Source organism: Acinetobacter sp. YH12086, from assembly GCF_013419345.1.
GTDB lineage: Bacteria > Pseudomonadota > Gammaproteobacteria > Pseudomonadales > Moraxellaceae > Acinetobacter > Acinetobacter amyesii.
Map to the genome: position 1 here is coordinate 1 of NZ_VPAF01000015.1, position 57,671 is coordinate 57,671.

The following is a 57,671-nucleotide window of genomic DNA, read 5'->3' on the forward strand; positions in this document are numbered from 1 at the left end:
TATCAGAAGTTTTAATCTTCATCACCGCCGATGGATGTGCATTCTACAGCATTTCTGACCCAACGCAACACCCTTTTCCATTTATTTTTAATTTTTCATTACGTTTGTTTATTTATTCTACTAAATTAAGTTTTTTTACTTAAAAAAGTGTTTTTAGCGTACAGAAAGCATGCAATATGCCAGAGGCACCCATAAGATAAACATTAAAACTGGCATAACACCGTGCACTTCTTCAGGTTTTCTATACAACCACTGAATAAATGGAATGGCGATACCAAATAATGTCGCCATCAATAGCACATCAATGAATCCACCTTTCAGTAGTAGCCAGACCAAAACTGGCACACTCATCAACAAGCCAATTATCAATAAAACACAGTATTCGTATTTCCTGAGCTGCCAAAGTGTGAACCCTTGAATGACCCAGAATTGTTCTGCACATTCAAAATTTGATTTTAAGTCCATTTTTATCACGCCTAGATTGAATAAACTCAGTGCAATATAGATGGCACACTTCAATTGGAATAATTGTGAAGCAGTGAAATCAAGGCTCATGATGTTCCAAGTGTTCACCTGTGTGGCGAACCAATACAAAATCACGACCGCTGTAACCGAAATACCGATACTGACAATACGGTGGGTTAGAAATCTTTTATGAAATGCCTGACGAATAATGAGTTTATTTTGATTGAGCCAGAGTGGGCTATATTTCTGTATCAGAAATACGCTAGGTATTTGCAGCTTAATTGGTTTTGATTTTCTGCCGAGCAGCCAAAATTTTATTGCCGCTATACAGATGAAAGTAGACAACAGTACCGCAACGAGTTGAGCGTCCAATATCGCTAGGCTCAAAATGGGCAAATTTGTCAAAAGACAGACTAAAACCCAATATTGATTCTGTTGTAAAAACAGCATTTGTATAATTAATAAATTAAAGATCCAAAGTAGCATCAATACACTGATGCCAAGGGAAGCCAAGAGTTCATACTCAACCCAAGCATATAGAAGCGCTAAAAACAAATGGCAGTATCAGCAAAAAGCTTAAACTGCCTAAAAATTTAATTTCCACTGCAAAACGACTTTTGAGCGTGATGGGCAATAGCGCTAGATAGCAATACCCTTCCCCACCACTTAAAGCTTTACGTTGTATCGCACACCAAATTACATTTAAGGCAAGAATGCCAGTCCAAAGAAACAAATTCGTGATTAATGATTTGCAATAAACCAAATCAATAATGGGCTGCACTAAAGATAAGAGCAGTCCGAATAGCATTGGTCCGAGAATTAATGTGATTAAAATAAGTAAATGCTTTTGCCGTGCAACTGCGTCTGCTGTGGTCTTGACATAAAATGTCCATCGATATTTCAAAAGCGTTTTTATAATTGTTCGCTGCCCAACATGTCTTTGTTTATTCATGCCGCCTGCTCATTGAACTTTAGCCGATCCAGCTCGATGATTTCTGCTGCAAGACTGTCTCTAAATACAGGATCATGGCAAGATAATAGAATCAATTTCGATTGGCTCTGCTGTAAAAGTATACTTGATAATTCAGCCAAGGCATTTTGATCTAAGCCATTGCTCGGTTCATCCAAAATCAGTAAAGGTGCCGAAGTCATTAAGGCTGCAACCAATAAAAACTTTTTGGTTGTGCAAAAGACATGTCAGCAAAAGGCATGGCTAAATAGTGTTCTAATTTAAATTTTTCAATGAAGATTTGATACTGCTCATGCGCTATCCCTCGAATATCACACATTAAATTCAGAAACTCCTGCCCTTGTAAAAAATCATAAATAGGGCTTTTATCTGGCACATAGGCCACAAGTTTCTTGTATTCATTGTTGTGGGGGCATATTGCTGATCATTAATCAAAATGATGGTCGGTTATCTTTTCCCCGGTTTCAATCAGCCGCTCATGCTGACCGGTGCTTTAAATAAACAAGCCGGTACACGTCTGGCTGAAACTACCAAATGGTGGGTAGATATCACTGAAGAACGCGGACTCGAACGTTTGCATGCGGGGTTTACATCGACGATTTATGTGCGTTTTATTCACGCTTTGGTACGGCATCAACTCCAAAAAGGCAAAGACTGGGATTTTGCAACGTGGGGGGTGCCGATCAATCAATTTGACTTGGCGATGACCAATCTTGCCTTTAGCAGTGTGGTACTTTTGGGCATTCGCGCTTTAGGAATTTTTCCATCAAAACAAGAGACTGAAAGCTTTTTGCATTTTTGGCGATATGTCGGCTGGTTGATGGGTATTGATGAAAAATGGTTAATTGAAAAAGAATCTGACGGCTGGAAGCTGCTGTATTGGATGCAATTTGTACATCCTCAATCTGATGCAAGTAGCATGGCTCTCGGTGCCAGTCTTTCTAAGGAACCGTTTGAAAGGCAGTACAAATACCTTCGACCACTTCAGCAAAAACTGGCTTATTGACAACATCTGGAGCTGACACAATTTTTTATTGGCAAAAAACGTATGCATAAATTAGGGCTCAAACCCCAGTCTGCGGCATGGTTTGCTTATTATTTATTGGCTAGAAATCTTGTCCTGTATTCAGGTGCTAAGCATGTCCCAAGTTTAAATCAAAAATTACAGCAAAAAGGCCGTGCGATTCAAAAACTCGGTTTAGTACTATATCAAAGTAAGGCCAAACAACTGGCCAGTATGCACCAATAAAAAAAGCAGAGCGATCGCTCTGCTTTTTGGATGACAAATATCAAGATTTAGAATTTCATCGAAATACGTGCCCAATAATTGCGACCAATATTATTAAACTGTTGATCGGTCGCTAAACCGGTCCCTGCATCACCCAATTTATTTAGATGTTCGGTATAGGTTTTATTCAAGAGATTATCCACACCCACAGATACATCTACACCCTCATCAATATGATAAGTACCATTTAAAGACAGTGTGCCAAAACCTGCACTTTCTTTCAGGTCATAACCCACGATATTGCCTTGGTGCGCACTGATACGATTTTGCCCATCAACCACACGCCAAAACGCTCCCAAAGTATAATTATCTTGGATATAACGTAGGTTGATCCGTGCTTCTAAAGGTGAGATTTGCGGTAATGGCTTACCATCTGTGGTGTTTTTACCCCACGCATACATTGCGCTGACATCGGCTTGAATATGATCGTTAAATTGATAACCAATCCCCGCTTCAGCTCCCGCAATGGTGGCATCGACATTTTTCGCACCCGCACTAAAGGTTGAACCATGATCATGCTCACCTGTATTTGGATGATCGTGATAACTCATCAAAATAAAGTCTTGAATCAGTCCCGCATAGGCAGACGCCCACGAACTGAATGCTCCATGTTCATGTTGATAGCCCACATCTAACTGCAAGGTTTTTTCAGGCTCGACGCCATTAAAGGTGTTTGTTGTGCCTGCATTACCGTGTTTAGGACTAAATAACTCCCAATAATCAGGCATGCGTTCCACATAACCTAGACCGATATAGGTTTTACCATTGTCATGTTCAGGGTGTTTATTTTCAAAACGAATAAAAGCACTTGGTAATGTTTCATTCAGCTCCGTGTTATAGCCACTCGCTTTCGAAGCTGCACGCTCATCTTTCACTTGCACTTGATCGAGACGAAGTCCTGAAACCAATTTATTGTTATCACTCAATTGATAACTGACTTCTCCAAAACCACCATATGACTGAAACTTCATATCTGTTTCACGTGCTTTGTCTTTATAGCTATTGCGCATCCCTTTGCGAATACTATGTTCATTGTTCTGTGTGTCAATGCCTGTGACAAAGTCAATCTTATCCCATTCATGTGTCACAGCCATACGTGCATTTAATGTTCTGCGAGCAACATTCGATGCCATTGGCATATTCATCATGCCACTTGGTTGAAACTCACGTAAGCTGAAGTTATCCATGACATGATCATTAAAACTATAGTTGACCTGTGCTTCGATTTTTTTAATCACCTCCGTGACATTCTTTTTCTCGACACGAAGGCCTAAGCTTTCACGGGCAAATTGCGAACCATCCATTGAACGGCCTGCGTATACCGCCTCACCATCGGCTTTACCTCCAGTAAGTTCTACCCATGTATCTTCGTTTGGCGTCCAACCGAGTGCCAAATCTGTATTCCAACGCTCCCAGTCTGACGGCACAGTATTACCATCTCCATCTTGGTAGCTGTCTGCAACAGAACGGCTAGCATTTAGACGGACATATTTATGTTCATCCCCCACGGCCGCTTCGACATTATGATCTAAACGACCATAAGAGCCGATCATCACACTGACTTGACCACGGTAGTTTTTATCAGCATCGAATTGTTCAGGTTTGCGTTCAAACAAGACTGTTGCAGCAGAACCTGTATTGGCATATTGAACCGTTTGAGGTCCTTTAATTACTGAAATTCGGTCATAACTTTCAGGGGAAATATAAGACGTTGGTGCATCCATTCGACTTGGACACGCCCCTAAATTTTCTGTGCCATCGGTCAATATTTTAATGCGTGAACCAAACATGCCACGGAAAGTTGGATCTGCATTGGTTCCCCCATTTTTAATGGCACTAAACCCCACAATACTTTTTAAATAATCGGCCCCATCACTGGCAGGTATCGGTTGAATCGGCTGTTTGGGATTGGCACGAACAATCAGGCCATTGGCATCATTCCCCTGATGTGACGTCACCACAATCGGTGCCAAAGTCTGTACGGCATTGGTTTCCGTCATCTCTACGGACATCTCATCAGCCATCACCGTAGTTGAATAGCAGGCAACACAAATTGCAGCCGCAAGAGGCTGTAGAAAAAATTTAGGCTGAGCCATGTTTATCTCACAAAATACATAAATAAAGGCGTACCTGAGTCCTCAAAGACCCAAGTTAAAAAAACGTCGGATTTATGCAGCGAGTGGCGGGGCTCGACCTTGCGGAAGTAAAAAGAGTTGTTGAAGAACAAACCAGACATGCTTGAAAGCTTTTTGAAAAGCAATTAAACGAACTTGAATTCGATCAAGCACTTCTTTCACATCAAGTTCAGGGGGCAAAACCAAATTGCCATAGACCGTACAATACTGACATTGATGACTGGTATCATGTTCATGGGCAGTATGATCGACTTGAACTTTCTCAGCGTGAGCGGAAGATGAATGGTGTGAATGTGCGGTATGTTCAGTATGAACATTGGGAAGTAAAAGTGCACGCGTAATGGTTTCGCAGACCGGAGCAACTTGATATTGCTTAGGCAACAATGGCTGTAAAAAAACAGCAATCTGCAAAAAAACGGCTGCAAAGGACAGCAGCACTCCACTACGAAACAATACAGGCAAACCCTAACATTTGTCTGAACCAAGTATAACAAAGCCCAATCGAAATTGGGCTTGTCTCAGATATTTTTTACCGCGATCAATTAACGCTTAACTGCGACTTTATCTTTTTGGCGTTGGCGAACCAATTTTTCCACTTTGTCACGTGCACGTTGACGTTTCAAAGGCGATAGATAGTCGACGAATAGCTTACCATTTAAGTGATCCATTTCATGTTGGATACAAACTGCGAGAAGTCCGTCCGCTTCCACTTCAAATGATTGACCTTCAAGGTTAATTGCCTGAATTTTTACACGTGACGGGCGCTCAACTTTATCGTATATTTGAGGCACTGATAAACAGCCTTCTTCATAGGGCTGCGTCTCTTGCGTCAATGGCGTAATTTTGGGGTTAATAAACACCATGGGTTGATCTTTTTCTTCAGATAAATCCATGACTATCAGCTGAATATGGTGATCTACCTGTGTTGCTGCCAGGCCAATTCCCGGTGCTTCATACATAGTTTCAAACATGTCGGCTGCTAACTGACGAATTTCATCAGTAACTTCTTCGACTGGTTTTGCAATGGTACGAAGACGGGGATCGGGGAAACTTAAAATAGGTAATAAGGCCATACGACGTCCTCACTTATGCCATTGATCAAAAAACAAAATGAAGGAATGCTTCATCAAAAAATTGTGTGTAATATCGTTATTATAACGCAGTTACATACATAATTTTAGGAATTATGATAATGAAAAAGGTTTTGAAGGGCATGCCAACTTTTAGTGCCTTGGGGTTTAAAAAACAATTATTGGCACTTACAGTCTGTGTAAGTGTGGGGATGGGAATGGTCAGTGTTGCAGAAGCTGCCCCTGCTCGTAACGTCAATCCACCATCATTGAAGGCAGGTGCGCCTCAAATTTATGTGGTGAAAAAAGGCGATACGTTGTGGGATATTTCCAAGCGTTTCTTAAAAAATCCCGTGCGCTGGCCTGAAATCTGGGCGAGCAATAAACACGTGAAAAATCCGCACTGGATTTTCCCAGGTGACCGCCTATTAATGTGTACCTACAATGGCCGCCCAATCATCGGTAAAGATGAAGGTGATGGTTGTGAAGGTATCATTCGTCGCTATACAGGTGGCACTAAACTTCAACCACAAGTTCGTGTTGAATCCCTCAACAGTGCGATTCCGGTTATTCCATTGGAATATATTAAGCAATGGCTTGAGCGCAGCATGATTGTTGCAGCTGATTCTGTGGAAGGCACACCTTACATTTTAGGTACAGCTGATCAACGTGTATTAGCTGCCAAAGGCCAAACAGTTTATGCACGCGGCCAAGGTATGCAAGTCGGTCAACGTTATGCTGTTTACCGTGAAGGCGAACCGTACATCTTTACCGATGCAAACGGCAAAAAATACAATGCAGGTTTAGAACTGACTCAAGTCGCTTCAGGTGTTGCCGTTCGTGGTGAAAATGACATTACCACTTTAGAACTGACCGATACTTATAATGCTGAAGTTCGTCGTGGCGATCGTGTTCTTCCTGAATATGACCCAATGCTGCCAACGCTGTTCTACCCAACCAATGCTGAAAATGTCACTGCTGGCGGTAGTATTGTTCGTGTCATGGGCTCGATTGGGACTGCAGCGGTTCACAGTGTGGTGACAATCGACCGTGGTAGCTTGCAAGGCGTTCAATCTGGTCAAGTCTTTAGCGTGAACCAAAAAGGTGAAATCGTGACTGATCCGAAAACCAAAGAACGTGTTCAACTTCCAGGACAACGTATTGGCAACATCATGGTATTCAAAACGTTTGATAACTTAAGCTATGCTTATGTACTTGAGAGCGAATTACCAATCAAAGTGGGTGCAACGATTCAGCCACCACTGATGGATGACTAAGACCAAATCCATAAAAATGAGGCTGTATTCAGCCTCATTTTTTATTATCCAACAACGATATCACTAATAATTTTAACCCATAAAAAGAAGACATATTCAAAGGTCTCATTATGCTCAACTCATTGACTGACTTGCATTTAGATTACATTCGCCTGTGGTTTGTGGTGCAACACTCACTTCGTAGTTTCTATAAAATTCAGCAGCACTATCCTGCCCTACACTACGCCCTTAAGCCTAATCAAATCACCACATGGCAAAAATTAGGACTGCATAAAAATCATTTAAAGCGCTTTGAGGAATTTCATAGCCCAAGTGGACAGCTTAGCTTTGAAAAATGTCTCAAGGATATTGAACAATACAGTGACTTTGTACTGATTCCTGAAGACCTAAACTATCCACAACAGCTTTTACCTTATAGCGACAAGCCGCCCATTCTATTTGGACAAGGCAATGCCCAAGCCTTGATGCAACCACAGATTGCGATTGTAGGTAGTCGCAAACCCAGTCCCCAAGGTCGGCAAATTGCCTATGATTTTGCTTATTATCTGAGTGAGCAAGGGTTCTATATTAATAGCGGTTTAGCACAAGGAATTGATGAAGCGGCACATCGCGCTGCCATACAACACCACAGAACCATTGCCGTGATGGGTACAGGTTTAGATCAAACTTATCCGACCGCACATCAGAGTTTAAGACAAGAAATCATCCAACATGGGGGAACCGTAATCAGTGAGTTTCTTCCACACACTCCCCCATTGCAACACCATTTTCCACATCGAAATCGTATCGTGAGTGGGCTCAGTCTTGGTGTCATCGTGGCGGAGGCGGCATTAAAAAGTGGTTCACTTATCACAGCTCAACGCGCTGCCGAACAAGGCAAATCTATTTTTGCCATCCCAGGCCATATTTATAGTGAGTCACATCAAGGTTGCCATCAACTCATACGCGAAGGTGCAATTTTGATTGATCATCCACAACAGGTCATTGAAGACTTGGCATTGGCTACACAATGGCAATCGCAGGCTGCCGAAACCTTAACAACCACCGAAATAGAGACACCCAAAACAGCAACACCAGACACCCCTCCACCCGAACCTATACCAGAACATTTAATTGCGCTGTATCGGCAGCTTGATTGGGTCGGACAAAGCCTTGATCAATTGTCCATTCAACTCAAAATTGATACCGCGACATTGACCAGTCAACTGATGGAATTAGAGTTAATGGGCTATGCCACTCAACAAGCCGGACACTACCTACGTTGTCGAATGGGTAAATTAGGTTCACAATAGTCCTTTGTCGAATCAGATAAGGTCTATAGAAATGATTACCACCTCTGTTGCAGAAGCAGCTTCCTGTCTTAAAAAAGGTCAGGTTCTCGCATATCCTACAGAGGCTGTTTGGGGATTGGGCTGTGATCCCTACAATGAGCAAGCCTTTCTCGAAATTTTGCGCTTAAAACAACGTCCCATTGAAAAAGGTGTGATTTTATTGGCTGCGAATGTCGCTCAAGTTGAACACCTGCTTCAAGGCTTAACAGAAGATATGCGTCAGCAAGTCATTGCAACATGGACCAACCGTAAACCCAATGAACGTGCAACTACATGGTTATTACCGGCTGGCGACCATATTCCAACATGGATTAAAGGCAATCATCCAAAAGTCGCAGTCCGTGTGACTACCCATTCTTTATGTGTAGCTTTATGCCAAGCTTTTAATGGCTTTATTGTGTCTACCAGTGCCAATCCTGCGGGATTAACCCCTGCACGTTCCTTACAAGAAGCCAATCAGTATTTTGCTAATGAACTAAATTACTTAAATGGTGATCTCGGCCTAAGCCAAGAACCAAGCAAAATTATTGATGCTGAAACAGGTGAAATCATCCGCGCATAAGCTCGGATGCCTGTCTATACCTGCCTTTTAGAAAATACAAACAAAAAAAAGCTCAGCCATATAGGGATGGCTGAGCATAAAAAAGGATGTGTATAAAATCACATCCAGAGGGTCTTGCAATCTCTGGGTAAATATCAAGTAATTATTAAGAATTACTTCCTCATTTACGATGAAAGTATTATGTAATATTTTTTTAAATTTAACAAATATATTTTTTATATAAATAAAACTACTGATAAGCACTTTATTTGTGATTTTATAACTACTTAGTCAAAATATGTATCTATTTTTGATTGATTTTTAAGACGAGAATTTGTTTTTTTAATTCAGTTTTACACTCAAAAATCCATTTTCAAAAGATTTGCTCTATAAAAAATAAGTTTGTTTGCTTGTTTTTTAATCAGAACTTCTCGTAAATTTTCAACTTTTTACTAGATTTACTTACGCTGCGCCAAGATCACCCCAGTAATCGCCATCACTGTGCCGACGGTATGATAAAACATCCACTGCTCAGCCAACCAGAAATAGGCAATAATCGCGGTAAATACCGGCATCAAATTCATAAAAATACTGGTGCGATTCGGCCCGAGATGTTGCACAGCCAACATCCATACCAACGGTGCAATCAATGATGGAAAAATTGCCGCATAAAATACACTTGGTGCATTTGTAGGATTAATCGCGTCAATGCCTAAATACAACACGAATGGCAAGTGATATAAAACGGCAAAGAAAATTTGTACATATAAGCTCAACAGTAGCGGAAGTTTCAATTGCCATTTTTTTAAAAACACCCCATAAAAGGCATAAAAGAACACTGCGAAGATCATGAGGATATCGCCGAAATGTCCGCCCATATTGAGTAATTGACTGAAATCGCCTTGTGCAATGACAAACAATAGCCCTGTAAATGAGATCGCACAGCCCAAGATGGCATAGCGATTGGGTACATCTTTAAGTATGAAAAATGCAACGGCAATCGTAAAAACAGGGATAAAGGCATTAATGATGCCCATATTGGTCGCCGTCGTATAATGCGCAGCGGTATAGCCCAAACCTTGATATAACACCATGCCAAAAGCACTCAGCACAGCCAATTGCTGCCAATGCCGCTTGATCAGCTGTCTTTGCTGCCAAACGGTTTTCAGCATAAAGGGGGTTAATATCAAAAATGCAATAAACCATCGATAAAAACTAATACTGACCGGTGAAATATAATCAGTCACATAGCGGGTGACCGTAATATTTAACGACCATATAAATACCGCGATCAGAGGCAAACAAATTGCAAATTTCGCCCAACGCGCTTGAAGCAACATGTCTGACTCCTCAATATATCGTGCAAAGATTGGTTTAGGTATTTTGAGTGATGTCTGTTTTAATTGAAATACATGATTTCAGACATTTATATTGTAGTTCCGACATTGACTCTTAGGCTTATATGACATCACCACCAATTGAACAACAGATCGAACTTTTTGAAGCACACTACACAGCATTAGATACGGTCTACCCGCACAGTTGTCTTTGGGGTGATTTTAATTTTTGTCTCGATGGTATTTTCGAATATGAGATACAAGGGCAACACCATCTCTCACCTGCTAGTTATGGGGTGTGGATTCCTCCACATACAGAACATTGCTCAGTCGCAATTGATGAGCAACCTATTCATTATGTGGCAATCCGACTGACACCAGATCTATGCATAGATTTTCCCAAGCAGACTGAAGTGTTTAGTATCCAGCCTTTCTTTCGTTTATTGGTGCAAGAAATTTTGGCCTTTCCTACAGAGCAACATACCACACCACCCTATCGACACCTGCTACAGGTCTTATTCGACCAGTTAAAAACTGCGCCCAAACATCAACATTATTTACCGCAAAGCCATGATGCGGTGTTAAAGCCGATCTTGGCGCAGCTTGCAGATGTAGATCATTTTAGTTTGAGCCTACAACGATGCTTATCCAATGTCGGTTTGAGTGAGCGTCAGTTATTGCGGCTGAGTCAGAACGAACTGCAAATGAGCCTTTCTGAATGGCGAAACCGTGCAAAAATTATTTATGCCATTCAACAACTCCGTGCTGGTCAGTCTATTAAAGCTCTCAGCTATGAATTGGGCTATCAACACAGTTCAAGCTTTATTGAATTTTTTAAACGCTATACAGGAAAAACCCCGAACCAACATCGTGCCTCAAGTTAAATACAAAGCAATAAACCAAGCATCAGCTCGAATTCTGCAAACTACTACAAAAATTATGCGAAAAGCCTATCGATAAAAGCTTGCTGTTCACCAGATTTCCCTTTAAAACAAGGATGAAAGGCACAACTTTAATTAGGAACGAATATGTCAGCTTCAGTTTACGATATCCCAGTAAAAACCATCCAAGGTGATGACACCACACTCAATCAATACCAAGGCAAGGTTTTATTATTGGTCAATGTAGCCTCTAAATGTGGGCTAACACCGCAATATGAAGGCCTAGAAAAACTCTATACAGAGAAGAAATCACAAGGTTTTGAAGTCTTAGGTTTTCCTGCCAATAACTTTTTAGAACAAGAACCTGGTTCTGAAGCTGAAATTCAAGAATTTTGCTCAATCAACTACAAGGTTGATTTCCCACTTTTTGCAAAAATTTCTGTGGCAGGCGCGGATAAACACCCACTTTATCAAACCTTAACCCAAGCCATCCCTGAACGCATTGGTGAAGGCCCATGGTGGGATGATTTAGTTGAATACGGTTTAACTCCAAATCCTAAGCCTGAAGTTTTATGGAATTTTGAAAAATTCCTCGTGAATAAACAAGGCGAAGTTGTGGCTCGATTTGCGCCTGATATCAAGGCAGATGATGCTCGTATTGTCGATGCCATTAACGCTGAGTTAGCCAAATAATTCGACAATTTTTCAGTCTCTCAGTTAAGATTGTTGTGATTTTAACTGAGATTGATCATTTTAAATTATCATATACTGATAATTTACACATTTTATCCATTGCTTTAATATTTCATATACACATTGTTCAAAGCTTCCCTGTAAATACTCATTATGATGAGTCTTATCAATTCACATCCAGCAGTAAACAGGTGAACTTATAAATACATTAATGAAAGCTATCGTTTTATCTATTTCGACAGCACTTGTTGCTGCTCCAGCAATGGCTGCACCGCAAAATAGCCAACAACATGCACCTGCGTATAACCAAAATACGATAGCTCAATAACACACTAAACAAAACACACCGGTAAAAAACCAAAGTCAGAACAAGAAAAAAGCTGTAAATCCTTCACATGATTGGCGTTCTGGACAAAAAGTACCTTCTGAATACCGTGGTCATCGCTACAAAGTAGACCACATTAAATACAAAAAATTGTCTAAACCAGGCAAAAACCAACAATGGATTAAAGTGAATGGCGACTACATTTTAATGAATGCCGTCAGCCACGCCATGATCAAAATCATTGCGGGTTAAACCCATCAAAACATCAAAAGAGGGCAAATGCCCTCTTTTTTTTGTTCAAGCGATTATTTTGTTATTGCTTTGCAACAATCTATTTTTAATCCACATTCTGCCCCTATATTCAAAGCATAGACTTAACACATAGTGATGATTGAATGAAAAAGCTTGTGCAGAATGCTCTTCTCCCTTTTGCCATTTTTAGTGGTGTTTTGGTGCTGATTGGCTGTGAACCTGCTACAGCACCGCAACAGGAACAAGAAATCGCAGCAGAAAATGATCGCCCTGCAACAACATCAACAAACGAAGATCAATCTGCGACACAAAGTCAGGCGACAGATCAAAGCCAATTAAAAAGCGGCAATATGTTTTATATCGTTCGCGATGTTGCGGATATGCAACTTAAAGCCGGCACTTATGTTGAGCAACTCAAACAAACGCAGGTCGATTTAGAAACCGCGGTCAGCAACCAAGATCATCTCCAATTGCAAAAAGCGGCAACCCAGCTGCAACAGCAGCTCAAAGGTTTCAATCAAGCTTTGAATGATTTAAATCTAAAAAGCACTGAGATTAATGATATTCGCAGCAATCTACAGGCAGCGAATCAGCAAGTATTGGCCTCACCTTTTCTCAATGGACAAGTCGATTTAAGCAAAGTTGATTTTCAGAAAATCCAAAATCAAATGGGAAATATTCAAGCGGAAATGCTGAAATTGGCAGGTATGTTGATCCAAGACCAAGCAGCTAAAAGCTCATCTAATGCAACCACTAAAACTGAATAAGTAGCGAAATTTAGTATTTCCATTGCATTCAACCTGTTGTAAATCAAAAAAGCGTTAGACCTTGAACTAACGCTTTTTTCGTACAGTTCCGCTATAGAACACGACTGTTTTTCCTTTTAGATTAATGTTTAATAATAAAGCCAATGATGGAACAGTTATGTCAAACGCTGTGATTTATAACATTACACCCATTACCTTTCGTTTAGATTTAAAAGATCCTTTCTTATTTACTGCTCATCATATTGATCATTTTCCTGCTGCAAATGCAGACATGGGGCCAAAAACAGCCGCAGAGAAAGATGAATTCAATATGTACTATGGCGATGTGGTTCCAGGTTTCCCAGAGCATCCACACACTGGCTTTGAAACCATTACCTTGGTTGAACAAGGCTATGTCGATCACTTTGACTCATTAGGCAATGGCGGACGCTATGCTGCGGGTGATGTGCAATGGCTGTCTACAGGCAATGGCGTTGAACACTGTGAAATGTTCCCCCTACTGCATGAAGATAAAGCCAATCCTTTTGAACTTTTCCAAATTTGGTTTAATTCATCAGCTGAACAGAAAACCCATGATGCTGACTATAAAATGTTTTGGCGTGAAGAGATTCCTCACGTCTTTGAAACGGATAGTGAAGGAAAAAAATCGGATATTCGCGTGATTTCAGGGCAGTTTAAATCCACTGATGCTATTTCCCGACCGCCACACTCATGGGCGGCTGCCGCAGAAAATAAGGTCAACATTTATTTAATCACCATGCAAGCAGGTGCAGAGTTGGTGATTCCCGCAACAACAAGTAGCTCCAACCGTTTTGCTTATTTCTATCAAGGCAATACATTAGAAATAGAAGGTCAAACCATTCAGATGAAGCATTTGATTGAACTCCAATCAGATGCCAACGTCCATCTCAAAGCAGGTGGATTAGAAGCACGGATTCTGTGGTTAGAAGGTGAACCGATTAATGAACCCGTGGCGATGCGCGGTCCATTTGTGCTCAATACCACGGAAGAACTCGATGCGGCTTTTAAACGCTATCGTGAAACCCATTTTGGAGATTGGCCTTGGCCGACGCCTGCACCGGTCTTCAAACGTGATCAAGCTCGATTTGCAAGTTATGAAGGCGGTAAACGTGTAGAACACCCAGAGCAGGAAAACTCACAAGCGTCTTAAAGTTCAATTAGTTGGATTGAGCAAATTCAAAGGTATTACAGTTTTTATCTTGTCCAAGTGCGCGCTGAACATCTTGTTTAAAACGTGCTTGGGCAAAGGTATATTGCTTCGGCAAAAATAAGGTAATACGTGTCGTCTGTGGATCTAAACTTTCGACCAACATTTTATGCAAATACGCCCCATGCTCAGTTCGTGCCATCAATGTCCCCTGCTCCAAATGCTCTTCTAAACGATTATCGGTATAAACGTATCGATTGTTCGCGGTAAACGCAACACAGTGATTATAGGCTTGTCGCAGATTTCGAAAGGCGGTCATATATGGGATTTTAAGCTCCGTACTGATGCCATTATCAACCGATTCAGCGACAAGTGCAGCTTCAGTGGGAAGATTGGGTGTCGTGACGTATTGGCTTTGACATGCAACGAGCAAACTATAACAAAGACACAGTGATAAACTGGTGAAAAATTTGTGCATACGGACCTTTGCAACTTGTTCTTATTTATTTTGTAGAGATTGTAGCAAAACTGGGTTGCTGATTTAATACTCTACTATTCATTCCGTGCTTTCATTGCAAATGCTATGCAGCTGATTATTTTTACAGGCGTTCAAGCCTCTGGCAAATCCACCTTTTACATGTTGAATTTATATCATAGCCATTTACGTATTAATTTGGATATGTTGAAAACCCGACATCGGGAAAATATGATCTTTGAAGCAGGTTTGGCATCCAAAACCAAAATGGTGATTGACAATACCAACAACCCAGATCGGGAAGCTCGTACTCGCTATATAAAACGCGCAGTAGATGCAGGGTTTGAAGTCATTGCTTATTATTTTGAAACCGATTTGGACAGTACCTTAAAGCGCAACAGTTTACGTGAAGGCAAAGCTCATATTCCAGAAGTTGGCGTGCATGCGACCTATCGAAAGCTTCAAGTTCCGTCACGGGATGAAGGCTTTGATCAAATTTTTAAAATTAAAATTATCAGTCACGGCGAATTTTCAATTTTACCCATGTATGAATAACGAGCATTAACCTGCTTTTTGGCTATCTTGCCATTTTTTAAAAGCCGATTGCATGGCCTGACGCTCATATGGTTTCACTAAACGACTTTCTAATGAAGCAAAATCACCTTTATAGGCAGCAGCGACCATCGATTTTGCCAGTTCTTGAATACTCACACGCCCACGGTGTTCATATTGCTGGACTTCTTCATGGGTGAGTTCAACATCCCAACATGACACGACAGAACTGAGATCAACCGCAATGCTCAAATAATATTGATCAAAGTCTTGATAAAGTTCCCAAAAATGCGGCTCATAGGCGATAAGGTTCATGGTGCAATGCTAGCTGATTGAATTTAATCACCATAAAGATTGTATTGAATAAAATATATTCAACTTTAGATTGATCAATTTCAACTAATTTAGGGATAAAAAACTACCCTTTCGAGTAGCTTCTTATCTACATATGAACCTTTATTTCAATACGATGGTGGCTTTGCTGCAATTACCGCCTTGTGCAAATGCATATTCGCTAATGGCCTTTTTTCCTGTTTGCTCATCAACCAGTTTTAAATTTGCCCCACCTACAAATGCGCCCATTTTAATAAATTGCTGAACAAAATATTGTTTACCTGCCGCAGTTTCAATATCCAAATCGTTAGGTGAAAATTCTGATTCAGTCGAAATTGTATGTTTTTGATTACCAAATACTTCCTTATAAAAAAATACTCCACGAGAGGTTTCACCTAAACATTCCCCATCTACCCATACATCTTTCTTTAAGGCAGGGCCTTTCACAGAAGCTGAGCGATATACGTAAATTCCTGCATTGACTTCTTGTGGGGGAATTAAATTATTCGACTAGTGCTGACGCATTTTGATCTGCTTTAGGTACGGATGCACACCCAACAAATCCCAAAGATAATACTAATGTAAAAAAGATTTTATTAGACATCATTAATTCCATTGACATATTTTAAGCATATGAAAATTAAAAATTAATCAAATAGTCAAATTTATTTATTATTCAGGCATAAAAAAACCACCCTTTCGGGTGGCTCTTTCAATCTCAAACTGCGTCTTATTGAGCGCGGTTTTTGATTTTGCGGATGGTTTCCAACTGAGCAGCAGTTTCTGCAAGAGCAGCCAAAGCAGCAGCTGAGTCCAAGTCGCTCTTTTGATTTGCTAACAATTGTTCAGCTTGTTTACGAGCTTCAATAATTGCTGCTTCATCAAGGTTGTCAGCACGTACTGCAGTATCTGCAAGTACAGTAACAACGTGCGGTTGAACTTCAAGTACACCACCTGATACATAGATTAATTCTTCTGTACCATTTTCAAGCAGAACGCGGATTGCGCCCGGCTTGAGCAAAGTTACTAGTGGGGCATGGCCAGGCATAATACCCAACTCACCACCAGCACCTTTAGCAATTAGCATAGTTACAGCGCCAGAGTACAAAGACTCTTTAACACTTACAACGTCACATTGCATAGTCGCCATGAGAATCTCCTAAATTAGGGAACTAATTAAAGTTTCTCAGCTTTAGCAATAACTTCATCAATACCACCAACCATGTAGAACGCTTGTTCTGGAATGTGGTCGTATTCACCAGCTAGAAGACCTTTAAAGCCACGAATTGTTTCTTTAAGCGGTACAAGTTTACCAGGAGCACCAGTAAACACTTCAGCTACGTGGAACGGTTGAGAGAAGAAACGTTGGATCTTACGTGCACGGTATACAGTAAGTTTATCTTCTTCTGCCAATTCGTCCATACCAAGAATTGCGATAATGTCTTTCAATTCTTTGTAACGTTGAAGAACGTTTTGAACTGAACGAGCGATTTCGTAATGCTCAGTACCCACTACAAGTGGATCTAACTGACGTGAAGTAGAGTCAAGTGGATCGATCGCTGGGTAAATACCAGAAGATGCGATGTCACGGCTCAATACAACAGTCGCGTCCAAGTGAGCGAAGGTTGTCGCAGGCGATGGATCTGTTAAGTCATCGGCAGGTACGTATACCGCTTGGATTGACGTAATAGAACCAGACTTAGTAGACGTAATACGTTCTTGAAGAACACCCATCTCTTCTGCAAGAGTCGGTTGGTAACCTACTGCAGATGGCATACGACCTAGAAGTGCTGATACTTCAGTACCCGCTAGTGTATAACGATAGATGTTGTCGACGAACAATAGAACGTCACGGCCTTTACCGTTTTCGTCTTTTTCGTCACGGAAGTACTCAGCCATAGTCAAACCAGTCAACGCTACACGTAAACGGTTACCTGGTGGCTCATTCATCTGACCGTAGACCATTGCTACTTTGTCTAGAACGTTTGAGTCTTTCATTTCGTGATAGAAGTCATTACCTTCACGAGTACGTTCACCAACACCAGCAAACACAGATAAACCTGAGTGAGCTTTCGCGATGTTGTTGATCAACTCCATCATGTTTACAGTTTTACCAACACCGGCACCACCGAACAGACCAACTTTACCACCTTTAGCGAACGGGCAAAGTAAGTCAATGACTTTAATACCAGTTTCTAAAAGGTCAGTAGAAGCCGCTTGTTCTGCGTAAGAAGGCGCTTGACGGTGAATTGGTAAACGAGCTTCAGTACCAACAGGACCAGCTTCGTCGATAGGGCGACCAAGAACGTCCATGATACGACCTAAACATGCAGTACCTACAGGTACAGAGATAGGCGCGCCAGTGTTAGTTACAGTAAGACCACGCTTAAGGCCTTCAGTAGAACCCATTGCAATAGTACGAACTACGCCATCACCAAGTTGCTGCTGAACTTCTAATGTAGTTTCAGTACCATCAACATGGAGAGCGTCATAGATCTTAGGAACGCTGTTACGTTCAAACTCGACGTCGATAACCGCGCCGATGATCTGAATGATACGACCGCTACTCATTGCTGTCTCCTCAATTCAAACTAATAATGTTAAACGGCAGCGGCACCACCAACGATCTCAGAGATTTCCTGAGTAATCGCGGCTTGACGCAGCTTGTTATAAATAAGTTGTAGGCTCTTGATCAATTCACCCGCGTTATCAGTTGCAGCTTTCATTGCAACCATACGAGCAGACTGTTCACATGCGATGTTTTCAATCACACCTTGATAAACCATAGACTCAATGTAACGAACCAATAAACCATTTAGAAGCTCTTCAGCTTCTGGTTCATAGATATAGTCCCAACCGTATTGACGATTTAGGCCTTCGCTTTCCTCAGCAGCTGCTAAAGGAACAAGCTGTTCGATTTTTTGGTTTTGAGTCATGGCGTTGACAAAGCCGTTTGACACTAGATAAATACGATCTAACTCGCCTTTATCAAACGCGTCTAACATCACCTGTACAGAACCAGTTAACTGTTCAAGACTCGGAGCATCACCTACGTTTGTAGTTGCACCAAGAACTTTACCGCCGTAGTTTTTAAAAAACGAAACCGCTTTTTGACCAATTAAAGCAAATTGAACTTCAATTGACTGCTCTTGTTGCTGTTGTACGTGTTTGACCACTTTTTTGAACAAGTTAATGTTCAAACCACCAGCAAGGCCGCGATCTGAAGAAACAATGATATAGCCAACGCGCTTTACAGGACGTTCAACCATATAACGGTGTTTGTATTCAGGGTTCGCTTGTACCAAATGAGCAATTACACGGTGCATATTTTCGGCATACGGACGGCCTTGAGCCATGCGCTCTTGCGCACGACGCATCTTAGAAGCTGCTACCATCTGCATCGCGCGAGTAATTTTCTGCGTGCTTTTGATACTAGCTACTTTGGCGCGAATTTCTTTTAAATTTGCCATACGCTTAACCTAGTATTCGAAAGCCCTTTCGAGCTTTCGAAGGTTGATCCGTGAACCAAACCAGAACCAGATTCAACATCGTTGAATCTTAGTAAGTTTGAGTCGCTTTAAAGCTTTCAATACCTGCTTTGATTGCTGCTTCGATTTCTTTATCGTAAGCACCAGTCTCGTCAATTTTTTGCATTAACGCAGCATGTTCTGAACGGAAGTAAGAGATCAACGCAGCATCAAATGCAACGATTTTCTTCACTTCTACGTCAGCCATATAGCCTTCGTTAGATGCATAAATTGAAACAGCTTGGTCAGCAATTGAGTATGGAGCATATTGTTTTTGCTTCATAAGCTCAGTTACACGTTGACCATGTTCAAGCTGTTTACGAGTTGCTTCGTCAAGGTCAGAAGCGAACTGAGCAAACGCAGCTAATTCACGGTATTGCGCAAGAGCGGTACGGATACCACCTGACAATTTTTTGATGATCTTAGTCTGAGCAGAACCACCAACACGTGATACAGAGATACCCGCGTTCACAGCAGGACGAATACCTGCGTTGAATAATGATGTTTCTAAGAAGATCTGACCGTCAGTAATCGAAATTACGTTTGTAGGTACGAATGCAGATACGTCACCGGCTTGAGTTTCAATAATCGGTAATGCAGTTAATGAACCAGTTTGGCCTTTAACTTCACCGTTAGTGAATTTCTCAACGTAGTCAGCAGATACACGTGAAGCACGTTCAAGTAAACGTGAGTGTAGATAGAATACGTCACCAGGATATGCTTCACGACCTGGTGGACGACGTAGAAGCAATGAAATTTGACGGTAAGCAACAGCTTGTTTAGACAAGTCATCATAAATGATAAGCGCGTCTTCACCGCGGTCACGGAAGTACTCACCCATTGTACAACCAGCATACGGAGCAAGATACTGCATCGCTGCAGGATCAGCTGCAGCAGCTGCTACAACAGTTGTGTACGCCATAGCGCCAGTTTCTTCTAGCTTGCGCACAACGTTAGCGATAGTCGATTGTTTTTGACCAATTGCTACGTAGATACATTTAATGCCAGAGTTTTTCTGAGCGATGATCGCATCGATCGCCATAGCTGTTTTACCAGTTTGACGGTCACCGATGATCAACTCACGTTGACCACGACCAACAGGGATCATTGTATCTACTGATTTATAACCAGTTTGTACAGGTTGATCCACTGATTGACGCCAAATTACGCCTGGTGCTACTTTTTCAACAGCATCAGTAAGTTTTGCGTCAATAGGGCCTTTACCATCAATTGGGTTACCCAAAGCATCTACTACACGGCCTAAAAGTTCTGGACCAACCGGAACTTCTAATACACGACCTGTGCAACGAGCTTTTTGACCTTCTTGAAGGCTTAAGTAGTTACCTAAGACAACGGCACCCACTGAATCCTGTTCTAGGTTCAGTGCCATACCAAATAAGCCGCCGTCGAATTCGATCATTTCACCGTACATTGCATCAGCAAGGCCGTGAATGCGCACAATACCGTCGGAAACCATAACAATGGTCCCTTCGTTCTTAGCGGTCGCGCTGGTGTCCAGATCGCCGATACGCTGTTTAATGAGCGCACTGATCTCGGATGGATTCAGTTGTTGCATTGCGCTATACCTCAATCTTTTTAAAGTTCAGTCTTCAAGCTGTTAAGCAAGAAGACGAGTCCGCATTTTTTCAAGCTTGTTAAGCGCAGAATCATCTATCACTTGGTCGCCTGCACGAATAACTACACCCGCGATTAACGCTGGGTTAACTTCTACTGAAACATTTACGGCAGCTTCGAATTTTTTCTCTAATGCATGCGCAAGTAATTGTTCTTGTACAGAAGTCAATGGGAATGCAGATTCAATCACTACATCCACAGTATTGTTATTCTGTGATTTGAGCTGTTCGTATTCTTCTGAAATTTCAGGAAGAAGTGCCAGACGGTCATTATCAGCAAGCAATGTCAAAAAGTTTGACACTGCTGCAGTCTGGTCTTCACCTAAAACTTTTGCGAAAACACTTACCTGCTCAGCAGGAGTAAGCTCAGGGCGATTTAGATAAGCTGAAAATGCTTCGTCTTGCACCGCAGCACTGAGCAAGTTTAATGCATTTGACCAAGCGTCAGTTGCATTTTGCTCAGAAGCGTAAGCAAATGCTGCTTTAGCGTATGGGCGTGCCAACGTCAAGAGTTCAGCCATAATCCGCCTCTCTTAAAGTTTAGCAGCCAGCTGAGTCAGCATGGCATTGTGAGCTTCTGCGTCAACTTGCTGGTTCAGAATTTTTTCTGCGCCAGTAACTGCAAGAGCAGCAACTTGTTGACGTAATTCTTCGCGAGCAGCATTGATTTCAGTATCAACAGCTTCTTTAGCTTGTTGACGAATACGCTCACCTTCAGCCGCAGCTTGAGTACGCGCTTCTTCTACCAATTGCGCACCACGACGGTTCGCTTGTTCGATCAATTGAGCCGCTTGTGCTTTAGCCGCATCTAATTCAGCTTTCACTTGTGCTTGCGCATCCGCAAGGTCAGCTTTCGCTTTTTCAGCAGCGTTTAAGCCATCAGCGATTTTACGCTGACGCTCACTAATCGCATTGATTAGTGGTGGCCAAACAAATTTCATGCAGAATGCGACAAAAATCGCAAAAGCAATCGCTTGGCCAATCAATGTGAGGTTGATATTCATTGCTATTCCTCAATAGTTTAATTTAGGAATTAAGCTGATTAACCTACAAATGGATTAGCGAAGATGAAGAACAAGCCAATACCAACACCGATCATAGGCACAGCATCAAGAAGACCCGCGATTAAGAACATACGAGTTTGAAGTTGTGGAGCCAATTCTGGTTGACGAGCAACAGCTTCTAAGAAACGGCCGCCTAGAAGACCAAAACCAATCGCAGTACCTAAAGCACCAAAAGCGATCAAGATAGCAGATGCAATTGCAACTAGACCTAAAGTGAGTTCCATGATAATTCCTCAGAGGTTAGGTTTATACCAAATTAAGTTAAAAAATTGTGTGCCCAACCACCCTTTGACAGTTGAGCAATACCATTAATGCTTTTCGCTAGCCATACTCATATATACGATAGTCAACATCATGAAAATGAATGCTTGTAACGTAATAACAAGAATATGGAAGATCGCCCAAGGCACAGACAACGCCCACTGGATCCAGAACGGCAATAATGCGATCAAGATGAAGATCAACTCACCCGCATACATGTTACCGAACAGTCGTAGAGCCAATGAGATTGGACGTGCAATAAAAGTTACTAATTCAAGAATAATGTTTACTGGAATAAGTAATGCTTTTAAAACTGGGTTACTTGGGTTAAATGGGTTAAGTGCAAATTCTGCACCGAATCCGACAAGACCTTTCTCACGGATACTATAGAAAATAGTTAACGCAAACACTGACAATGCCATACCAAGGGTAATGTTAGGATCAGTAGATGGAACGATTTTGAAGTAAACGTGGTGAGGATCCATACCAAACACGTTAGCACCGATCAATTGAGCTGTATAAGGAATCCAGTCAACAGGGATCAAGTCCATCAAGTTCATGAGGAAAATCCACACAAAGATGGTCAACGCTAACGGCGCGATTAAGCGCGATTTGCCATGGAAAGTGTCACGGACACTTGAGTCAACGAACTCGATAATCATTTCGATTGCAGACTGGAACTTGGTCGGAACACCAGAGTTTGCAGCTTTCGCTACAACCCAGAACAACAAACAGAAAACAATACCAAGGCCGATAGACCAACCCATTGAATCCAAGTGAATAGCAGTGAACCCCATCTCTTGAGCTTCTTTAGCAGTCTCAGCTAACTTCCAAGTACCATCTGGCATTTTGCCATAGGTCATGTTAGTCAAGTGATGCTGAATGTACTCGGTCGAAGTAAGGGCATGTTCTTCAGCAGCCATAAATCACACCTGGTCAATGTCAAAACTAATAGAGAAAACGAATATCGCGTGCTGCCTGATATCTCGTTACTCTCCAAAAAACTTTTCAATTTTCTGTTGTGCTTATACTCGTTTTTTTAAGCGTGTTGCCCAAAAAGGAGCGACCCACGACATACTTTGTACGAGCATAAAACCACAAAACAATGCCACCGCTGACAACGGTTTGACATTGATCAAAATCAAAATGAATCCAACAATCACGATTGCAAACTTGCCCATTAAGCCACGATACATGTTTGACAGCACCTGTTTAGAGGCACGGGCACCAGCCGCACGAAACGACTGCCATGAAAAGTAGCTACTTGCTAGCCAGCATACCAACGCACCCAAAGCTGCACTATATGCTGTGATTGTGTCTTTAAGGACCCAACCAATCAGGGCTGAAACAGGAATCATTACTGCTTGTAAGATGACTAAAGCTTTCGCTAATCGTCGATCAATCATGCGACTAGTTCGACTCATTTTTGTTCACTCACAGCAATTCTGCTTGACAAGTTTAACTGATGATTATTTTTAATCGCAGGCATTATAGAGTTACACCCCTTAACTTGCAATCTTTTCCCGACCTTAGTCGTGTTTTTTTAAATTGGTAAACTGCTTCCAAACTAATCAATAGTTGTTTGTTTTTTACATTACTTTCGCGCATTTAGTGTGCATTTCAGGGTTTTATCAGCCAACATCTTCCATGCTGTTACAAAATCCCCTGCGCCACTCATGGTTTCGTCCACCGGCTGAAAGACAATGCCACCGAGCTTTTGATACTGATTTTGGCTGGCATGTGCTTCTGCAAGTAAGCATATTTTTGGCTGCACGCGGTGGTCTTTCAAGTATTTGATTTGTGCCAATGTCGGCGCGACATGTGGATCATCTGTTAACGCACCGGTAAATTTCAAATTCAGTGAGCGCTCAAGATATTGGTAGGCATCGTGGTAAGACCAGTAAGGCTGAGCACGGCTCGACACATCTGTTTTTTGGGCTGTGATCAAGAGTTTCTGCGCAAATGCACGCGCATTAGCCCAATATTTTTCACGATGTTCTGGAAACTGTTGTGAACGTAAAGCAGCAATAAAAAAGCCGATTCGAACCGCATTGTTTGGTTCAAGCCAGACATGTGTATCGATTGTGCCTTTTAATGCATTGCCACGAACATCCCGTAATGGCAAAGCACTGATAATGCCTGAGTCTAAAATAGCGATACTTTTACCACTTTCACCCAACATTTTTGCCAATGGCGCTTCATGCGCTTGGCCTAGCCATAAAACGAGATTGGCATCTTGCACGGTTTTACGGTGTGCAGGCGTCAAGCTAACATCATGTCCAGATTGATGGTCAAGCAGTAGTTTGGGCTGCTCTACGCCCTTAAGTACATCCTTCGCGATTAAATAAATCGGTTGTGTAGAAACAACGAGACCTTGCGCCCAGCTCATCACACTGAATAAAGCCAAACTACAAAAAAGAAATACACGGGACATGGGGAGAGAGCACCATAAAATGAATAGTGTTATAATATAACAAAATCGTAAAAAAACCTACGTCTGTTCGTAAGTCCTTACGCTTCATGTTAAGATTTAAAGTCTTTTTCTTTATACAGTTTCGTACTCGAGGTTGGCTATGAGCGCATGTTCACACGAACATCATAATGCTTTGCATGGTGTACACGATCATCATAATGTCGAACAGCGCCTTGCTGAAGCTGAAAGTCTCTGTAGTGCGACGGGTGCTCGACTTACGCCCTTGCGTAAAGAAGTATTGGAACTGATCTTAAATGCAACGGGGCCAATGGGCGCTTATGACCTTTTGGCTAAAATCAAAAGTGAGTCTGACCGACCTGCAGCGCCACCGACAGTGTACCGTACGCTGGATTTTCTGCTTGAAAAAGGTTTGATTCACCGTCTGACTTCGATTAATGCGTACATCCCGTGTTGCCATCCGCGCGAAGGACATCAAGCAGCATTTCTGATTTGCACAGACTGTAAAATAGTCAAAGAAGCATCTGCTCAAGGCTTGATGGCGCAACTTGATGAATTATCTGCATCCGATGGCTTTACTGCACATCACAGTATTATTGAAATTTCAGGGATCTGTCAGCAGTGTCGCAGCAAACACTAAATGTGAAGCCCATTGTGGCTTTAGAGCATGTTCATGTCCGAATCGATGAACGTGACATTTTAAAAAATGTAGATTTCGCCTTACACGAAAAAGAAATTGTCACCTTAATCGGTCCCAATGGTGCAGGCAAATCCACGCTAATCAAAGTGTTGTTGGGTATTGTAAAACCTGTATCTGGCAAAGTGATCAGCACACAAAAATTAAAATTTTCATATGTGCCACAAAAATTTAATCCATCACACAGCTTACCGCTACGTGTGTGTGATTTATTGGCCCTAGAAAAATGTGATGCCAATATCAAGCAAGAAATTATTCGTGATACAGGCATTGCCAAGTTACAACAATCTAAAGTTCAGCAATTGTCAGGCGGCGAACGTCAACGTGTATTGATTGCACGGGCTTTATTGCGCCAACCGAATGTATTGGTTCTAGATGAACCCATGCAAGGTCTGGATATCCAGTCTGAAGCGGAACTGTATGACTACGTGCGTAGCTTGCCTGAAAAATATGGCTGTGCAGTTTTGATGGTTTCTCATGACTTACAGTGGGTCATGCAAGGCACGCACCGTGTGGTTTGCCTGAACAAACATATTTGTTGCAGTGGCTTGCCTGAAAATGTGCAGCAACATCCTGAATATCAAGCGATCTTTGGAACAAATCGTGTGTTCTATCAACACCATCACGATCACTGTGCGCATGGCGATAGTGCAACGCCTTGCCAGCATGACTCTCGTCCCCATATTCACCCTGAACCGGAAGCATAATCCATGATGGAATGGCTACAACTCCTTTTGCCAGCCTGGATCATGGGCACTTTGCTGGTGTTCCTGACTGCACCCCTCGGCTGCTTGATGCTTTGGCGTCGCATGTCTTTTTTTGCAGACACCATGGCGCATGGCACTTTACTCGGTGTCGCCATTGCCGGTGCAATGAGTCTACCACTTTGGACAGGCGTTACATTGATTGCGCTCTTATTGGTTGCAATCTTATGGGTGTTACACGACCCTCGCTTGCCCAATGACGCTTTGCTCGCGCTATGTTCAGCAACACTCCTGTGCTCTGGCTTACTCTTCATACAACATTTGCCCAGCTTAAGACCTGAATTACTCAGCTATTTATTTGGTGATTTACTCACCATTTCTTGGTCAGATTTGCCTGTCTTTGCAATGGTGATCATTGTGGCACTGACCGTGCTGTATAAAAGTTGGCAATCGCAGATTCAGATTGCCATTGACCCCGATATTGCGGTCAGTGAAGGTGTCAGCGCTAAATGGCAACGTCTGATTTTTATGTTATTACTGGCATTATTTACCGTATTAGCTTTACGTGCTGTCGGCTCATTGCTGATGGGTGCATTGTTAGTGATTCCTGCATTAACCGCTCGTTTATTGGCAAATTCCCCGAAGCAAATGGTACTGTGGTCTTTCATCATTGCCCAAGTCGGTGTAACTGTAGGTTTATGGTCAAGTGCTGGTTTAAACACCTCTACAGGACTGACCATTGTATTAACTATGGCGCTGCTCTTTGCCCTGATTTTTATTCTACAAAAATTTAAGAAAGTGGCTTGAGTAGCAACGTTCATTGCTCAATTCGCGACATATCAAAATAAAAAAGCCATGCAACTGCATGGCTTTTTTTTGCACGTCAAATACGATGCTCAGAATCATCTAACTGGATTTATTGATGCACCAAACTCAATAAACTCGCCGCACAAGCAAATAGAACTGCAAAGGTACGATTCAAATATTTTTGTTGTTTGGGTGATTTTAATAATCGCAGTACTTTTGCAGCGAGACCGGTATACCCCGCCATGATAATCAGATCGATGCTAATCATCGTTGCAGCCATGATGACATATTGAATCCATTGGGGTTTGGATAAATCTAAAAACTGCGGCAAAACTGCCAACAAAAATACAATCGCTTTAGGGTTGCTCATATTGACCAAAAAGCCATGTAAAACTAATTTTGAACGTGATTTATTGGGTAAATCTTGTTGGATTTCAATTGACTCAGTTGGCGCTATCCACTGTAAATAAGCCAAATATAATAAATAGCCCACACCAAACCATTTCACGATTAGAAAAGCCCATGGTGTCGTCGCAAATAAGACCCCTGCCCCAGCTGCAACAATGGCGATCTGAACCAAAAGTGCCAATTGCAGGCCGATTGCATTCCAATACCCATGCTTAAACCCATAATTCAAACCACTCGACATAGACGCAATTGCACCTGCACCTGGGGAAACACTAATTACCCAACATGCCAACATGTATGCAATCCAGATTTGATAGGACATCATTAGCTCAAGTTTGAAATGGGTCTGTATTATATGACATTTACTCTATTTTCATGACAATAATGCACGCTAAAAGGCTAAATGAAGGCTACACTCTCAGCGCTGCTTAAGGCACAATATACACAGCCACTCAGAAATTATAATTTTTAGGAGCCATGAATGTCTGCTCAATCTGTAATTTTGCCATTACCCTCAGATCATGCTCGTTTTATTGTTTTACGTTTAAAAGAGTTAACGATTAGCGAATTAAAAGAACAACTTGAAGACTTATTTAATACTCGTGATCGTCTGATTACCCAACATCCTAATGCACAGATTAAAACGGCTGTGGCTTTTGGACCACAACTTTGGGCGCAACTTTACAGTCAAGCTCCGGCAGGCTTTAAACAACTTGATCCAATTCAAGGTTCATTTAACATGCCTGTAGTGCCAGCAGATGTGCTGATTCACATTGCGGCACAGCGTACAGATATTTGCTTTGCTTTAAGCCAAACTTTCTTTGATGGCATTCAAGATAAAGTGGAGGTTTTAGATGAGCGTGTTTGCTTCCGTAATTTCGATGGCCGTGACTTAACTGGCTTTATTGATGGTACTGAAAACCCTCAATTTCCAGATGACCGTGCTGAAACAGCATTATTAGCAGAAGATGCGGGTATTTTTGCTGATGGTTCTTTTGTCTTTGCACAGCGTTATGCACACAATTTAGATAAGTGGAAAAAGCTCAAAGTTGATGCACAAGAGCATGTGATTGGGCGTACCAAACTTGAATCGATTGAGTTAGATGAAAACGAACAACCTGAAAACTCACATGTATCACGTACAGTTGTTGAAGATGATGAAGGTGAAGAACTCGCAATTTTGCGTCATTCATTGCCTTATGGCGATGGCCGCGGTGACCAAGGTTTGTTTTTTATTGCTTATACCCATGACCTCAACATTATCGACAGCATGCTGGTTCGCATGTTCGGTACGAGCGGTGACGGTATTCACGACCGCTTACTACATTTTGTAACGCCAATGGACGGAGCGTATTACTTTGCGCCGAGTGAAGAGTTATTAGAAGAAGTTTTGGAAGACTGATTTTAAAAAGCCGACGAAAGTCGGCTTTTTTTTCAAAGAATATTGTTTTAAATACAATTTTTCTTGACATATTCATCATTAAACTTTAGCACCCTATTATCTATATCAAATAAACTTAAACAGGCTGGATATTTATTTATTTTAATTATCTTACCTTCATTATAATAGACCTCATTTCCACATTTAACGAAACAGCTTTCCATCTTCCCAATTTCATAGTTAACTGAAACTATTTTCCCACCTTTATAATCATAATTTTTATTAATTTGATAAAAATTATTATATGAAGTATTCCCATCAATAGGATTAATAAAAACAGCCTCATATTTAGCAATCAACATATTACTCTTAATGTCTTTTTTTTCATAAACTCTTACTAAATCTCCATCAAATTTCTCAATTGAAAAATAATCATGATGTATCGATTTAACAAATCTCTTACTACTTTCTTTTTTATAAAAATTATCAGGCAAAGCATAAACATTACCTAACACAATTAGATTTGTAAAAAACAATAGAAGCTTAATTTTCATTAATATGCTCTCTCAAAGACTTATATAAATCATTAACAATAATTTTTGAATTATTTACTAGTTTTTTTGCAATTTTTGGAGTTGTCATAAAACCAAATTCAACTAAAACTTTATATTTAGCATCATTTTTCCCACCATTACCCAAAACGGTTAAATCTATTCTTTTTTCAACTTTACCTGCAACTTGAGAATAGTTTTTTGCAATTTTTTCAGCTAATTTTTTATCATTATCATCAAAATAACACATTACAGCATAATTACCTTTCAAATTCTCAATACCATCACAATGTAATGAAATAAAATAATCTGCTTTAGCGGAATTTGAAATTAATTTCCTGTAGGTCAATGGTGAGGTAGTTGTTATTTTAAAATTTTTACATGAAGAAATACTAGGTATATCTGTATAATCAATCGTTTCCTTTTTATCCCTTGTTAGATAGACAATATGACCATCATTTTCAAATAATTCTTTTAATTCTAAAGCTCTGTCATATACATATTCAAATTCTGTAGGACTGCGTGGATCTTTAACATCTATAAACTCGAAATATTCATCAGCTTTATTAATAACTTCATCTGATAAGTCTTTCCAAGAGTAATTTTGACCAACAATAAAATTTTTATTTCCGAAGCTTTTTTTCAACTTTAGCAATCTGATTTGTGTCCCTCCATTCGCTTTTACTTTTTGATTACCAACAATTCCATGCCCAGGATCAATTACAATTATTTTCTTATTTTTTTCTTTATTAGCAGTATGTGTTGCATTTTGATATGGCGTGACTGTTTTTCCTTCTTCTAAACAACATCTATCAATTAAATCTTTATTTGCAGAAATAGCTCCATCCTCAAGAAAATATTTAGTTTTTTCTGCAATCTCAGCTTTATATATTTTTCCATCACCATTTATATCTAAACCGCTATTTCCATTGTACTTATTAACTCTTAGGCTAGCGTGTTTATCATTTTTATCAGATAGTTTATTTTTATCATCCGCAAATACAACGTGTTCACGTACTCCACTTGACGCTGGAAAAAGTACTTGCAAATAAAAATCTACAAATTCTAAATCTTTGTTTTCTAATTTTTTAAAATATTTTTCTACATATTCTAATTGCTGTACCTCGCTCATTTGAGCAAACTCTTTAACTCTTTTTAAATTTTGTAAATTTTTATCTTGAGAATTATAGTAATTTTTCACAATCTCTATAGTTACTTCTGTATTTAGCAATTCCTTAGCTGTATCAGGCATAAACTGGATTAAACCCGTAGCTCCTGAATTTTTTCTATTAGGAACATCAGCTTTAAATGTACCCCCTGATTCCCAAGCAAATACCGCCATTAAATTATTGGCCATTTTTAGTGGGTTTCTTGGCCATAATTTCTCACAAATTTCTACAACTTTCTTCCTAAATTCACATGTTACTTTCGCACCCCAAATAAGATCATAATCCCTACACATACATCGAATCTGTTGGTTATCGACTTTGATTTTAGGCTTCCCCGAATCCAACTCATGCTCTTGTTTTATTTCAATTTTCTCTCTTGAAGGTGTCGAAGGTGTCGAAGGTGTCGAAGGTGTCGAAGGTGTCGAAGGTGTCGAAGGTGTCGAAGGTGTCGAAGGTGTCGAAGGTGTCGAAGGTGTCGAAGGTGTCGAAGGTGTCGAAGGTGTCGAAGGTGTATTATGGTTCAACTTTAAAATTTGACCAACATATATCTGATTTATATTAACTATATTATTTAAATTTTTTAATTCACCTATTGATAGGCCTGTTTTAACAGCTATTCCACTTAAAGTATCCCCTCTTTTAACTTCATAAACATATGAATTTAATGAAATTTCATTATTTTTAGTGATAGATTTTTCATTTTTCTCACCAGTAGCCTTATAATTTGGATGAACTTGTATTTTTTGACCTTTATATATTTTATTTGCATCTTTAATTTTATTTAAACCACATAATAATGCAACAGTTGTATTATAATTTTTTGCTATATCAAATAATTTATCATTTTCTTTAACAGTATATGTAAATGGTTGCGATTTCCCTTCTTGTTTTTTATTTTCAATTTTTTTTAATTTTTTTATTAATACTTTTGGACTTCTGAAAATTTTCAAATCATTAACTTTATAAACACAATATAAGCCAACATATTTATATTCACCATTTGTCTTTTTTACAGAAACTCTTAATATATAACCTAAATTTTTACTAATTATGACTGTCTTTCCATCCTTACCACTCACTCCAGCAGCAATTACTTTATTTTTTAAATCTTCAACCTTATATTCTAAGTTAGATATAGGATTGAATAATAAGTCTAAAAATTGAAACTCTACATTGCCTTTCATAAAAATACTTTCCTGATTTTTTATATATCTTTTTCTTCTACATAGTCAAAATTTAAATCATCTTCACTAAGCCATTCAGGTGTTTCATAACCAACTAAAATATCAAATTCTTTTTGTTCATCTGAAAAATGATCTTGTGTTTGACCATCATCATCAAGATTTCCAGTTACATATGTATTTGTTTTACTATCTAAATATTGATATTCAATTTTTTGAAAATTTTCGCCAATAAATAAATTATATAAATCTAATTTATTACTATAGACACCATTACCAGGCAGCTTCGGCAACTGTGCATTTACAGTCGCTCCTCCCACAAAACTATGCTGCCCCGCCTTACTCTCAAACTTGCCGCCTGTCGTGGTAAATATTCCGCTGCCATTAATTTTCAGTTGCGAGCCCCCTGCGGTCAGCACGATTTCTTTAGGACTTGTAATTTCAATTTTATCTTCCGTTGAAATGAGCTTAATCACCTTTCGTGCAATTGCTTCAATAGCATCATCTTGGGCTTGTAATTCAACTTTCCCTTTTGCGGCATAAGCACTCAGGCCCTTTTGAGCCGCAAACAAACTGATTTTGTCTTGTGCATGCCCGACAATATTCTTTTGAGCACTGAAATTAATCGAACCTTGTGCACTTTCTGCAATATCCTGCGAGGCTTGTAAAACAATATCTTCCGGTGTGGTGAGTGCAATACCATTAGGTGATGCAAGCAACATCAACGCTTGGCGGAATAATTTGCCTTGTTCTTGTTTTGCCGCTGTATTGGATTTTTCTAAACCTTGCGCATAGCCTTCTATAAAGCCTTGTACTTTTTCTAATGCTTTTATGGGTGTCATCGCTGGTGGCAAACCAAAACCACCATTATTCAATAAATCATCAGGGTTAAATTTGATGTCTTCGATCAATTTACCCACATCTTTTAATGCTTTTAATGGATCCTCTTTTAGGTTACTTTTCAGACTTGCAACCCGCCCTTGAATCACATCCTTACCATTTTCTTCAATATGATCTATGACAGACTTTAAGTTATCAAAGGCATCTTCGGCATCATTAAAAAATGCTTTAAATTCTTTTACTGTACTTTTGATATCATGTGCGATTGAGCCGATTTCTTTGACAAAACTTTTGCAGTTTTTTAACGCTGCCAATGGGTCTCGACTTAGCTCCTCCTTGAACAAATTTAAAGTCGCTTTGACACCTTCAGTAGTACTTTTGATTTCTAAAGAGTTTATTAACTTCGGCAAACGATTAATCACATTTAATGCATCGGTCTGTTGCTTTACGGCTAAACCGCTCAGCATATTCATGCTCTGATGCCCTTGATTTAAAAGAGACTGAGCTTCAGCAGCAAGATGATCGGCAACTGCTTTATCCTGCGCATAGGTACTAATGAGTAAACCTTTACCTGCACGCATTGCTCCCCAAGCATCCGTTCGCAGCTCAAAACCCTCACCACGGCCATGGCTACTGTCTTGTTCTTTAGGATGGCTGAGATTACCTAAATTCAGCTGTGTCGCTGCATGACTACTTTGTAATTGGGTACTGATCTGCCCTGTCGTGTCATCAAAGCGCAGTTGGTTAAAGCCTGCTCCCGCAACTTCTTGTGAGCGGATACCACTGAGTTTTTTGGTTTCAGGAAGCTGACCTTTGAGGTCAAACATGGTCTGAGATCGCTCAGCCTCATGTATTCGTCCTACTACAAAGGGACGATCCACATCACCCTCAAAAAAGTCGATGACCACGATCTCACCAATACGAGGATGGAAACGTGCCCCATAACCTTCACCCGCCCATGGAGTCAGTACATCGACCCAAGCCGAGTCACTGTCATTATCATTACTCCCTGCTCCACCATCATGACTGTGGTCATCACTGCGGGTGAACGTAAACCGAACTTTGATACGCCCCCAAGCATCGACATAAATACTTTCACCTTCTGGACCGACCACTTTAGCCCGCTGTGGAAACGCAGGTGGCCGGTGTAATAAAGGATCATATTCAGGCACCACGGAAATTTGCCGACGGACCACATATAGGTCATTGGCCTGCCGTTCATCCCCTAAAGGTTGCCAACGGCTCGCCGCAAGTAACTTTTCTAATTGAACCAAAATATCTTTGGGTAAATTATTCTGGTTATAAAATGCTTTGCCCAATATGAGAAATTCACGATCTGTCGTTTGATGTTGATCGATTTCAGGATGATTTTCTAATTCAAACCAATACCCAACTTGTGCATCCCTTACGCTACTGCTGGCGGTAAAATATTTGGCTTGTAATTCCTGATATTGATTGAGTTGCCGATTCAACTGATCCAATTGCTGTGTATTTGAAGTGGTCGCCTGATCTGCACCTTTAAGATCAGTTGTCCAAGCCGAACTTACGGTCCAAGCCTGCTCTAAACTTAAGGTTTCATTATGCTGTTGCTCACTCTGTGCATGGGTGCTTAAGAGCGGATTACTTTGGTCTTGTGCCAAATATTGAGCTTGCCAACGCTGCGTTTGAATCGTGGTCGATTGTAAAAAACGTTCTGCCACAAAACTGGTGATCGTGTCTAAACGTTCCGTGGCATGACTCCGATGAAAGCGAATTTTTTTCCGCTCTAAAGCACTATAAGCCTGATTGGTATCAATTAAACGCAGCCGCTGTGCTTGCATTGGTGCAGCCGAAAATGCGACAAATAACTCAGCTTCATCAATTAACCAATTGATCCCTTCACTGCGCCAAAGGCGAGTTAAAAATGCATAATCACTTTCATTCGCCTGCATGGTGAATGGACGTACATCATAAGTACGTGCCAGCCCCTCTAAGTTCAAGCTTAAACTGGCAGCAAACAACGCACTTTTTTTCTGCCATTCACTAAAAATAATCTCGGTCATCTCCCGTACCGATTTATTCATAAAGACACGGCTGTTACGACGCTTATGCCAGAGTGCTGTCGCATCCTCAATCACCAGTTTATAAACGGTCAGTGCACCATCACTTTGACCTTGGCTAGCCCCAGTAATCACACCAGTCAGGCGACTGAGTTGTCCCAAATCTGTCACTTGATCGACAGCCACTCGGCCGCCTATAAACTGCTTTAAAGCCAGATGAGCATTGGTCGAGAGACAAATAATTTCCGCACGAAAGCCTTGATTAATACGGTGTTGACCTTCAATCCGTTGAATAAAAACTTCAGAATTTAGATGTTCATTTGAGAAATGAATGTGTAGCGCACGTTTCTGTACGCTAAAGCCAAAGTTTTCCACCATGGCGTGAATATTTTTAAGCATTGTTATTATGTATTTAATTTTTTTAATGACGGCATTTTAGGAAATGTTTATTTTTTCGTCTACCCTATTTTGCAAATAATTTGTTGAATTATTCTTTTTGGCTTTTGCATCACTTTAGGATTCAAGTTAATAGGAACATCAATACTGGATCATTTTTGCTGAGCTAACTTTTCGCAGTCGCTGAGATGCTGCTACACTCAAAATGCAACCTATTAAAAATTTTAAGCTCCATGATCACAATTGAATCCAAACTGCCTGCACAAGGTGTGACTATTTTTAGCGTCATGAGCGCAATGGCGCAGCGTCTAAATGCACTGAATTTATCTCAAGGTTTTCCTGATTTCCCTGCACCTCCTGCACTGTTAAATGCGCTAAGTGATGCGACGCAACAGAGTTTTAACCAATATGCACCCGGCGATGGACTGATGCATTTGCGTGAGCAATTGGTCCAACTGTTTGCCCATCGCGACCAATTAAATATTGACCCTCACACTGAAGTCACCATTACCCCGGGTGCAACCATTGGTATTTTTAGTGCCATTCAAGCTGTGGTTCATGCGGGTGACGAAGTGATTATTTTTGACCCGAGCTATGACAGTTATGCGCCCAGTGTAAAATTGGTTGGGGCTCATCCCATTCACATTGCCTTAGAGACGCCCCATTTTACTGTGGATTGGAATCGTGTTGCCGCTGCGATTAACGATAAAACCCGGATGATTATTGTCAATACACCGCATAATCCAACAGGTGCTATTTGGTATCGTGAGGACTGGCTCAACTTGATCGAACTGATTCAAGATAAAAATATTATTGTGCTATCAGATGAGGTCTATGAGCATTTAATTTTTGATGGTCGTCAGCATCTATCTGCTTTGTCATTTCCTGAGCTGCGTGAACGCAGTTTTGTCGTGGGCTCATTTGGTAAAACCTTTCACGTCACAGGTTGGAAAACCGGTTATTGCATTGCAGCGCCAGCCTTGATGAAAGTGTTTCGCCAAATCTATCAATTTGCCAATTTCTGTGGAGTTACGCCCGTACAAATGGCATTGGCTAACTTTATGGCAGAACATCCTGAGCACATTGCTGAATTGGCCCATTTTTACCAAGCTAAACGTGACCGGTTCAATGCGGGCTTAAGCCACTCTAGATTTGAGTTGATTCCATCGGCAGGTACCTATTTCCAAAACCTTGATTACAGTGCCATACGCCCAGATTTAAGCGATGTGGAAATGTGTCAGTTGTTGGCAGAACAACATAAAATCGTGGCGATTCCTGTCTCGGTATTCTATCAAAAACCGCCGGAAAATTTACGATTATTACGTTTCTGTTTTGCCAAACAAGATGCCACCTTAGATCGAGCTGCAGAGATTCTCTCCGCGGTTTAAAGCCGTATCTGCCCAAACGTTTTTTTAAAACAGACATGTAGAAATAATGAAGCCTTGGTTACTCAAAAACTAAGGCTTTTTTGAATGCCAACATGATAGTGTTATCAGTAACTTAAAATCATAAAAAGCCGCGTCTAGGACCTGAGCATGTCAAAACAACAGTCCCTCGTTACTCAGCAAAATTTATGGAAAACGTTTTTAGTTTTTCTGGTGCCTTTGATCGCCACCAATATTTTGCAGAATTTATCTGGGACCATTAACACCGTTTTTGTCGGTCAGATGCTTGGGGTGCATGCCATTGCAGCCGTTGCGGTATTTTTCCCGATCTTGTTCTGTTTAATGGCTTTTGTGATCGGGCTCTCGGCAGGTGCAACCGTGTTGGTGGGGCAAGCTTGGGGCGCGCAGAATCTTGAAAAAGTTCGTACTGTGGTAGGTTCCACCCTGTTTATGACCTTGATTGGTGGCAGCATCATTGCCTTTTTAGGGGTGATATTTGCCAAGCCCATTTTATTGGCCTTAGGCACAGCCCCTGACGTGATGCATTTATCTTTGCCTTATGTGCAATGGATGCTTGCGGGTAGTCCACTACTCTTTATTTATATTATTTACACCTCGATTTTGCGTGGGGTCGGTGACAGTACAACACCGCTGATTGCATCGGGTATGACCATTGGTTCAGGGCTGATCATTACACCCGTGCTGATTGCCGGAAAATTTGGATTTCCAAGTTTAGGCATTATTGCCCCTGCCATTGCCAGTCATATCGGCTTTTTAATTGCCTTGGTATTTTTATATTTCTACTTAAAAAAGAAAGATCACCCGCTCAAACTCGACTTCGAGTTGATTCGTCATATTCGCCATCAACATGATCTCAGCAAAATTATCTTAAAACTAGGCATTCCTACGGGTATTCAGATGGTCACGACCTCTGTGGCTGGTCTCGTCATTGTCGGTTTAGTGAACCGCCATGGTGCTGATGCTACTGCTGCATATGGCGCGGTCAATCAGGTTTTGAACTATATCCAATTCCCGGCCTTGTCCATCGCGATTGCGGCTTCTATTTTTGCAGCACAAGCCATCGGTTCAGGTCATTCTGAATTAATTAATCGTGTGAAACGTACGGCCATCGGGATGAATTTCATTATTACTGGTATCTTGGTGGCATTGGGCTATTTGTTCTCTAAATATTTAATGGCGCTGTTTATTACAGATCCTGAAGTTGTGGTTCTCGGTCAAGAATTACTGTTCATTGTGCTTTGGTCGATTTTATTTTTTGGTGCCAGTGCGATTTTTGCTTCCATTATGCGGGCTAGCGGAACGGTGACCGTGCCGATGATTATTAATATTATGGCGATTATTTGCATTGAAGTGCCGTGTGCCTACCTATTCAGTGAATGGTGGGGCTTAAAAGGCATTTGGTATGCCTATGCTTTGGCTTTTGTCAGCTTATGTATTTTACAAGGGCTGTATTACCAACTGGTATGGAGACGAAAAGCCATCAAAGTATTGCTATAAAGTTTGCTAATAGCGTTCAATGCCAATACACGCTTTAAGTTTACATATGGAAAATCTTGTACTGATCCATGCATAAAGTTTGCCGTTAAACTGCTGTTTATTTTTCAACATTTGGTTTTATATCCTGTTGATTTATCTACACCTAGAACCAATTAAAATTAAAAATTGCATATTTTCAAACAATTACGGTTTGGCATAGATTTTGTTCTTATCCCTTTTATCTTTTAAGAATAATTGGGATGAGAAATTTTTTATGTCTAAACGTCAAATAAAGCTTGGGGCTTTTATTCCAACCACCTCACAGCATGTCGCGGGTTGGCGCCACCCAGAATCTCGCCCACAAGATCATCTCAATATTGATTATGCAATTGAACTGGCAAAAACCGCAGAACGTGGTCTATTCGATGCCTACTTTCTTGCCGATGGTCTGTCTGTCCGTTGGAGTTCTGCTGTCGAAGGTGAGAAAGGTTTGGGCGATAAAGGCGTCGGCTTTGAACCTGTTACATTGTTTGCTGCACTGTCGGCTGTGACGCAAAATATAGGCTTTATTGCCACAGCATCCACGACTTATGAAGACCCTTACATTTTGGCGCGTAAATTTGCTTCTTTAGATCATATTTCTAAAGGTCGTGCTGCGTGGAATGTGGTAACGACAGCTTCTGCCGATGCCGCAAAAAACTTTAATATTCAGCAGCACCCTGAACCCAAAGAGCGTTACGAACGTGCCGATGAATTTATTGAGGTGACTCAAAAACTTTGGGACTCATGGGAGGATGATACCTTCCATTACAACAAAGAAACTGGGCAATTTTTTGATGCCCGAAAACAACATCAGCCCAATCATCAGGGCCAATACTATCAGGTACTGGGTGCTCTCAACGTCTCTCGCCCACCGCAAGGCTATCCGGTGATTGTTCAAGCTGGGCAATCTGAAGATGGTCGTGAACTAGCCGGTAAATATGCCGAAGTGATTTTTACAGCACAGCAGAACTTAGCAGATGCGCAAGCCTTTTATCGTGATGTCAAAAACCGCTTAGTGAAATATGGCCGCCATGCAGATGACCTGAAAATTATGCCGGGGGTTTCGATTTTTGTTGCCAAGACAGAGCAAGAAGCCCAAGAAAAATATGACTTTTTAAATAACTTAATTCACCCAGAAGTGGGTTTAAGTTTATTGTCTGCTTTGGCAGGTGGCATTAATCTGGCCAAATTTGATCTAGATGCCCCTTTCCCGAAAATAGAAGATGCAGACATTAATTTCTCCAGTCGTCAGCAGATGATGATTGATATTGCCCGGAAGCACAATTTTAGTATTCGTCAGCTCTATCAATATATCGCTTCAGCCCGTGGACATTGGACCTTGATCGGCACGCCTGAACAAGTCGTAGACCAACTGCAGGAATGGTTTGAGAATGACGCTGCCGATGGTTTTAATGTCCTGCCGCCAACAACACCTGCGGGGTTAAATGACTTTGTCGATCTCATCGTTCCTGAACTGCAACGTCGCGGTCTATTCCGAACGGCTTATGAAGGCAAGACCTTACGAGAAAACTTAGGTTTAAAACGACCTGAAAACCAATATGTTTTAGAAAAAAGACATACCTCCCAAGCCTCATAAACCAACGTTTAATAAAACTGAAAAACAAATGCCCCAACTGGGGCATTTTTATGGACTGATATTAATCCAACTTAAGCGATGATCATACTGACCTATATTTGATAAGCCTAAAAAAAGCCCTGAATTCAGGGCTTTTACATTGTCTAGGTGATGGTCAATTCAGACTTACCATGCAAATTTATAATCGGCAAATCGGTGAGATAAAGGTTCAAGCAACTGATCTTTTACTGGATCACTAAAGTCAGTCAAAATGTCATTTTTAATATTGGTCAGACGGACATCTTCGCGTTTACGCGGATGGGCTAAATGAATATCTACAATACGTTTAATTCGTCCCGGATGTGGCTGCATGACCACTACCCGATCACCCAAAAATACCGCTTCTTCGACATCATGGGTGACAATAATCATGGTGATTTTTTCACTTTGCCAGATTCGCTGTAATTCATCCTGTAAATTTTGCCGCGTCAATGCATCGAGTGCGCCAAAGGGTTCATCAAGCAGTAAAATCTGTGGTCGATTCACCAAACTCCGGGCAATCGCCACACGTTGATTCATCCCACCAGACAACTGCGAAGGATAAGCATCTTTAAATTGGGTTAATTTGACCAACTCTAAATGTTCATCAATCAATACATCTTCTTCTGCACGGCTAAACTGGCTTTTATGCAATGCAATCCGTACATTTTCCCGTACCGTCAACCATGGAAACAGGCGATGATCTTGAAACACGATACCACGTTCCAAACTCGTGCCCTGTATAGGCTGACCATCAACCAAAATCTGGCCCTGAAACTGACGCTCTAGACCAACCAACAACCGTAATAATGTGGATTTTCCGCAGCCACTACTTCCCACAATACTAATGAACTCACCCGGCTGAATATTCAGGTTAATGTCCTTAAGTACGGTTAAGTCTTCTTGCTTTTGTGTGGGATAATGTTTCGTTAGCTGCTGAATAGAAACCGAACCAGCTTGTTCTACGCTCATATCATTATTCTCTATTTGTGCTGACAAACTTTGCTGGACTAAACCTTAAAGTTTAGCCAGTGACACTTCCGTCGATTTAATTAACACCACCACCTCTGAACCTACTTTTAAATCTAAATCCTTCACCGAACGCGTCGTGATCACGGACGTAAAAAAGCCCGCTTTGGTTTCCACATCAATTTCTGAAACCACAGGACCCACTACGATTTCATTAATCACGCCTTTGAATTGGTTTCGCACATTTACTGAAGTAATCGCCATTTTAATTATGCCTTTTGTTATTAAGAGAGCTTTACTATAAAACAGTTCAATCACTTGCTATATCTTGATTTATCCTTTAGTTATCCCGATTTTATTTATCTTAAAATCAGATAAATAATCCACGCATGAATTTATCGGTGAAACTGATATTTAAATATCGAATTATTATTTATCTTTTATTTTTAAATCTTTCATCATGATCTGCATTTTCAACAACTATAAGAAACGATATGTCTATTTTGACCCACCCTGCAGTGCCCTCTGCACTGAAACATAAACGGGCAACAGCGACGGTCTTTGCAGACCCGTTATCGCAAGCGTTGTTGTCTCGAATTGAACAAATTGCACCAAGTGAGGCCAATGCACTCATCATTGGTGATACAGGCACAGGAAAAGAGTTAGTTGCACGCCAAATCCACCAATTAAGCCATCGTGCCAAAGGTCCATTTATCGCAGTGAACTGTGGTGCCTTTACCGAATCATTAGTCGAAAGCGAATTATTTGGACATGAAAAAGGAGCCTTTACAGGGGCAATTAATAGCCGTGTCGGTTGGTTTGAAGCAGCCCATAATGGCACCTTATTTTTAGATGAAATTGGTGACCTGTCCTTGCCTATGCAAGTCAAATTACTCCGTGTTTTACAAGAAAGAGAGATCGTTCGAGTCGGCTCACTCAAATCCATTCCAATTAATGTCCGAATCATAGCCGCAACCAATGTCGATTTAGAGCATGCCGTACAGGACGGGCGTTTCAGGGAAGATTTATTCTACCGCTTACATGTGGCGTTGCTACGCATTCCACGTCTCTCAGAGCGTCGTAGTGACATTTTGCCTTTGGTTAAACACTTCATTCAGGTCTATCAAACCAACCCACATGACACACCATTACGCCTCAGCCCATTGGCGCTCAAGAAACTCCATTTACATAGCTGGCCGGGAAATATTCGCGAATTAGAAAATACCATTCAACATGCGATTTTAGTCAGTGAAAAAGGTGTGATTGAACCAGAAGATATTAGTTTTTCGAGTATTCAAAGTGCATCGTCGTTTTCGCGTGCAGAACCTTTTAACTTACAAAATGCCACCTCTGCTGTAGCCAACATCAAAGATATTCAAGATGCTGGACAGTTACTTGAGCAGACCTTTTTACAAATTTTTCAAGCCGCAAATCAACTTAAGCATGACAATATTAATGATCTGATTGAAGAAAAATTTATCCGAAGTGCGTATCAGCACTGTCAATACAATCAAGTGCATACGGCTCGTTTGCTTGGAGTGACAAGGAACGTGATTCGCACTCGCCTAATTAAATATGGCTTATTATAAATAAGTCATATTTTTATTTACTCCACATTAAAATAATAATCACAAAAACTGATACATAAATATTCATCTACATTATTCTTTATTCATTGCATTATTTTAAGTATAAAAAATCAGTAATAAAAAACCTCGGTATATCCCGAGGTTTTTATTTATTTTTCCATTTTGTCTAGATTATTCCACGGGGTTTCGTTTCCACGCTGTAAAGTATTTTTCTAGTCCAATCAAGAAATAGTTAAAGGATAAGCCTACGAGGGTAATGACTAATATGCCTACAAACATTTGTGGAATTTCAAAGCTAAATTGCGAATAAATAATCAGATATCCCAGACCTGCTTTGGCACCAAACATTTCTACTGCAACTAAGGCCAAAATAGAAATTGCCCCTGCTAGACGGATACCGACAAAAATCGTCGGAACCGACGCAGGCAGAATCACTTTTCGGAACAATTGATAGGGTTTTAGGCCCATGGTTCGTGCCGATTTAATCAGTAAAGGATCGACCGTTTGTACGCCTGTAATAGTGTTTAATAAAATCGGCCATGTGCACGCGTAGACCAACAGACTGATTTTTGAGGTTTCACCAATGCCTAAAAATAAGATAAACAGCGGCATTAACGCCAATGCTGTGGTATTTCGAAACAATTCTAACAATGGATTTAAGGTTTCAGCCACGAGCTTGTACCAACCAATGATGAGACCTAAAGGAATGGCGATCGCTAGGGCCAAAATGAAACCAATAATGGAACGCTTTATACTGGCCAAAAAATGGATGCCTAATTGACCGCTTTGATATAGCTGCCATGTGGTTTCCAATACTACAGATAACGGCGGTAAGAAAGCCGGATTGACCACACCACTCCGCGGCAGAATCTCCCACAGCAAGAAAAAAGCTACAATGGCAATGGTGCGTTTAAATACCGTGTTTAACCAAGTGAATTGTAGTCTGGGTTTAATGTCGTTATACGATTGCGTATAACTGATGGCTTGTTTAGTCGATGACATAAATAAATCCTCTGAATATTTTAGTTATGTGCAAGCTGTTTATGTTTTTCGAGGGCTTGCGCTTTAATCACTTCTTCACTGAGCAATGACCAAATTTTATGGCGAATTCGGCCATATTCAGGCAATGAACGGACATCTTCACTGGAGCTGCGCAGGCTTTGCGGAATTTCAATCACTTCCTTAATTCGCCCCGGTCTTGAGGTCATAATCGCCACTCGCTGACTCAGATAAATTGCTTCATCAATACTGTGAGTAATAAAAACAATGGTTTTTTTCGAGCTTTTCCAGATATTGATCAGCTCGGCTTGTAAGGTTTCTCGGGTTTGCGCATCTAGGGCAGCAAAGGGCTCATCCATTAATAAAATTTCTGGTTCATAAGCCAAACTTCGGGCAATCGCAACCCGCTGTTTCATCCCGCCGGAAAGCTCATTCAGATAATGCTTTTCAAAGCCACTGAGACCCACAAGCTGCAAATAGTATTCGGCTTTTTCACGGCGTTCTTTCTTTGCTACGCCTTTGGCTTCTAGACCAAATTCAATATTTTCCAGTGCGGTTAACCATGGATAGAGCGCATATTGCTGGAACACAATGCCACGGTCTAAACCCGGTTGAGTAATCTGCTTGCCACTCAGTAAAATCTGCCCTGCCGACGGTTTGGTTAAACCCGCAATTAAATCTAATAATGTAGATTTTCCGCAGCCACTTGGCCCCACGATTGAAACAAATTCACCCGGCTGAATATCCAAAGTGACATTTTCTACAGCAACAAATTCAGGCTTATAGTTTTTACTGCCGACATGGTTTTGTGCAGGAAATACCTTACGCACGTGATCTAAATGTAATGCACTGGTCATTGTTATATTCCTTTTGATTTTTGGTCTTTCGCATAGGGATTAAATTCATTGCTATAGATGCGACTAACCTCAATTTGATGCGGTTTTAATTTGTGTTCTTTTTCTAAGGCACTCACCCATGGGGCAAAATCCTGATCTTTTTGCACGCCACCGACTTCGTGAACACCTGTACCTGTGTAATATGGAATCAGTGCTGTATTTTCATTGCGTTGGCGTTTTTCGATAATACTTTCCATACGAGCAATGATTTGCTCTTTCGGCGTGTTGTGTAACCATTCCTGTGCTTTGGCTACGCCACTGACAAAAGTACGAGCCAACTCGGGATGTTCTTGAATAAACTCTCCTCGCATCGAAAAACTCCCTGCGGTAAAGGGGCCGTATAAATCAATATCTTTAAAGATGCTGCGTACACCACCATTTTTTAAGGCACGTTTTTCCAAAATGCCAGAGAACACTGCAATATCAATTTGCCCATTCCTTAAGGCTTGTTCTGAGCTCACCGGTGGCAACATAATCAGCTCAACTTGACGGATTTCATCATCGGTTAATCCATGGCGAGCCAAATAATCTTTCACCACAAAGTCATAATGCGCCCCGTAGGCATTCACTGCGACTTTCTTGCCAATAAAGTCTCGTGGGCTACGAATAGGACTATTTTCTAGCACATAAAAACCCACGTTTTGTTCAGCATCACTGCCATAAGAAGCCACTACGGGAACGACATCTAGACCCGCAGCGATGACTTTCACCACAGCACCATTAAAGGCTCCGGCGAAATCAACATCTCCTGCCACCAAGGTGAGTAAATCTTGTGGCCCACCTTGTACTGAGCCGACATAGCTGAGTTTAACGTCGCCTAAATAGCCCAAGTCTTGTGCTAATTCAGGTAAGGACACCAGTCCCGGATAGCTTTGATATCGGAGTTCTTTTAAAGCCTCTTGCTGAGGTTCATCCACTCGCTGCGTGCTGCAACCCACCAAGGCTGTGCCACCGACCAATGCTGCAAGGAACATATTGCGCCAGAGTGGAGGAATGTTATGGATTGTCATTTTTTTCATTGTTATGTTCTCCTATCCAACCTGCTGCCAAGCTAAAACTTTACGTTCAACCCAAGTCAGTACCGTATTGAGCAACACGCCTACAGCACCAATCAGCAACATGCCAAAAATAATCAGTTCGACATCAAAAGCCTGACGCCCTTGAATCACGATATTGCCCAGACCATTGCCATAGTTCGCCAATAAAAATTCAGAGCCGATGGTGGCAAGCCATGCGAAAATCAGCCCAAGTTGTAAACCGACAAAAATCTGCGCCGAAGCACCGGGTAATATCAATTTACGAAACGCGTATGTCTTGGGAAATTGGTAGACTTCGGCCACTTCACGATATTTATGCGAAATACTGCTCACGCCTTCAAAGGTATGTAGCGCCACGGGGTAAAACACCGACAAAGTAATAAACAGCACTTTGGCGCCATGTCCCGCACCTAAAAAAGTCGAAATTAGTGGCAACCATGCAAACAGTGAAATTTGACGCAATACATGAAAGCTCGGTGCAAATAACCAATTCGAAAGGCGTGAACTCGCGATTAAGATGCCAAATAACACACCTGCTATCGCACCTATGCCATAGCCGATAAAATTTCGCGCCAAACTTTCGCCAAAACCTGTCAAAAAGCTCGGTTGTTGGAGCACGGTCACTGCTTTTTTCAGCACGAGCCATGGACTAGGAATCAACTTCGGATCGACCCAGTTTTGCTGTGAAGCCAAAGCCCACAGTGCGATAAATGTCACAGGTAGAACGAGTGCTTTTACTGCTTTAACTAAGACTTGGTGCGCTGCCCCGTGTAATGAAAGAATGCTCATGAGTTCCCTCCTACTCGAGTTGCGTGAAAGCGCGCAGTTTTTTCTAACCAAGCCAGCAAGGTATCTAAGACATAGCCCGTAATACCAATCAGAATGATCGCCATGAAGATCAAGTCCATCTGCATTAGCTGACGTCCCCACACCATGAGATAACCAATTCCTTCACTACTTGCTAATAACTCGACAAAAACCAATGCCAACCACGCCTGCATAATGCCTTGACGTAAACCACTGATCACACTGGGTAGTGCAGCTGGGAAAATCACTTCTTTGAATTTCTGCCAATTGCTGTATTGGTAAACCTCTGCCACTTCCATCAAACTATTCGGCACATGAGTAATGCCCTTATAGGTTGCAATCAACAGCGGTGGTAACACAGCCAATGAAATAGCGGCAATCTTCAAAGCCTCATCGATGCCTAAGAAAATCATCAATAATGGAATCCAGCCAACAATCGGAAATTGAGCAACAAGATTCACCGTCGGAAAAATAAAGTCCCGACTACGTTTGGCCAATCCCAACACAGTACCAAGCAAAATCCCGACACTGGCACCAAGCAAGACACTCCATAAAATACGTTTGGCACTGATGGCAAAATGAAAACTCAATTCACCGCTTTGCCATAATTGAACTGTGCTTTTCCACACCAGACTCGGTGCAGGTAAAATCTGCTCAGGCAACCACTGTTTAAGTGTTGCCACATACCATAGACCGAACAACAAAACTGGCATCAGGAGTCCACACGCCACTTGCAAAGTTAGTTTTAAATAGGTCTTAAAAAAATCCAACGCACTTCGGTCACTTTGCAAGGGAACCGAATGTGCAGATACATCCGTAAGGCTCATAATTCTTGTCCTTTTACGCTCTGTTCTGAGACATCAGGTTTTAAAAATTGAATAAATTCCTGATCTTTGCTGATCAAAATAATCAGACCAATAAACACCAGCCCGATTGGTAAAAATAAGTTTTGTAGTCCAACCTGTGCGCCAAATACGGCGCCTATCAAGCCACCCAACAGTCCACCCGAAGGTCCGACGAGGGCTAAAATTGGAGAAATCTTAGCCATCGCGGTTTGCTCACCCACTCGGGCGAAAGACATAAAATTGGCGATATGCAACATACCGAGTCCAAGTCCAAACATGACCGAAGCAGGCCACATCAACAGCGTGATCTTGGTTAGGGCTAAGATCAGTAATGCCGTTGCCATCAGGCTTAGGCCAATCAAATAAAATTTTTGATATCCCATCAGCTCAGCCAAACCGCCCATGCTAAATAGCGATCCCACAAACACAATGCCTTGTACGGTCAGCAGCATCACTGCCATTGGCTCCGAAAGTGCAAAACTTTGGATAGCAATCACCACAATGAAAAAGCCAAAGTAGTTATTTGCCATGCTGCTCAAAAATTCCAATATGCAAACAATCCGCAGTGAGGCATGGGTTTTGATGAGTGCCAAAGGCGCCACAATATCTCGCCATTGAAAATGCGGGCGATTCGTCGCTTGTGGAGTGCTACGTTGAAAGCACCACGGAGCCAACAGCAAGGTGCCTAAAAAAAGCAAAGACACCACATAAAAACTTCCGCCATAGCCGAAATGCTCGATCAACAACACGCTCAATGCAGGCGCAATCAGGAAATATCCCATCATGTGCGAACCGCGAAACCAACCCGCACGGGCTGGACCTAAACGTTTTAAGTTGCTCAAAAAAACGGTATTGATCGAAACAAAGCGCATGGGTAAGATAAAACTTACTAAGGCTGTGACTGCAAAGAGATACCATGCACCGGCTTTGAGTGGCGTTAAGCTATAGACCACAGCGCCCAACACACTGCCGATGCAGAATATTTTCAAAGACCCAAAGCGCTGTACCAACACGCCAATCGGCAATGCCATGATCAAAATGCCAAAATTTTGCGCTGCAGAAATTAGCCCCAATTGCAATTCGGTGGCTTCTAAATGCACGGCATACAAGGAAATTAATACCCGTGCGACACCCACACCCAGTCCAGCCAAAATCGTGAGCAGCACAAAACTGCTCATAAATTTAGTGGTTAATGGACTGGCAATTACATTGCTTTCAATCGGACGACTCATGGCTATGACTTACTTCGGTTGACCTTGAGCATTAAATTGGCGCCAGTAACCCTCTAACTTCAGCTCTTTCAAGGCATTATTTAGATACTTCGGCTCATACCACGTTTTGGTATCCACATCACGACGGATTAAGCGAGCGTTTTTGGCAATTTTTAAAGCACTATCAATTTGTGAACGATGGAATTCATCGAGCAGCGGTGTAGTACGGTCTTTTAAATTCCAACCATCCCAAGTTTTTTGATAATCCACCAATGGAATGCCACTTTGAGCCCAGAGTTTATATTGCGCACTACGGTTGGCTTCTTGAGAACTCCACTGCGCCTGTTTAATCAGTGTCGTCACGACACGTTGCACTACCTCTGGATATTGTTTTTCAAAACTTTCGGTCACCCAAAAGTGTGCAATCGGTGCAACTTTGGGATCTTTAATTTCTAGTAAAGTTTTCGCCACACCACGTGCTTGCAAACTAAACGGTGAAGTAATCGTGGCATCAATATCACCTGTCGCTAACGCAGTACGTGCCGAATAGGCATCTTGCGAAATCACTCGTAAATCACGCTCTGTTAAATTGTATTTTGCTAACACACGGTTAAATACGATCTGACCATTGGTGCCTTTGAATACTGAGAATTTTTTGCCTTTTAGATCTGCAAAGGATTTGGCATTAGAGCCGGCAGGCACCACCACATAAGTTGGGCCAAAACGCCCTGTTGAAAACAAGACTTTGGTTTTTAATCCCGTTGAACGTCCAACCAATGAGGGCAAATCACCATGCAATGCAAAGTCAACTTTGCCATTGGCTAAAGCTTCATTGGTTGCAGGGCCTGCTCCTGGGAAGAATAGCCAATTCACCTTAATGCCATCTTTTTTAAATTCTTGTTCGAGCACACCTCGTAAATGTGCTGTAGCTACAAAACTACCGCCCACTTTGGGTTTACCCCCCTCACCCGCGCCTGATACAGAAATGCGAATTTCTTTGGGATTGGCAGCATGCAATTGAACGCTTAGACCAAGTGCTGAAAGTGCCAAGAATGTGGCTGCGATTTTTTTAGAGATAATTTTCATTTTAAATGTTCCTTAATGATTTAAATTTTTGAATTAAAAGGTGTACTGAACTTGAGCTTGCAGCTCATTGGTGTCTTTTTGATTTGCCGTTTCGACATCAAACAGGTAGTGATTCAGCTGTAATTGGAATTTTGTGGTTTGCGCAAAAAACAGATTTAAGCCCAAAGAGTGAATGTCATATTCACCAATACGACCGCTCGCGGTGTCGAGATAGCTTGCGTTGTTTTTATTCGGGTTATAGCGGTCAAAACGGTAATAGCCTTGGACTGACTTCGGCCAGAAATCATCAAATTTGGCATTGGATTTAATACTGTTGTAGAACTGATCACCCAAGGTATAGAAAGCGGTAAAAGTATGCCCTTCTGCATTGGCTTCTTTGATGTCTTGGGCTACGGTGTCGACATAATCGGTCTTGCCTTGCAGATATTCATAGGTCACGCCAAATGGGGCGTGGTTATAATAAATATCGAAACCCAAACGATCGCGTTTTGCAGCATTATCAGTGATTCCGCCGGCTGAAATTTTCGATTCGCCTTTGATATAAGAGGCACCGAACTTCAACTCACGGAAAATGCTGGCGTAGTCCACTGGCAAGGTAAAAGCCACACGACCGATATAATCTTTGCCGTTGTTGTCATCCGCCTTATTACTGGCATTCCCATTGGTTACCCCTAAGGCATACTCAAACAGCGGCGCACGGTAGTTCGATGCAAAGTCGACAAAAGGTTGGGCATCACCACGGACGATAAATCCATTTTGACGGTTAAACAGTCCTAAAAAGGTCGAAGCTGCAGCGGTACTAATGGTTGGACGCAAATCTTCAGGAGACTGCACATCTAAACCAAAGGGTAATAACTGCTGACCGAGCGTAAAGTTGAGTTTGGCTGTTTCGGGGCCCGCATTGGTGGCAAAAGCGTTATAGCGAACAAAGGCATCTAGTAAGTTAAAGTTACTGTTATTAGTGCCATCATTGCGTTTGCCATAACCAAAGGACAATTGATAATCGAGGTTTTTTCCTTCGTTATAATCACGAAATAAATTCCCGCGCACACCAATCAGCGCAGTCCCAATATCAAATGTCGATTTGGTTGCACCTAAGACACCTGTTTCATCGAGCGCACTGGCACGTAGTTGAACTGTGCCATACAGGGTTGTATCACGAGTCGATTTTGTAGTTTGACGTTCATATTGACGTGACTGATCGTACTTATAGTTTTCAATATCTGAACGTAAGCCGTCGATATCTTCGGATGTTGCTGTGGTTACTTCTGCAACCTGCGTTTCACCTTCAACATCAGCGGCGTTGGTCGTATCGTCTGTCGTCACAGCGGCGGTTTCGACGACTTGGCTTTTCGTCGCACCAGATTCCACGGCATTTAAGCGTTTTTGCAAACTCTCAATTTGTTGTTTTAAGCTGCTCAGTTCTTGCTGAAGTGCTTCATCCGATGCAAAACTCAGCTGACTGGTTGCGGATAAAATCAGTCCGACCGCAACGGTTAATGTGGTTTTTTTCATGATTTGGTTTCACTAACATTTTTCCCAAAGCGCAAAATCCCCCAACCCCATGCAAGGTGCATGAAGTGAATGTACTGCGTGGGTTTTTTAAAAATTAATCTGAGTGGTCGTAGGTTTTATTCAACTTATGCACGACCGAAACTCGAAGACAGCTTTTAGAATTTAAGCGCGCATCATCGCGAGTGTCATAGCACAACAACATGCCTGTTGTAGGACACGAAAAGCAGAAAGATATCGATGCGTAAAAGTACTCATAAATGTTCCATACAGTGGTGAGTTTTGTTCACTCTAATATGGCAACAACTGTGCCAAAATTTTAAGTATTTATTTTTTAAAGTTTTATTATTTAAACCTGATAAATTCTGTTGGTTTTAACGCCAAAAAACTGTTGGTTATGCAACAGTTGCTTATTTCAAATCATCAGATATCTCCATTTTTATATCTCATTTTATGAAATAAGAAATATGCCTTGGGCTTTCCTTCGGGCATAAAAAAACCCACTGACGTGGGTTCTTTTCAATCGATTGTATGTACCGCTTATTGACCAAATTTAGTCGCCATCGCTGTTAATTTTTGATAACCCGTTGGTAGCAAACGTTGAATTAAATCAATCGCTTTTGCATCATTACCAATCAATAAACGACGCTTATCTTTTTGTACTGCTTCAATGATTTGACGAGCCGCTTCTTCAGGTGGACAACGCAAGAATTTATTAAATGACTGTGCCGATTTTTGCGGGTTCATGCCTAAGCTTTTCAAGCTGTCATTCATTTTTGCGGCATTGGCAATATTGGTACGAATACCGCCCGGATGTACACATAGCGCACTCACGCCACAGTTTTCAATATCCAATTCTTGGCGTAAAGATTCGGTAAAACCACGTACTGCAAATTTAGTGGCATTATATGCCGACTGTGTTGGCTGTGCTGTTAAGCCAAACAAGCTGGAAATATTGATGATATGACCTTCACCACTTTGCTTGATATACGGTAAAAATTCTTTGGTGCCATAAACCACGCCCCAAAAGTTAATATTGACAATCCACTCCAGCTCTTCATAGCTTGCGCCTTCAACGGTCGTGCCCAATGCCACACCCGCATTGTTAAAAATCATATTCACCGAACCATGATCTTTAACAGTCTGTGCTGCCCATGCTTTCATTGCTGCAAGGTCTGACACATCGAGTTTTTGCGTCGTTACACGTACATTGCTGGCTTTAACCAATTCAACGGTTGCCGCAAGCCCCTGTTCATTCACATCGCTTAAAGACAGATGGCAGCCTTGTTTAGCCAAAAGCACAGCCAATTGCTGACCAATACCTGAACCTGCACCTGTAATGGCAGCCACTTTATTTTTGAAGTTTTTCATTGTGATTCCTTATTCCTTTATGCTGCCGCTTGGCTTTATCACAGCGTGATCTCATTTGCCAATGTGTGCAGTTCGTCGACTTAATATAGTTTTGACAATACATATTGTCAATGTCATCTTGGGACGTGCTAAGCTGTTGAAATCGCCAATGCTTAAACATAGGTTTAAACTGAAATTATTGCTAAAATAAGACAAAATTCTGCTTTAGTTCAGCGTATATTTTCATGACAGATGCAACAAATCACACAGAACAACAACAGGCAAAAAATGTGAAGGAACGTCAATTTAAAGGGCTTTCTCTCAGTGAACGTAAGCAAGCGCGACGTGAAAAACTGATTGAAGCCGGTATAGAAGCCTATGGAACACATGGCTTTTTTTCAGTGACTGTGAAAGATATTTGTTTGGAAGCCAAGCTGACCGAACGCTATTTTTATGAATCATTTAAGAAAAGTGAGCAACTGTTCCAGACCATCTTTTTAAAATTAATCGATGAACTGCAACAAAATGTGATGCAAGCCATCATGCAAGCATCTACCGATTCTAAAAAAATGATTGAAGCGGGTTTAACCGCCCTACTGTTAACTTTAAAAAATAATCCCCGTATGGCGCGCATCATTTACATCGATGCTATGCTGGTACAAGAGCTACATAACCAAGCCACGATTCATGAAACTATGATGCGGTTTGACCGTATGATTCATGCCTTTGTCATGCTCATGATGCCGAATATTGATCGTTCAGAACGCGAAATTTCAATGGTCGCAACAGGTCTCAATGGTTATGTCACCCAAATCGCGATTCGCTGGGTCATGAGTGGTTATAAACAACCGATTGACGAAGTTTTATCGTCATGTAGCGTGGTCTTTTTGGCCTTGTTGGATGCTTTTTCTGAAAAACCCAGGAAATAAATTCTGAGCTCAACACTGATCTTTACAATTTTTTGAATGATTTTTTTGTGACAACAACATGATGCAAAGCCCATGTTGTTGAATATTTCAGGATTTAAATTGTCACAATTTCTTTCTAAACCCCAATGAAAGATCATTTTTGCAATGATACTGTCATAATTAATCTTTGTAATAAGCCTGTCATAAATATAAAACGGTCTACCGTTTACATAAAATAGGGTATTGCGCTGTGAAAGATGACTATATTTTAATCGTCGACGACGAACTCCCGATTCGGGAAATGATCCATACTTCACTGGATATGGCTGGTTTTCAATGTCAGCAAGCTGAAGATGCCAAACAAGCGCACCAAATGATTGTGGATCAGCGTCCTGCACTGATTTTATTAGATTGGATGATGCCTGGCGGCGTGAGTGGTGTAGACCTATGTCGTCGTTTAAAACGCGATGAAAATTTGTCAGAAATTCCAGTCATCATGCTCACTGCGCGCGGCGAAGAAGACCATAAAGTCCAAGGTCTGGACGCGGGTGCAGATGACTACATGACCAAACCCTTTTCCACCCGTGAGTTGGTGTCACGCATTAAAGCGGTGCTGCGTCGCTCAAATGCCTTGGGTGGTGAAAAAACCATTGATGCCAATGGCTTAATCCTCGATCCAGTCAGCCAACGTGTCAGCTTTGGCAACACCATTTTAGATATGGGACCGACTGAATATCGTCTATTGGCCTTTTTCATGACTCATCCTGAACGTGCCTATACCCGTGCTCAATTATTAGATCAGGTTTGGGGTGGAAACGTGTATATTGAGGACCGTACCATTGACGTTCATATTCGTCGTTTGCGTAAAGTTCTTGAACCTTTCCAAGCCGATCGTTATGTGCAAACTGTTCGTGGTACAGGTTACCGTTTCTCTACCCGTGCAGACGCTGTGATGGGTTAGTCATTTTAGGTCTTTAATTTTCTATGTACGAACCGTATCCCGTCCCTGAACTTGCCAGTGAACATAAAAAATTCCGTTACAGCAGTTTATGGACTTTTGCCAAGCAGGATTTGAGACTGCTGGCATTTTTCCTGCTCATTGCTGCACTCATCGGCTTTGGTATCGGGTACTTATGGATCTGCATCTTAATCGCCTTTGCAGTGTTCTTTGCATTGCAAATGCGTTCGCTGTACTTGGTCAACGAATGGATTTCAAATCGTCCCTATGATGTCCCGCCAAATTTAGACGGTATTTGGGGGGCTTTGCTCTTTAATGTATACCGTGCGCAGCGTCAAGAACGCATCGTACAAGCTGAAATGGTTGGTCTGATCGACCGCGCTCAATCTTCCTTGGTGGCACTTGCTGAAGCTGTGGTATTGATTGATGAATTACACCAAATCGAATGGTGGAACCCTGCCGCAGAAAAGCTTTTGGGGATTCAACAGCTCGATCAAGGGCGCAATATTTTAAGCATTTTAAGACAGCCCAGTTTTATCGAATACTTTACCAATATCGATTTAGCCCCCGATGGTTTGAAAATGAAATCATCAGTGCTCGAAGACCATTATGTGCAAGTCAAATTGACCCGTTTTGGTCGCGAAAGTCGTTTATTGGTGGCCTATGACGTCACACGTATGCATAACCTTGAGCAGATGCGTAAAGACTTTGTCGATAATATTTCACATGAGTTACGCACACCGCTCACGGTTTTAAGTGGTTATATCGAAACCTTTACCGATCAGGAAGATTTAAATCCACGCTGGAAACGTGCGTTCGATCAAATGCAGTCTCAAACCCGCCGTATGAATGCTTTGGTCAATGACTTGTTATTATTATCTCGTCTTGAAAATGATAAAAAAGTTGCTAAAAATCAAATCATTGAAATGCCAAGCCTAATGAACCAACTGTATGACGATGCACATGCTTACAATGTGGATTATGGACATACACTGAATCTCGAGATTGATAGTCACTGTGACCTGATCGGATCAGATATGGAATTGGCGAGTGCCTTTAGCAACCTCATCACCAATGCGATTAAATACACCCCGAAAGGCGGTACTGTGACAATTGGTTGGCATGATGATGGTACGCATGGTTATTTTACCGTTGAAGATACCGGTATCGGGATTGACCCGAAACACTTACCCCGTTTGACGGAACGTTTTTATCGTGTGGACAGTGCCCGTAGCCGCCAAACGGGGGGAACAGGTTTAGGTCTAGCCATCGTAAAACACGTTTTGATGCAACATCAGGCACACCTTGAAATTGAATCCAAAGAAAATCGTGGCTCGCTGTTTAAAGTGGTTTTCCCTAAAGAACGCTTGTATCACGTGAGCTAAGCAGAATCATCCTGCCGATCTTGCTGCGCTTCCAACTGTTGTTCCTGTTGTTTAGCACGGCGATATGCAGGACGCTGTTGCATCCGTTGTAAGAAAGCCTGAATTTGTGGATATCGCCCTTGAGTTCTGGTCATGACGGCTTCTAATGGAAACGTCATCTGAATATCCGCAAAGCTAAACGGTCCCGCAAAATATTCATTTTCCGCTAAATGGTTTTCTAAAAACTCGATATGTTCTTTTAAGCGAGGTCGTACAAAACCTTTTTTGACCCCATCACAAATGCGATTAGCTACGGGTTTGATGACCCAAGGTACATGGCGTGGCACATTGCTCATGACCAACTGCATCACCAACAACGGCATTAGAGAACCTTCGGCATAATGCATCCAAAAGCGATATTGTTGTTTTGAATGTTCCGCCTTGGCTGCAAAAAAATCATGCCGATCATACTTCTCTTGTAAATACTCCAAGATCGCTGCAGATTCTACCAAGACCAGTCCATCATCCTGCAATATGGGCGACTTCCCTAAAGGATGGATGGCTTTAAGCTCAGGGGGAGCAGACAAATTTGGCTGGCGCAGATAAAACTGAACCTGATAATCCAGTCCTAATTCCTGCATTGCCCATAAAATACGAAATGAACGAGATTTTTCTAGATGATGTAGCACCCGCATGGGTTCATCTCCTATATGAAGTCTAAAATTTTCTTATTTCTGGCATGCCATTATTATTTTGAAGTAGTTAAATCATAAAAAGTGTCAGATCACTGCTTAGGGCTATATCAAAACTAAATTTTGCACAGTACAACAGCGACCTGCTTTTACATTAAACTAGAGTGGTTTTAATGTATACACTGCGCAATAAAGTTTTTGTCACTGGGGTTTTTTCACAAATGGACAAGATTTTTTGCTCTAATTCTGCATTCAAGGATGTTTGAAAATGCAGGCGTCGCTCAACCCATTCAGCTCCTTCACGGTTCGCACAAAAGTCTGCCTCGACACGAAACTCACCCAATTGGATTTGTTTATGTGCCGCGTACATGCGCAAGGTAATCATGGTGCATGAAATTAAGGATGCGCACAGTAGGTCATACGGTGCTAAACCTAAGTCCCCGCCGCCAAATGATTCGGGCTTATCGGTAATAAGTTGATGTTTTCCACTCTGAATTTCACCTGACCACGGTGCTTCTAAGGTGTTTACTGTTGCCGTTGCAACGATACCCATAATGACTCCCTCATGGTTATGCCGCACCATTTTTACCACAGGTACGGCTGTTCATTTTTATTTTTAAGTTAACGTGATGGACGCATTTTATCAGGGAAAGCCGGTGCTTCTAGTCGTGGACCATCATAGTCTGGAATAGAGCCAAAGCGTTCGTCCTGATTAATCCACTGCTCACGGGCAATATTCAATTCTTCTTGTGTGCGCCCCACAAAATTCCACCACAGCAGAATCGGTGATTCAAAAGGTTCACCTCCTAATAATAAAACACGGCCACCTGCATGTAGGTCAATTTTGACTTGGGTTAAGCCCGGCTCAAGTACCACCATATTGTCTTCATTTAGCTCGTGACCATTGATAGTGGCAGTCCCTTCGAGGGCCATAAAGCCATATTCAAATTTTGGATTGAGCGGCAGGACGGTACTTTGACTTTCCGAACTACGCAGATCGACACCCAATAATTCACTATGTACTTTTACCGGCGATTTAGTCTGTAAAAATTCACCCACCAATACCGTCAATTCAATCCCGTCTTGTGTCACCACAGGCAACTCTGGGTAATGGTCAAATTGGGGCGCCATATTGATTTTGTCATCTGGCAATGCAATCCAAAGCTGCGCAGCATGCATTTGTGTTTCAGACTCTGGAGCAACCTCAGTATGCGAAATACCATAACCCGCTGTCATGAGATTGACTTGTTTGGGCTGAATTAACTGATGTGTGCCCAAACTGTCGGTATGCATCATGGTGCCATCAATCATCCAGGTGAACGTTTGCAAACCAATATGTGGATGCGGCCCAACATCTAAGCCATCACCTTGAGGGAAATGCACTGGACCGGCATGGTCAAGGAAACACCATGCACCAATCATTCGTTTATGACGACTCGGTAAAGCACGTTTTATCACTGTGCCTTGACCAATTTCAGCACGGCGCAGTGGAAATTCTTGAATGAACTGATTGACGTATTTTTCACAATCGTCGGAATGAGATATTTCTGTGTAATTGGTATTGGTCATATTCTTACCCTAAATTTGGCTAAGCCGATGCAAGGACTATCGGCTAGAGCTATGCATTTTTTCCATTATATCTGCATTAACTCAATCTTCTTCAGCTGTCATTAATACGCTGAATCACAGAGATAGGACAATCGTTTTTTTGTTGCCTAATATGACATACAGCATAACAGTTATTGATGCTTATTTAGACAATACCCAATGCAAAATTACTTGTTCAGATCACGTGAAATGTAAATTTAAGTAACATAAATTAACACTCACTTTTGACCAAACAATACCAAATAATTCACAAATCATTGAAATAACGTGTTTAATTTTTAATAAAAATGGTATAGATTATTTGAGTTACATAAAATTACATACAAGCCATGCTCACCCGTCGGTAATCTT

Annotated in this window: 56 protein-coding genes and 3 pseudogenes; 21 read left to right on the forward strand and 38 right to left on the reverse strand. The window is 41.4% G+C overall.

What is annotated here, in order from left to right; translation table 11 throughout:
- Positions 1-153: 153 nt before the first annotated feature.
- The 3 genes from FTU29_RS13770 to FTU29_RS13780 all read right to left on the reverse strand — a co-directional run bounded on the left by FTU29_RS13770 (position 154) and on the right by FTU29_RS13780 (position 1,617).
- Positions 154-837, reverse strand: a complete 684-nt coding sequence (locus tag FTU29_RS13770) for a hypothetical protein (RefSeq protein WP_180122410.1) — start codon at positions 835-837, stop codon at positions 154-156.
- A 151-nt stretch (positions 838-988) separates the two neighbouring features.
- On the reverse strand, positions 989-1,417 hold the full coding sequence (locus FTU29_RS13775) for a hypothetical protein (RefSeq protein ID WP_180122412.1): 429 nt from the start codon (positions 1,415-1,417) through the stop codon (positions 989-991).
- Positions 1,414-1,617: a hypothetical protein gene (locus tag FTU29_RS13780; protein WP_180122414.1), complete on the reverse strand. Its 204-nt coding sequence runs from the start codon at positions 1,615-1,617 to the stop codon at positions 1,414-1,416. The genes FTU29_RS13775 and FTU29_RS13780 overlap by 4 nt, the downstream gene beginning before the upstream one ends.
- 248 nt (positions 1,618-1,865) lie before the next feature.
- Here FTU29_RS13780 and FTU29_RS13785 point away from each other — a divergent pair.
- A pseudogene (locus FTU29_RS13785) lies at positions 1,866-2,684 on the forward strand (oxygenase MpaB family protein); the annotation flags it as partial.
- A gap of 47 nt (positions 2,685-2,731) precedes the next feature.
- Here the strand turns inward: FTU29_RS13785 and FTU29_RS13790 are convergent.
- The 3 genes from FTU29_RS13790 to def all read right to left on the reverse strand — a co-directional run bounded on the left by FTU29_RS13790 (position 2,732) and on the right by def (position 5,931).
- On the reverse strand, positions 2,732-4,819 hold the full coding sequence (locus FTU29_RS13790; protein ID WP_180122420.1) for a TonB-dependent copper receptor: 2,088 nt from the start codon (positions 4,817-4,819) through the stop codon (positions 2,732-2,734).
- A 72-nt stretch (positions 4,820-4,891) separates the two neighbouring features.
- Positions 4,892-5,311 carry a DUF2946 family protein gene (locus FTU29_RS13795; protein ID WP_180122422.1) on the reverse strand — a complete coding sequence of 140 codons (420 nt, stop codon included), beginning with the start codon at positions 5,309-5,311 and terminating at the stop codon, positions 4,892-4,894.
- 89 nt (positions 5,312-5,400) lie between these two features.
- On the reverse strand, positions 5,401-5,931 hold the full coding sequence (gene def / locus FTU29_RS13800) for a peptide deformylase (protein WP_078191459.1): 531 nt from the start codon (positions 5,929-5,931) through the stop codon (positions 5,401-5,403).
- A gap of 119 nt (positions 5,932-6,050) precedes the next feature.
- On the opposite strand from def, the gene FTU29_RS13805 reads away from it, so the two are divergent.
- The 3 genes from FTU29_RS13805 to FTU29_RS13815 all read left to right on the forward strand — a co-directional run bounded on the left by FTU29_RS13805 (position 6,051) and on the right by FTU29_RS13815 (position 9,098).
- Entirely contained in the window at positions 6,051-7,205 is a 1,155-nt protein-coding gene (locus FTU29_RS13805) for a LysM peptidoglycan-binding domain-containing protein (protein ID WP_180122423.1), read from the forward strand.
- 110 nt (positions 7,206-7,315) lie between these two features.
- Positions 7,316-8,497, forward strand: a complete 1,182-nt coding sequence (gene dprA / locus FTU29_RS13810; protein WP_180122425.1) for a DNA-processing protein DprA — start codon at positions 7,316-7,318, stop codon at positions 8,495-8,497.
- Positions 8,498-8,528: 31 nt separating this feature from the next.
- Positions 8,529-9,098 carry an L-threonylcarbamoyladenylate synthase gene (locus tag FTU29_RS13815; protein ID WP_111885874.1) on the forward strand — a complete coding sequence of 190 codons (570 nt, stop codon included), beginning with the start codon at positions 8,529-8,531 and terminating at the stop codon, positions 9,096-9,098.
- A gap of 437 nt (positions 9,099-9,535) precedes the next feature.
- Here the strand turns inward: FTU29_RS13815 and FTU29_RS13820 are convergent, their stop codons facing one another.
- Positions 9,536-10,417 (reverse strand): DMT family transporter, encoded by an 882-nt coding sequence (locus FTU29_RS13820; RefSeq protein WP_180122427.1) that lies wholly within the window; start codon positions 10,415-10,417, stop codon positions 9,536-9,538.
- Between the two features lie 122 nt (positions 10,418-10,539).
- On the opposite strand from FTU29_RS13820, the gene FTU29_RS13825 reads away from it, so the two are divergent.
- The 5 genes and pseudogenes from FTU29_RS13825 (at position 10,540) to FTU29_RS13845 (ending at position 14,503) form a co-directional block, all read left to right on the forward strand.
- Entirely contained in the window at positions 10,540-11,298 is a 759-nt protein-coding gene (locus tag FTU29_RS13825; RefSeq protein WP_180122429.1) for a helix-turn-helix transcriptional regulator, read from the forward strand.
- A gap of 144 nt (positions 11,299-11,442) precedes the next feature.
- Complete coding sequence (locus FTU29_RS13830; RefSeq protein WP_111885877.1) at positions 11,443-11,988, forward strand: glutathione peroxidase; 546 nt, start codon at positions 11,443-11,445, stop codon at positions 11,986-11,988.
- 199 nt (positions 11,989-12,187) lie between these two features.
- A pseudogene (locus FTU29_RS17700) lies at positions 12,188-12,565 on the forward strand (RcnB family protein).
- Between the two features lie 143 nt (positions 12,566-12,708).
- A complete protein-coding gene (locus FTU29_RS13840) occupies positions 12,709-13,332 on the forward strand; it encodes a hypothetical protein (RefSeq protein ID WP_180122430.1) in 624 nt (207 codons plus the stop codon).
- A gap of 157 nt (positions 13,333-13,489) precedes the next feature.
- On the forward strand, positions 13,490-14,503 hold the full coding sequence (locus tag FTU29_RS13845) for a pirin family protein (RefSeq protein ID WP_180122432.1): 1,014 nt from the start codon (positions 13,490-13,492) through the stop codon (positions 14,501-14,503).
- A gap of 7 nt (positions 14,504-14,510) precedes the next feature.
- Here the strand turns inward: FTU29_RS13845 and FTU29_RS13850 are convergent, their stop codons facing one another.
- The gene (locus tag FTU29_RS13850; RefSeq protein WP_180122434.1) at positions 14,511-14,978 is read right to left on the reverse strand and encodes a hypothetical protein; all 468 of its coding nucleotides are present in this window, start codon (positions 14,976-14,978) and stop codon (positions 14,511-14,513) included.
- Between the two features lie 105 nt (positions 14,979-15,083).
- Between FTU29_RS13850 and FTU29_RS13855 the strand changes: the two genes are divergently transcribed.
- Positions 15,084-15,530 carry an AAA family ATPase gene (locus FTU29_RS13855; protein ID WP_180122436.1) on the forward strand — a complete coding sequence of 149 codons (447 nt, stop codon included), beginning with the start codon at positions 15,084-15,086 and terminating at the stop codon, positions 15,528-15,530.
- A 6-nt stretch (positions 15,531-15,536) separates the two neighbouring features.
- On the opposite strand, the gene FTU29_RS13860 is transcribed toward FTU29_RS13855, so the two are convergent.
- The 12 genes and pseudogenes from FTU29_RS13860 to FTU29_RS13915 all read right to left on the reverse strand — a co-directional run bounded on the left by FTU29_RS13860 (position 15,537) and on the right by FTU29_RS13915 (position 24,780).
- Entirely contained in the window at positions 15,537-15,842 is a 306-nt protein-coding gene (locus tag FTU29_RS13860) for a hypothetical protein (protein WP_168378803.1), read from the reverse strand.
- 141 nt (positions 15,843-15,983) lie between these two features.
- Positions 15,984-16,464: pseudogene (locus FTU29_RS17595) on the reverse strand (DUF2846 domain-containing protein).
- Positions 16,465-16,590: 126 nt separating this feature from the next.
- Positions 16,591-17,010: a F0F1 ATP synthase subunit epsilon gene (locus tag FTU29_RS13870; RefSeq protein WP_078194022.1), complete on the reverse strand. Its 420-nt coding sequence runs from the start codon at positions 17,008-17,010 to the stop codon at positions 16,591-16,593.
- 26 nt (positions 17,011-17,036) lie between these two features.
- Positions 17,037-18,431: a F0F1 ATP synthase subunit beta gene (gene atpD, locus FTU29_RS13875; protein ID WP_078191473.1), complete on the reverse strand. Its 1,395-nt coding sequence runs from the start codon at positions 18,429-18,431 to the stop codon at positions 17,037-17,039.
- Between the two features lie 29 nt (positions 18,432-18,460).
- Complete coding sequence (gene atpG, locus FTU29_RS13880; RefSeq protein ID WP_078191474.1) at positions 18,461-19,330, reverse strand: F0F1 ATP synthase subunit gamma; 870 nt, start codon at positions 19,328-19,330, stop codon at positions 18,461-18,463.
- Between the two features lie 88 nt (positions 19,331-19,418).
- Entirely contained in the window at positions 19,419-20,963 is a 1,545-nt protein-coding gene (gene atpA, locus FTU29_RS13885) for a F0F1 ATP synthase subunit alpha (RefSeq protein ID WP_078194023.1), read from the reverse strand.
- A gap of 42 nt (positions 20,964-21,005) precedes the next feature.
- Positions 21,006-21,542, reverse strand: a complete 537-nt coding sequence (locus FTU29_RS13890) for a F0F1 ATP synthase subunit delta (RefSeq protein WP_078191476.1) — start codon at positions 21,540-21,542, stop codon at positions 21,006-21,008.
- 12 nt (positions 21,543-21,554) lie between these two features.
- On the reverse strand, positions 21,555-22,025 hold the full coding sequence (locus FTU29_RS13895; RefSeq protein ID WP_078191477.1) for a F0F1 ATP synthase subunit B: 471 nt from the start codon (positions 22,023-22,025) through the stop codon (positions 21,555-21,557).
- A 38-nt stretch (positions 22,026-22,063) separates the two neighbouring features.
- Positions 22,064-22,309: a F0F1 ATP synthase subunit C gene (gene atpE / locus FTU29_RS13900; protein ID WP_000424060.1), complete on the reverse strand. Its 246-nt coding sequence runs from the start codon at positions 22,307-22,309 to the stop codon at positions 22,064-22,066.
- A gap of 84 nt (positions 22,310-22,393) precedes the next feature.
- Positions 22,394-23,269, reverse strand: coding sequence for a F0F1 ATP synthase subunit A (gene atpB / locus FTU29_RS13905; RefSeq protein WP_078194024.1), 876 nt, complete (start codon positions 23,267-23,269; stop codon positions 22,394-22,396).
- A 102-nt stretch (positions 23,270-23,371) separates the two neighbouring features.
- Complete coding sequence (locus FTU29_RS13910; RefSeq protein ID WP_078194025.1) at positions 23,372-23,770, reverse strand: ATP synthase subunit I; 399 nt, start codon at positions 23,768-23,770, stop codon at positions 23,372-23,374.
- Between the two features lie 170 nt (positions 23,771-23,940).
- Positions 23,941-24,780 carry a metal ABC transporter solute-binding protein, Zn/Mn family gene (locus tag FTU29_RS13915; protein ID WP_180122438.1) on the reverse strand — a complete coding sequence of 280 codons (840 nt, stop codon included), beginning with the start codon at positions 24,778-24,780 and terminating at the stop codon, positions 23,941-23,943.
- Positions 24,781-24,919: 139 nt separating this feature from the next.
- Between FTU29_RS13915 and FTU29_RS13920 the strand changes: the two genes are divergently transcribed.
- Genes FTU29_RS13920 through znuB form a run of 3 tightly spaced genes read left to right on the forward strand, consistent with a single transcriptional unit; the run spans position 24,920 to position 26,985 of the window.
- Positions 24,920-25,417: a transcriptional repressor gene (locus FTU29_RS13920; RefSeq protein WP_078191481.1), complete on the forward strand. Its 498-nt coding sequence runs from the start codon at positions 24,920-24,922 to the stop codon at positions 25,415-25,417.
- The gene (znuC, locus tag FTU29_RS13925) at positions 25,399-26,181 is read left to right on the forward strand and encodes a zinc ABC transporter ATP-binding protein ZnuC (RefSeq protein ID WP_180085678.1); all 783 of its coding nucleotides are present in this window, start codon (positions 25,399-25,401) and stop codon (positions 26,179-26,181) included. The genes FTU29_RS13920 and znuC overlap by 19 nt, the downstream gene beginning before the upstream one ends.
- A gap of 3 nt (positions 26,182-26,184) precedes the next feature.
- Positions 26,185-26,985, forward strand: coding sequence for a zinc ABC transporter permease subunit ZnuB (znuB, locus tag FTU29_RS13930; RefSeq protein ID WP_111885884.1), 801 nt, complete (start codon positions 26,185-26,187; stop codon positions 26,983-26,985).
- Between the two features lie 109 nt (positions 26,986-27,094).
- Here znuB and FTU29_RS13935 read toward each other — a convergent pair whose 3' ends face one another.
- A complete protein-coding gene (locus FTU29_RS13935; RefSeq protein WP_180122440.1) occupies positions 27,095-27,715 on the reverse strand; it encodes a LysE family transporter in 621 nt (206 codons plus the stop codon).
- Between the two features lie 159 nt (positions 27,716-27,874).
- Between FTU29_RS13935 and FTU29_RS13940 the strand changes: the two genes are divergently transcribed.
- Entirely contained in the window at positions 27,875-28,795 is a 921-nt protein-coding gene (locus tag FTU29_RS13940) for a Dyp-type peroxidase (protein WP_180122442.1), read from the forward strand.
- A gap of 47 nt (positions 28,796-28,842) precedes the next feature.
- Here the strand turns inward: FTU29_RS13940 and FTU29_RS13945 are convergent, their stop codons facing one another.
- From FTU29_RS13945 to FTU29_RS13955, 3 genes are read right to left on the reverse strand one after another with little or no spacing between them, the layout of a single operon-like run.
- The gene (locus tag FTU29_RS13945) at positions 28,843-29,328 is read right to left on the reverse strand and encodes a hypothetical protein (protein WP_180116347.1); all 486 of its coding nucleotides are present in this window, start codon (positions 29,326-29,328) and stop codon (positions 28,843-28,845) included.
- Positions 29,318-31,678, reverse strand: coding sequence for a LysM peptidoglycan-binding domain-containing protein (locus tag FTU29_RS13950; protein WP_180122444.1), 2,361 nt, complete (start codon positions 31,676-31,678; stop codon positions 29,318-29,320). Before FTU29_RS13950 ends, FTU29_RS13945 begins: the two co-directional genes overlap by 11 nt.
- A 20-nt stretch (positions 31,679-31,698) precedes the next feature.
- On the reverse strand, positions 31,699-34,953 hold the full coding sequence (locus tag FTU29_RS13955; protein WP_180122446.1) for a type VI secretion system Vgr family protein: 3,255 nt from the start codon (positions 34,951-34,953) through the stop codon (positions 31,699-31,701).
- A 230-nt stretch (positions 34,954-35,183) separates the two neighbouring features.
- On the opposite strand from FTU29_RS13955, the gene FTU29_RS13960 reads away from it, so the two are divergent.
- The 3 genes from FTU29_RS13960 to FTU29_RS13970 all read left to right on the forward strand — a co-directional run bounded on the left by FTU29_RS13960 (position 35,184) and on the right by FTU29_RS13970 (position 39,471).
- On the forward strand, positions 35,184-36,338 hold the full coding sequence (locus tag FTU29_RS13960; RefSeq protein ID WP_180122448.1) for a methionine aminotransferase: 1,155 nt from the start codon (positions 35,184-35,186) through the stop codon (positions 36,336-36,338).
- 147 nt (positions 36,339-36,485) lie between these two features.
- The gene (locus tag FTU29_RS13965) at positions 36,486-37,853 is read left to right on the forward strand and encodes an MATE family efflux transporter (protein ID WP_180003516.1); all 1,368 of its coding nucleotides are present in this window, start codon (positions 36,486-36,488) and stop codon (positions 37,851-37,853) included.
- A 253-nt stretch (positions 37,854-38,106) separates the two neighbouring features.
- Positions 38,107-39,471 (forward strand): LLM class flavin-dependent oxidoreductase, encoded by a 1,365-nt coding sequence (locus FTU29_RS13970; protein WP_180122450.1) that lies wholly within the window; start codon positions 38,107-38,109, stop codon positions 39,469-39,471.
- A gap of 165 nt (positions 39,472-39,636) precedes the next feature.
- Here FTU29_RS13970 and FTU29_RS13975 read toward each other — a convergent pair whose 3' ends face one another.
- Both FTU29_RS13975 and FTU29_RS13980 read right to left on the reverse strand, forming a co-directional pair.
- Positions 39,637-40,461 carry an ABC transporter ATP-binding protein gene (locus FTU29_RS13975; RefSeq protein ID WP_078194037.1) on the reverse strand — a complete coding sequence of 275 codons (825 nt, stop codon included), beginning with the start codon at positions 40,459-40,461 and terminating at the stop codon, positions 39,637-39,639.
- A gap of 45 nt (positions 40,462-40,506) precedes the next feature.
- Entirely contained in the window at positions 40,507-40,722 is a 216-nt protein-coding gene (locus FTU29_RS13980) for a molybdopterin-binding protein (RefSeq protein WP_180122452.1), read from the reverse strand.
- Between the two features lie 230 nt (positions 40,723-40,952).
- Between FTU29_RS13980 and FTU29_RS13985 the strand changes: the two genes are divergently transcribed.
- Complete coding sequence (locus FTU29_RS13985; protein WP_180122454.1) at positions 40,953-42,047, forward strand: sigma-54-dependent Fis family transcriptional regulator; 1,095 nt, start codon at positions 40,953-40,955, stop codon at positions 42,045-42,047.
- A 171-nt stretch (positions 42,048-42,218) separates the two neighbouring features.
- Here FTU29_RS13985 and FTU29_RS13990 read toward each other — a convergent pair whose 3' ends face one another.
- The 9 genes from FTU29_RS13990 to FTU29_RS14030 form a co-directional block, all read right to left on the reverse strand.
- Complete coding sequence (locus tag FTU29_RS13990; RefSeq protein WP_078194039.1) at positions 42,219-43,049, reverse strand: ABC transporter permease; 831 nt, start codon at positions 43,047-43,049, stop codon at positions 42,219-42,221.
- 20 nt (positions 43,050-43,069) lie between these two features.
- Positions 43,070-43,903 carry an ABC transporter ATP-binding protein gene (locus FTU29_RS13995; RefSeq protein WP_180122456.1) on the reverse strand — a complete coding sequence of 278 codons (834 nt, stop codon included), beginning with the start codon at positions 43,901-43,903 and terminating at the stop codon, positions 43,070-43,072.
- Positions 43,904-43,905: 2 nt separating this feature from the next.
- A complete protein-coding gene (locus FTU29_RS14000; protein WP_257226934.1) occupies positions 43,906-44,961 on the reverse strand; it encodes an ABC transporter substrate-binding protein in 1,056 nt (351 codons plus the stop codon).
- Positions 44,962-44,973: 12 nt separating this feature from the next.
- Complete coding sequence (locus tag FTU29_RS14005; protein ID WP_180122458.1) at positions 44,974-45,768, reverse strand: ABC transporter permease; 795 nt, start codon at positions 45,766-45,768, stop codon at positions 44,974-44,976.
- Positions 45,765-46,613, reverse strand: coding sequence for an ABC transporter permease (locus FTU29_RS14010; protein ID WP_180122460.1), 849 nt, complete (start codon positions 46,611-46,613; stop codon positions 45,765-45,767). Before FTU29_RS14010 ends, FTU29_RS14005 begins: the two co-directional genes overlap by 4 nt.
- On the reverse strand, positions 46,610-47,863 hold the full coding sequence (locus FTU29_RS14015; protein ID WP_180122462.1) for an MFS transporter: 1,254 nt from the start codon (positions 47,861-47,863) through the stop codon (positions 46,610-46,612). The genes FTU29_RS14010 and FTU29_RS14015 overlap by 4 nt, the downstream gene beginning before the upstream one ends.
- Positions 47,864-47,872: 9 nt before the next feature.
- On the reverse strand, positions 47,873-48,928 hold the full coding sequence (locus tag FTU29_RS14020; protein ID WP_180122464.1) for an ABC transporter substrate-binding protein: 1,056 nt from the start codon (positions 48,926-48,928) through the stop codon (positions 47,873-47,875).
- Between the two features lie 33 nt (positions 48,929-48,961).
- Positions 48,962-50,443 carry a carbohydrate porin gene (locus FTU29_RS14025; RefSeq protein ID WP_180122466.1) on the reverse strand — a complete coding sequence of 494 codons (1,482 nt, stop codon included), beginning with the start codon at positions 50,441-50,443 and terminating at the stop codon, positions 48,962-48,964.
- Positions 50,444-50,980: 537 nt separating this feature from the next.
- The gene (locus FTU29_RS14030) at positions 50,981-51,811 is read right to left on the reverse strand and encodes an SDR family oxidoreductase (RefSeq protein ID WP_078194047.1); all 831 of its coding nucleotides are present in this window, start codon (positions 51,809-51,811) and stop codon (positions 50,981-50,983) included.
- Between the two features lie 224 nt (positions 51,812-52,035).
- On the opposite strand from FTU29_RS14030, the gene FTU29_RS14035 reads away from it, so the two are divergent.
- The 3 genes from FTU29_RS14035 to phoR all read left to right on the forward strand — a co-directional run bounded on the left by FTU29_RS14035 (position 52,036) and on the right by phoR (position 55,041).
- On the forward strand, positions 52,036-52,719 hold the full coding sequence (locus FTU29_RS14035; protein WP_111885789.1) for a TetR/AcrR family transcriptional regulator: 684 nt from the start codon (positions 52,036-52,038) through the stop codon (positions 52,717-52,719).
- A gap of 229 nt (positions 52,720-52,948) precedes the next feature.
- Positions 52,949-53,659 carry a phosphate regulon transcriptional regulator PhoB gene (gene phoB, locus FTU29_RS14040; protein WP_078194048.1) on the forward strand — a complete coding sequence of 237 codons (711 nt, stop codon included), beginning with the start codon at positions 52,949-52,951 and terminating at the stop codon, positions 53,657-53,659.
- Positions 53,660-53,682: 23 nt separating this feature from the next.
- On the forward strand, positions 53,683-55,041 hold the full coding sequence (gene phoR, locus FTU29_RS14045; protein ID WP_078191505.1) for a phosphate regulon sensor histidine kinase PhoR: 1,359 nt from the start codon (positions 53,683-53,685) through the stop codon (positions 55,039-55,041).
- On the opposite strand, the gene FTU29_RS14050 is transcribed toward phoR, so the two are convergent.
- The 3 genes from FTU29_RS14050 to FTU29_RS14060 form a co-directional block, all read right to left on the reverse strand.
- Positions 55,038-55,715 carry a glutathione S-transferase family protein gene (locus FTU29_RS14050; protein WP_180035124.1) on the reverse strand — a complete coding sequence of 226 codons (678 nt, stop codon included), beginning with the start codon at positions 55,713-55,715 and terminating at the stop codon, positions 55,038-55,040. The two genes, phoR and FTU29_RS14050, sit on opposite strands and share 4 nt — an antisense overlap.
- A gap of 151 nt (positions 55,716-55,866) precedes the next feature.
- On the reverse strand, positions 55,867-56,265 hold the full coding sequence (locus FTU29_RS14055) for an OsmC family protein (protein ID WP_180122468.1): 399 nt from the start codon (positions 56,263-56,265) through the stop codon (positions 55,867-55,869).
- A gap of 68 nt (positions 56,266-56,333) precedes the next feature.
- A complete protein-coding gene (locus FTU29_RS14060) occupies positions 56,334-57,281 on the reverse strand; it encodes a pirin family protein (RefSeq protein WP_180024722.1) in 948 nt (315 codons plus the stop codon).
- Positions 57,282-57,671: the final 390 nt, after the last annotated feature.

Coding starts and splice junctions, on each gene's coding strand:
- FTU29_RS13780 (WP_180122414.1), bottom strand. CDS start 1,617: ATGACTTCGGCACCTTTACTGATTTTGGATGAACCGAGCAATGGCTTA.
- FTU29_RS14005 (WP_180122458.1), bottom strand. CDS start 45,768: ATGAGCATTCTTTCATTACACGGGGCAGCGCACCAAGTCTTAGTTAAA.
- FTU29_RS13855 (WP_180122436.1), top strand. CDS start 15,084: ATGCAGCTGATTATTTTTACAGGCGTTCAAGCCTCTGGCAAATCCACC.
- FTU29_RS13935 (WP_180122440.1), bottom strand. CDS start 27,715: ATGTCCTATCAAATCTGGATTGCATACATGTTGGCATGTTGGGTAATT.
- FTU29_RS13825 (WP_180122429.1), top strand. CDS start 10,540: ATGACATCACCACCAATTGAACAACAGATCGAACTTTTTGAAGCACAC.
- FTU29_RS13850 (WP_180122434.1), bottom strand. CDS start 14,978: ATGCACAAATTTTTCACCAGTTTATCACTGTGTCTTTGTTATAGTTTG.
- FTU29_RS13945 (WP_180116347.1), bottom strand. CDS start 29,328: ATGAAAATTAAGCTTCTATTGTTTTTTACAAATCTAATTGTGTTAGGT.
- FTU29_RS14000 (WP_257226934.1), bottom strand. CDS start 44,961: ATGAAAAAAATGACAATCCATAACATTCCTCCACTCTGGCGCAATATG.
- FTU29_RS13995 (WP_180122456.1), bottom strand. CDS start 43,903: ATGACCAGTGCATTACATTTAGATCACGTGCGTAAGGTATTTCCTGCA.
- FTU29_RS13975 (WP_078194037.1), bottom strand. CDS start 40,461: ATGAGCGTAGAACAAGCTGGTTCGGTTTCTATTCAGCAGCTAACGAAA.
- FTU29_RS13920 (WP_078191481.1), top strand. CDS start 24,920: ATGAGCGCATGTTCACACGAACATCATAATGCTTTGCATGGTGTACAC.
- znuB (WP_111885884.1), top strand. CDS start 26,185: ATGATGGAATGGCTACAACTCCTTTTGCCAGCCTGGATCATGGGCACT.
- FTU29_RS14035 (WP_111885789.1), top strand. CDS start 52,036: ATGACAGATGCAACAAATCACACAGAACAACAACAGGCAAAAAATGTG.
- FTU29_RS14055 (WP_180122468.1), bottom strand. CDS start 56,265: ATGGGTATCGTTGCAACGGCAACAGTAAACACCTTAGAAGCACCGTGG.
- FTU29_RS13980 (WP_180122452.1), bottom strand. CDS start 40,722: ATGGCGATTACTTCAGTAAATGTGCGAAACCAATTCAAAGGCGTGATT.
- FTU29_RS13840 (WP_180122430.1), top strand. CDS start 12,709: ATGAAAAAGCTTGTGCAGAATGCTCTTCTCCCTTTTGCCATTTTTAGT.
- FTU29_RS14050 (WP_180035124.1), bottom strand. CDS start 55,715: ATGCGGGTGCTACATCATCTAGAAAAATCTCGTTCATTTCGTATTTTA.
- FTU29_RS14015 (WP_180122462.1), bottom strand. CDS start 47,863: ATGAGTCGTCCGATTGAAAGCAATGTAATTGCCAGTCCATTAACCACT.
- FTU29_RS13970 (WP_180122450.1), top strand. CDS start 38,107: ATGTCTAAACGTCAAATAAAGCTTGGGGCTTTTATTCCAACCACCTCA.
- def (WP_078191459.1), bottom strand. CDS start 5,931: ATGGCCTTATTACCTATTTTAAGTTTCCCCGATCCCCGTCTTCGTACC.
- FTU29_RS13950 (WP_180122444.1), bottom strand. CDS start 31,678: ATGAAAGGCAATGTAGAGTTTCAATTTTTAGACTTATTATTCAATCCT.
- FTU29_RS13910 (WP_078194025.1), bottom strand. CDS start 23,770: ATGAGTCGAACTAGTCGCATGATTGATCGACGATTAGCGAAAGCTTTA.
- atpG (WP_078191474.1), bottom strand. CDS start 19,330: ATGGCAAATTTAAAAGAAATTCGCGCCAAAGTAGCTAGTATCAAAAGC.
- FTU29_RS13985 (WP_180122454.1), top strand. CDS start 40,953: ATGTCTATTTTGACCCACCCTGCAGTGCCCTCTGCACTGAAACATAAA.
- phoR (WP_078191505.1), top strand. CDS start 53,683: ATGTACGAACCGTATCCCGTCCCTGAACTTGCCAGTGAACATAAAAAA.
- FTU29_RS13960 (WP_180122448.1), top strand. CDS start 35,184: ATGATCACAATTGAATCCAAACTGCCTGCACAAGGTGTGACTATTTTT.
- FTU29_RS13805 (WP_180122423.1), top strand. CDS start 6,051: ATGAAAAAGGTTTTGAAGGGCATGCCAACTTTTAGTGCCTTGGGGTTT.
- FTU29_RS14020 (WP_180122464.1), bottom strand. CDS start 48,928: ATGAAAATTATCTCTAAAAAAATCGCAGCCACATTCTTGGCACTTTCA.
- FTU29_RS13890 (WP_078191476.1), bottom strand. CDS start 21,542: ATGGCTGAACTCTTGACGTTGGCACGCCCATACGCTAAAGCAGCATTT.
- atpB (WP_078194024.1), bottom strand. CDS start 23,269: ATGGCTGCTGAAGAACATGCCCTTACTTCGACCGAGTACATTCAGCAT.
- FTU29_RS13870 (WP_078194022.1), bottom strand. CDS start 17,010: ATGGCGACTATGCAATGTGACGTTGTAAGTGTTAAAGAGTCTTTGTAC.
- FTU29_RS13790 (WP_180122420.1), bottom strand. CDS start 4,819: ATGGCTCAGCCTAAATTTTTTCTACAGCCTCTTGCGGCTGCAATTTGT.
- dprA (WP_180122425.1), top strand. CDS start 7,316: ATGCTCAACTCATTGACTGACTTGCATTTAGATTACATTCGCCTGTGG.
- FTU29_RS13860 (WP_168378803.1), bottom strand. CDS start 15,842: ATGAACCTTATCGCCTATGAGCCGCATTTTTGGGAACTTTATCAAGAC.
- FTU29_RS14025 (WP_180122466.1), bottom strand. CDS start 50,443: ATGAAAAAAACCACATTAACCGTTGCGGTCGGACTGATTTTATCCGCA.
- FTU29_RS13940 (WP_180122442.1), top strand. CDS start 27,875: ATGTCTGCTCAATCTGTAATTTTGCCATTACCCTCAGATCATGCTCGT.
- FTU29_RS13775 (WP_180122412.1), bottom strand. CDS start 1,417: ATGAATAAACAAAGACATGTTGGGCAGCGAACAATTATAAAAACGCTT.
- atpA (WP_078194023.1), bottom strand. CDS start 20,963: ATGCAACAACTGAATCCATCCGAGATCAGTGCGCTCATTAAACAGCGT.
- FTU29_RS13830 (WP_111885877.1), top strand. CDS start 11,443: ATGTCAGCTTCAGTTTACGATATCCCAGTAAAAACCATCCAAGGTGAT.
- atpE (WP_000424060.1), bottom strand. CDS start 22,309: ATGGAACTCACTTTAGGTCTAGTTGCAATTGCATCTGCTATCTTGATC.
- FTU29_RS13955 (WP_180122446.1), bottom strand. CDS start 34,953: ATGCTTAAAAATATTCACGCCATGGTGGAAAACTTTGGCTTTAGCGTA.
- FTU29_RS13915 (WP_180122438.1), bottom strand. CDS start 24,780: ATGTCCCGTGTATTTCTTTTTTGTAGTTTGGCTTTATTCAGTGTGATG.
- FTU29_RS13895 (WP_078191477.1), bottom strand. CDS start 22,025: ATGAATATCAACCTCACATTGATTGGCCAAGCGATTGCTTTTGCGATT.
- FTU29_RS14010 (WP_180122460.1), bottom strand. CDS start 46,613: ATGAGCCTTACGGATGTATCTGCACATTCGGTTCCCTTGCAAAGTGAC.
- FTU29_RS13965 (WP_180003516.1), top strand. CDS start 36,486: ATGTCAAAACAACAGTCCCTCGTTACTCAGCAAAATTTATGGAAAACG.
- FTU29_RS13990 (WP_078194039.1), bottom strand. CDS start 43,049: ATGTCATCGACTAAACAAGCCATCAGTTATACGCAATCGTATAACGAC.
- FTU29_RS14060 (WP_180024722.1), bottom strand. CDS start 57,281: ATGACCAATACCAATTACACAGAAATATCTCATTCCGACGATTGTGAA.
- FTU29_RS13820 (WP_180122427.1), bottom strand. CDS start 10,417: ATGTTGCTTCAAGCGCGTTGGGCGAAATTTGCAATTTGTTTGCCTCTG.
- FTU29_RS13845 (WP_180122432.1), top strand. CDS start 13,490: ATGTCAAACGCTGTGATTTATAACATTACACCCATTACCTTTCGTTTA.
- FTU29_RS13815 (WP_111885874.1), top strand. CDS start 8,529: ATGATTACCACCTCTGTTGCAGAAGCAGCTTCCTGTCTTAAAAAAGGT.
- atpD (WP_078191473.1), bottom strand. CDS start 18,431: ATGAGTAGCGGTCGTATCATTCAGATCATCGGCGCGGTTATCGACGTC.
- FTU29_RS14030 (WP_078194047.1), bottom strand. CDS start 51,811: ATGAAAAACTTCAAAAATAAAGTGGCTGCCATTACAGGTGCAGGTTCA.